The following is a 57671-nucleotide window of genomic DNA, read 5'->3' as shown; positions in this document are numbered from 1 at the left end:
CCCAAGGTCGCCTTCCTGGCCAGCGACACCTGGGGCGATTTCGGGGCGCTGGTGTCGTTCTCGACGGCGCGCCGCACCAACCGCACCGACTCGAACTCGGGCATCAACTTCCGTCCCATGTCTCGCTTTCTGGCCACGTCCACGGGCGCCCGGGGCACGCAGGCGGCGGCGGTTCTGCTGCGCGATGCCGGCATCTCGGTGCCGAACCGCGCCGACACCAGCGTCACAAACCGCATCATCTTCCAGGACAAGGTCGGCGACCGCGCCTATCTGAACACCCAGGACCAGTGGGGCGGAACGATCGCGCTGCAGTATCGCCCGTCGTCCAACTTCAGCCTGGCCTTCGACGCCATGGTCGGCGGTTACGAGACCACCGAGGACGAGTATGATGCGGCGGCCTATTCGGCCTCCAGCCGTTCGACCCTGGAAACCATTCATGAGTACGACGCCACCACCCTGGCCGATTACGACATGGTCGTGCTGCGTGACGTCTCTTACACCGCAACCCAGCACGAGTTCCTCAGCAAGGAGCGGATCAACAACACCGACTACCAGCAGTTCGGAACCGAACTGAACTGGAGCGGGGACAGCTGGAAGCTGCACGCCATCGCCGGCTATTCCGGCGCCGAGAAGACGTTGGACAACGCCAATCTGAAGCACGTCGCCTATGCGCCGTCGCGGACCCGCTGGACGGCCGAGGGCGGCGAGACCATACCAAGCGCGACGTCCGCCGGCTTCGACATGTACAACTCGCCGTCGCGCTACCTGTTCGAGGCGTATGAGACCACATACGAAGCGATCAACGACGACAAATACGCCGCCCAGATCGACTTCACCAAATATCTCGATTTCAGTTTCTTCCCGGCGCTGAAGAGCGTCCAGGTCGGCGCGCGCTACACCGACAAGTCCAAGGAGCGTCAGTACGGTTCGCTGAACATCCAGGGCCCGACGGCCGGCAGCACCGCCTGGCTGAACACCCGCACCCTGGCGCAGAGCGAACTGACCCCGATCGGCGACCTTGTGCCCGGCGGCGACTACAGCATCCGCGACCTGACCTGGAGCCAGGTGTCGAACGATTATGCTCGTCGCACCTTCCGCTACGACGGCTTCTTCACGCCCTTCAACGTCGCCGACTACTACGAGGTGACGGAAGAGGTTCTGGCGGCCTACGCCATGGCCGACCTGGAGTTCGACCTGGGACCAGTGCCGGTCGCGATCAACGGCGGCGCCCGTTACATCGATACCTCGATCACTTCGTCGGGTTATCACCAGATCCAGAATCCGAACGGCTCGACCGGCTATACCCCGGCGCCGGTGTCCAGCGACGGCAGCTATGACAAGGTTCTGCCCAGCCTGAACATTACCGCCGATCTGACCGACAGCCTGATCTTCCGCGCGGCGGCTTCGGAAACCCTGATCCGTCCGGCCCTGACCGATCTGGCCTACAAGCGCACGGCCAGCTGGAACTCGTTCCGCTTCACCGACGGCAACCCGAACCTGAAGCCCACCTATGCCAAACAGTGGGAAGTGGGCCTGGAACAGTATCTGGGCGACGGCGGCTTGCTGGCGGTCTCGTACTTCTGGAAGGAAATCGAGGGCGTCGTGCGCCAAGCCTTGACGGGCACGGTGCCGAACGTGACCAAGTACAACGCCAACGGCACGATCGACGGCGTGTACGAGTTCGACGTCTATCAGCCGATCAACCAGCCGGGTTCGTATGAAGTCAGCGGCGTCGAGCTGGTCGCCGTGGTGCCGTTCGGCCAGTTCTACGCCCCGCTGGAAGGGTTCGGGATCAACGCCAACTATACGGTGCTGGACAGCTCGCTGACCGGTTCCTCGACCCTTGGCATTCCCACGCCGCCCATCGGTCTGGCCGACAACACCTACAACGTCACCCTGTTCTTCGAGAACGCAAAGTTCCAGGCGCGGGCGTCCTACAACTATAAGGACGAATATGTCGAAGCCATCGGCTACGAGATGTATCCGATCACTCGCGAGGGCTATGGCCAGCTCGATCTGTCGGCCAGCTACAATGTGACCGACAGCCTTCAACTCAACCTGGAAGGCATCAACGTCACGGATGAGGCGACCAAGGGCTATACGATGGATCCGTCCTTCCCGACCATGTACGAAAAGTCGGGACGCCGCATCAACTTCGGCCTGCGGATGGAGTTCTGATCCATTCCAACGCGTGGATGTCATGTTGAGGGCGGGGAGCGATCGACGTCGTCCGCCGCCTTCCCCGGCCGCGGGACCGAGTTCGCCCTTTGGGGCTGCGGGGTCCCGCCTCGGGACAAGGCCTGGCGTGACGCCCCTTCCGCGAGGAGGGGGCGTCTTCGCATATTCTCGCCTGACGCCCTGCGAAGAGGCCGCCATGGCGGTTGATCAGCTATTTGCGGCCTTGCGTCGCGACCTGATGGCTTATGTCCAGCGCAAGGGGCTGTCGGTCGAGGATGCCGAGGACGTCGTGCAGGAAGCCTTCACGCGCTTTCACCGGGCCGGGCATGACCTTTCCGGCCCCGACGCCCGGCCCCTGTTGTTCGTCATCGCCCGCAATCTGCAGACGGACCGTTGGAAGGCGGCGGGCCGGGCGGGTGTTCGCGGGACCGACGATATTCATTCGCTGGACGCCGGGCCGCGCGCCGTCGCCAGCGATACGCCGGCGGCCGACCAACACCTGATCGGACGCGAGAATTTGGCCGCCGCAGCTCGGGTGATCCGCGCCCTGCCGCCGCGAACCCGCGACGCCTTTCTTCTGCACCGGTTCGAAGATCAGACCTACGGCCAGATCGCCAAACGCCTGGGCGTATCGGTGAGCATGGTCGAGAAACATATCGCCGAAGCCCTCCGTCAGCTGAAGATTTCACGTGATGGCTGAGGTGTGCGGTGAAACTGTCGTTGTGAATATTGAAGGCGTCGGCGCCCTGTCCCCCAGCCGCGTCCCGGAGCGTTTCGTTCGCGCATGATCCAGCGCCTGACATCCCTGTTCGATCGTCGGCCGCAAACTGCCGAAGCCTGGTTGGCGCGCATGCGTCGGCCCAGCGTCCCTGCACGTGATCAGGCGGCTTTCCTCGAATGGCTGGAGGCGGACGACGACCACCTGCAACAGTACGAGGCCGCCAAGGCTGGTCTGGCGGAGCTGTCGCCGCTGAGCGGGGCCTTCTCGGCCGATCTGGCGCGGCTGAGGCGGCGGGCGGTCCGTTCGCAAAGGCGTCTTCTGATCGCAGGCGGCCTTGCGACCGGCGCGGTTGCGGCCCTGGCCGCTTTCGTTCTGGTTTTACCCGGCGTGGGCCGGGAGCCTCCCGTCCGGGCGGGTCGTCTCTATGCAAGCGCGCCGGGTCAGATCACCGATGTCGCGCTTGAAGACGGGTCTCGCGTCACGCTGGACGCCGATACGCGGATCCAGGTCGCCTATAGTCGCGACGCCCGGCGTGTGGTGCTGCTGCGGGGCGCGGCCTATTTCGACGTCGCCCATAATGCCGAACAGCCCTTCCAGGTCGCCGCCGAGGATCGCCGGGTGATCGTCACGGGCACGCGGTTCGCCGTGGCGCTGAGGAAAAGTCAGGCGGAGGTGTCCCTGCTGGAAGGTCGGGTCGCCATCGGCCGTACGGACGTCGGCAAGGCGCGCGCGCTGGAGCGGGCTGTGGCCCTGGCGCCTGGCCAGCAGGCGGTGTTCACGCCGGGACGGGATGGACTGCGTGTACGTCGGATCGACGTCGATGCCGCCACCGCCTGGCGTGAGCGCAGGCTGGTCTTCCACGACACGCCGCTGTCGGTGGTGATTGATGAGGCGGGACGATACGCCGGCACGCCGATGGTCATCGCCGATCCCGCTCTGGCCGATATGAGGGTCACAGCCGTGCTGCCCCTGACAGGCGAGGCGGGCCTGATCGATCGCATGGACGCGCTGCTGCCGATCACTGTCGAGCATACCGCAGACGGTCGCGCCCTGATCCGCGCCGACTAGGTCTATCGCAGAGCTGTCACGCAAGCGCGCTAAGCGTTGCGCTTCTGTTGTTCGCCCTCTTGTCGCAAGGCACGGCCCGCGTGAAACCGCCCGCACCATCGACGCCGTTCGGTGCGCGACGTGACGTGGTCGCGATGGTCGCAGCCCTGTCCTTCCTGACTGTCGGCGGATGGACCTCGTCCGCCGAGGCGCAGGAGGGAATGCGCGACTTCGACATCCCCGCGCAAGACGCCCGACGCGCCCTGGTGCAGCTCTGCGTTTCGGCCGGATGCGAACTGGCGTTTGTCGCGCCTGCCGACGAGTTGCGGCTCAGCCGGCCGGTTCGGGGACGGATGTCTTGGCGCGCGGCCGTGCGCCAGATGCTTGAAGGAACGGGCTTGAGGCACCGCTTCATCGGCGCTCGTGGAGTGCGTATCTGGACGGAGGCGCCGGCGCCGCCTGAACCCGCGCCTCTGCCGGCTGCAGAGCTGGAATCGATCACGGTGGTCGGGCGATGGTCGGAGCAGATCGAAGAATCCCTGCGCCGCAAGCAGGCCGCGGATGTCATATCCGACAGCGCTTCTTCGACCCGGATCGGCGAACTGCCCGCCGCGAACCTGGCCGAGGCCTTGCAGCGCGTGCCGGGCGTGGCCATCGAGCGGGAGGTGGGCGAGGGGCAGTTCGTCAGTGTTCGGGGGCTGGGGCCGCTGTTTCAGTCGGTGACGCTGAACGGGGCGCCGGTCGCGTTCAATGAGAACATCCGCAACTCGACCCAGAGCGGCCGTCAGTTCCGATTCCGCGCCCTGTCGGCCGATCTGCTGGCGGGGGCTCAACTGACCAAGTCAGCGACGCCGGATCTGATTGAAGGCGGGATCGGGTCGAACATCGACATTGAGACCATCGGGGGGCTGGACGGCGATCCTTTCGTTAGCGTCAGAGGCGGCGTTGCGGTGGAGGCGCGCACGCGCCGGCCGGAGACGGATATCTCCGTCGCGGGTCGGCTCGTGTCCGGGGACGGGGACTGGGGACTGGTCGGGGGGATGTCTCAGGAGGGGCGGTCTGTCCTCTACGACCGCTTCCAGGTCGGGCGCTATACGGCGGTCAGGATCGACGGCGAAGATGTCATGGCGCCGAACGACGTCCGCACGACCGTCGAACACGAGGATCGGCTGAGGCGCAGCGTTTTTCTAGGCGGGGAATGGCGGGCGTCGCCGTCGGTTCGACTGAGGTTCGACGGGCTGGTGTCGACCTTCGACAACACCATTCGTGAAGACAGGATCGCCTATGGATTGGGGGGGCTGCTGGAGGCGGCCGATGCGACGGCGTTCATTCAGGACGGCGTGGTCACGGCTGCTTCTGTTCAGGCCGGCACGATCGACAACAACACCGAGTTTTCGGAACAGGCGCATCTGAACGTCGTGGCGTCCGGCGTGGCGACGGTGACGGTCGGCGAATGGACGCTCAAGCCTCGGATCAGCCTGTCCCGCGCGCGATCACGGTTGGATACGCCGCTGGAGCGGATTTCCTTCCGTGCGACTACGCCGCCCGCCTATGGGTTTGACGTCCGCGACGCCGCGTCTGACCGTCAGGCGGCGCTGCTGGAGACCGACCTCGACCTCACCGACGCTTCGGCCTTTGCCTTTAAGCGGTTGGGCGTGCGGGCGATTGAATCTGTCGACGACGACCTTACGGCGCTCGTCGATGTACGGCGTCCGGTGGATGTGCCGCTGGGCGTAATGGATCTTGTCGACGTGCGGTTCGGCGGCCAGATCAGCGACCGGTCACGAGACTATCAGAGGCGGGATCGCGAAGCTTCGCTCAGGACCGGCGCCGAGGTGACGTCCGCCTTTTTAGTCGCGCGGGTTCATGACGGTGTATTCAACGAATTGATCCGACGCCATTCCGGACGCTGGGCTGCGGCTGACTTCGACCTGTTTCAGGACGCCTTTCTCATTCTCGGGGAAAGCGACACGCTCAGCGTGGACCCTGACGCCCTGGTCCCGACCGGCGCGGATCTGCAGAACTCCTATGCGGTCGGTGAGCGTGTGGGCGCCGTATACGGCCGTGCCGACTTCGAGGGACAGGCCGCCGGAACGCCCTTCTTTGGCAACCTCGGACTTCGCCTGGTTACGACGCGCACGGAGGTGAATGGCGCTTTTCTGAACGCGGGGCAGAACGGGGGCGCGGCCATCCGTCCGGTGTCTCACGCCGGTTCCGACACGGCCCTTCTGCCCAGTCTCAACATCGCCTTAGATGTCGATGAGGGGCGCCGACTGCGGCTCGCGGCGTCACGGACAATGACCCGGCCGTCGCTGGCCGATCTGCGTCTGGCGACCGTGCCCGCCAGCTCGCTCGTCTCGAACATCTACGAACGCGGACAGGCCGAGATCGATGCTCCGTCTCCGGGTTCGATCTTCACCGGGGTCGGCGGGAACCCGGATCTAAGTCCCTATATGTCCACGAATCTCGACGCGTCCTTTGAATGGAGTTTCCCGCAGGGCGCGCTCAGCGTCGCGATCTTCCATAAGGCGATCGACGATTTCATCGGCTTGGTGGAGGCGCCGGAGGTCCTGGTGTTCGAGACCCGCGCCGGCCCCCTGGTGCGCGCCGAGGTGCTGATGTCTCGGCCCGCAAATCTCGGCCGCGCCACGAGCCGCGGCCTGGAGATCGGGCTCCATCGCCGGCTGTCGTCCGGTTTCGGCCTGTGGGCCAGCGGCACCTTCACGGATGGTGATGGACCTGGGGGGCGCAGCCTGGCGGGGGTGTCGCGCCTGGCCTATTCCATCAATCCCTTCTTTGAGCGGGGACCGCTCGCGGTCGGCCTGTCCTGGTCCTGGCGGTCCGCCTTCCGGTCCGAGGCGGACATGCAGGGGGGAGGGGTGTCCGACTTCACCGTCGGCGCCGCCGGCTATCTGGACGTCCAGGCCTCCTTCGAGATCGGGTCGGGCGGGGTGTTGGTCATCGCCGCCTCGAACCTGACCGACACGACCGACCTGGCCTACGAGCACGATACGCGACGCCTGCTGCAGCTCGGACGCGTCGGACCCAGTGTGACCGCCAGCCTGCGCTGGGCGCTTTGAACCTCTTTCAACGTCTTTCTTAACTCGAGGACTTCTCATGCTCAATCTAATGGCCGCCCTGATGGCGAGTTCGGCCCTGGCCGGCGCGGCGCCGGCCTGCGACTTGGACGCGGCCGATGTTCGTGCGGCGGGCGGAGATGCTTGCGCCGAGGCCTGGATGGACCGGCGATTGGGAATGAACGACCTGACGGCGGTGGGCACCCACAATAGCTACAAGCTGGCGATCCCGGACGCCGAGCTTCAGGCCATGATCGCCGTCAACCTCGGCGCTGTCGCCCTCGACTATTCGCACCGGCCGTTGGCCGAGCAATTGGACGCCGGCGCACGCCAGATCGAGATCGACGTGCTGAATGATCCGCAAGGCGGACGCTACGCCCGTCCTCTGTCCGCCCTGGGCCAGCCGGGGCAGGGCGCGCCGGTCAGCGCGGCCTTTGCGGAGGCGATGGCCAGGCCGGGGTTCAAGACCCTGCACATGCCGGACGTCGATTTCCGCAGCAGCTGCCTGACCTTCGTCGCCTGTCTGACCCAGATCCGTGACTGGTCGCGCGCCCATCCGGATCACGCCCCGATCCTGATCATGCTGAACGCCAAGACGGGCGGCGCTTCCATGCCGGGCGGGACGACCCCGCTGGACTTCGACGCGGCCGCCTGGGACGCGCTGGACGCCGAGGTGCGTTCGGTGTTCGACGCCGAGCGGCTGATCACGCCCGATCAGGTGCAAGGACGTCACGCCACCCTGCGCGAAGGGGTGCTGGCCGGCGGCTGGCCGAGACTGGGCGATGCGCGGGGCAAGGTCTTCTTCGCCCTGGACGAGGGGCCCGAGAAGGTCGCCAGCTATCGCGGCGCGCGGCGTTCGCTGGAGGGCAGGGTCTTCTTCGTCAATACCGACGAGGCTTCGCCGGCCGCCGCCTATCTGACGCTGAACGACCCCGTCGGCGAGCAGGCGCGCATAAGGGCTGCCGTTCGCGCCGGCTTCATCGTTCGCACCCGCGCGGACGCCGACACCGCAGCGCCGCGGACGGGCGATGTCATGCAACGCAGCGCCGCCTTCGCCAGTGGCGCGCAGTATGTGTCGACCGACTATATGTGGGCCGATCCGCGTTTTCCCGCCTATCAGGTTCGGTTGACGGGCGGCGCAGCCGCCGTCTGCAATTCGTTGCGGACCGAGGTGCGCTGTGACGGTCTGGCTGCAGAACGGACCAGCGAAGCGGCGCTGCGGGGGTATCTGGCCCAGGGAGAGCGGCCGGATCTGACAACCGTGCTGGCCCCGCCGCCCGAACCCGGTTCGCCCCGCGCCATCGCGGACCGAGGCGTCTTCATGGAGACACGGGCTCTGCAGGGCACGCCCCGATGGGCGCTGGCGACCTCGGATGTCTCGGGCGAGACCTATGACCAATTCGCCGAGGCGCTGGGCGTGCGCCTGACGCCAGAAGAGGCTCCTATTCTGACGGCGCTGCTTGACCGGGCGGGCAATGACCGTTCGGTGGTCGGCGACGCTAAGACACACTGGCGCACGAAACGGCCCTATATTGGTACGGACCAGTCGATCTGCGAAGCCAAGAGCGACCATCTGGCCGGCAATCCCGACTATCCGTCTGGCCATTCGGCCCATGGGGCTCATGTGGCCATGATCCTCGCAGAACTGGCGCCCCAGCGCGCTGACGCCCTTTATGCCCGCGGTCGTGAATTCGCCGAGAGCCGCTACATCTGCGGCGCCCACAGCTACAGCGCCGCCGAGGCCGGCATCCTGTCGGGCATGGTCATTTATGGGGCCGAACAACGCTCCGACGTCTTCCGCCGCGACATGGAGGCCGCCCGCGCCGAGGTCCAGGCGGCGTTGGCGCGTGCGAGAATCATTAAGTAAGACCCTGCGGGGCTTCACCGGTCGATATGCCGCTGGAGCCCTGTCTGTACGTAGGCTTCATCCGTCGTCGGCTGCAGAATGAGAATCAGTTCGGCCGTCTGCACGGGATACTCAAACCGGCGTGTAGCGCATCGGCCATCCGCCTTGTCATGCAGCTGAGCCTTGGTATTAGCGCCAGTTCTATCCCCGAGAGATTTTTGGCGCATCAGTGCCCTTGGGGTAGGTGCAATCTGCAAGGCGTGCGGCCAGAAATTGGCAATAAAAACCACGAGAATAACTCTGTGAGAAAAATTTTGATCAGAAAACTCATGCTTTTCGTAATGTACCGGTCATAACCACTATGTCGCCATATTGACACAGCTTCGTCTGAAACGTGTCTCCAAGTCAGTTTATTGGCACTAAATTGGGCTCTTTGTACCCTCATTGGTATTGACACCAGTCGCGCGTCTGGGCGTGTTTGGACACCGTCAGTTTTTGGCGGTCTTCGCGACTGAGGGGCACGATGAACAATACGATTTTGAAACTGATGCTGACGACGAGCTTGTTGGCCTTGGCGGGGCAGGTGCAGGCGCAGACGGCAAACGCCGCCCAGAACACCACGACCTCCGCCGACGATAAGGCTGAAGTCAGCGAAGTAGTCGTGACCGGCACGCGTATCGTGCGGCCGAACAACCAGTCCGCGGCGCCGATCACGAGCGTCACGGCAACGGAAATCGAGGCTGCGGCTGCGGTCAATATTGAAGAAATCCTCAACCGGCTGCCGCAGATCGCGCCGGACAGCCAGCAGAACTATCAGGATTCCGACGGCCGCCAGCGCATAAAGCTGCGAAACCTCGGTTTCGAACGCACCCTCGTGCTGGTGGACGGCAAGCGCCTTGGGACGATGAACGGCCAGGACGCCGGCATCATCCCGACCTCGATGGTCCAGCGGATCGATATCCTGTCGGGCGGCGCCTCTTCGGTCTACGGCTCTGACGCCATCTCGGGCGTGGTCAACTTCATCCTCAAGGATGATTTTGAAGGCCTGCAGCTGGACGCCAACTACAGCTTCTACAACCACGAGAACAAGACCACGATCGTCACGCCGGTCGCGCAGGCCTCGGCCTTCCCAACGCCGATCGGCACGGTCAATGACGGTGGTCGCAAAGACATCACCCTGACTTACGGCAAGCATCTGTTTGACGACGCCCTGACTCTGTCGGGCTTCGTGAACTACCGCGATGCGGACGTGGTGCCCTATGCGGATCGCGCCACCTCGGCCTGTCAACTGACGCAAAGCGTGGTGGACGGCCCGCTGAGCTGCTCGATATCGACCTATTCGCCCAGCGGCTACCTGTCGCCGCAGGGCGGCAGCAACAGCGGGTCAGTCTACCTGAACAATCCGGACGGCACGCGCACCTTCGTGCCTTACGGCATCGGTGAAGGCAAAGCCGCGAACCCCTACGACGGCTACTCGTACCAGCGGGAATCGGAGCGCCTGAACGCCGGCCTCTTCGGCACCCTGAAGCTGAATGACAGCGCCGAGATTTACGGCAACGTCATCTGGTTCAAGGATGAATCCTACAATCGCTTCCCCACGCGGGTTTACAGCTACACGGCGTACGGCAGCACGCCGTACAGCGTGAACTGCAACAACCCTCTGATGTCCGCTGCGCAAGCCACAGGGATCTGCGGAACCCAGGCCGGCACCTCGACCATGATGCCGCTGGAAGTCCGCTATCGCTTCGACGATCTGCCGTACACGCTCGACACCTATGTGAATGAAGGCGTGCGGGCCACCGGGGGCGTGCGCGGTGTGTTTGGCAACGTCTGGAACTACGATATCGGCGGCGTCTATGCGCGCAACCAGCAGGATTATACTTCCGGGGCCTTCGCCGAATTCGAAAAGGTCAATCGTTCGCTGAACGTCGTCAACGTCAACGGCACGCCGACCTGCGTGTCCAAAGTCGACGGCACCGACCCCAACTGCGTGCCCTTCGACGCCTTCCAGGCGGGCAACAACGACCAGGCCCTGGCCGACTATCTGTTCACAGGCCAAAGCGGCACGACCACCGGCGTCGGCACGCTGTACGACCTGGTCGCCACGGTTTCGGGCGACCTAGCCGAGTACGGGATCGTCAGCCCCTGGGCGGATCAAGGCGTCGCGGTTTCGGCCGGCCTCGAGTACCGCGAAGAGCATTGGGAATCGACGGCTGACGCGATCTATCGTCGTGAAAACGGCGGGTCCGACGTCAGCCTGTCGCAGAGCGTTGTTGAAGGAAACATCGAGTTCCAGGCTCCGCTGATCGAAGAGCGCAAATATGCGCACCTGCTTCAGGTCAACGGCGGCTATCGTCTGTCGCGCTACGACACCAACCCGGAGACCTTCAACACCTGGAAGATCGAAGGTTTGTACTCGCCGGTTCAGGACGTGACCTTCCGCGCCGCCTTCAACAAGGCCCAGCGCGCCCCGACGGTGATCGAGATGTCGCAGGCGTCGAACATCAGCTTCACGCGCCAAGGCGGATCGCAAAACGACTTCTGCGCGGGCATCGCTCGCCAGATTCAGGATCCCAACGACCCGACGAAGCAGATCACCGTCATCGACGCCCCGACCGCTTCGCGCGAAGTCTGCCGTGCGACCGGCCTGAGCGACGCCCTGTACGGCAGCACCAGCCTGTCGTGCCCCAACTCGCAATGTACGGTTCGCACCGGCGGCTTCACGGTCGATCCCGAAACCGCCAATACGACCACCTTCGGCGTCGTCCTGCGGCCGACCTTCCTGCCGGGCCTGACCCTTTCGATCGACCGGTTCATCATCGATCTCGATGACTCGATCAACTACAACGACTACAGCTACTATCAGGACGGTTGCCTGAGCAGCGGTGGCGACGCATACTTCTGCGACAAGATCGTGCGCGATCCGGTCACGGGCGCCCTGTATGCCAGCGCCGCGTCGAACCCGACTACCGGCTTCATCAGCCAAGGCACGACCAACGCTTACAAGTCGAAATCCCATGGCTGGGACTTCCAGGGCCAATACGGCCTCGAGTTGGAGAATTTCGGCAAGTTCGATTGGGTGTTCAACGGTTCGCTGTCCACGCGTCAGAGCTGGCAGGATTCGCCCCTGCGGCCCGAGATCAACTGCATCGGCTACTTCGGCTCGTGCGGCGGTCAGTTCGTGCCGGAGTGGACGCACGGCCTGCGTACGACCTACACCATCCCGAACGATCGTCTGAGCGTCTCGGTCAACTGGCGCTATGTCTCGTCGCTGACCCACACGTCCAACTCGGGCGACCCGTTGCTGGGCTGGGTCGAAGGCGGCGAGCGCAAGACCTTCTACCGCATTCCGGCCTACAACTACTTCGACGTGTCGGTGGCCTATAAGGTGACGGACGACGCGAAGCTGCGGGTCTCGGCCAACAACATCCTCGACGAAGAGCCCCCGGTCATCCCGAACTCCTACAACGTCAGCCTGGCGCGGAATAACACCCTGCCTCAGCGTTATGACTCCCTGGGACGTCAGATCTCGATCGGCCTGACGGTCAACTTCTAATCGGCTGATTTCAGCCTCCAAGGCCTAGCCGTTTCGGCGGAGCTGCACCTGTAGCTCCGCCGATTCAATTGGGGGCTGACCAGCCGATCGACAGGCCCGGTTCAATGTAAGGCCCATGGTTGAAAGGCTTCTCGCGCTCGGACCTCAGAGGGCGCTGGCGGCTGATCGCGCTGCGGGTCGTTCCCAAGGGCAAAACAAGAAAATTCCAGCTCTGATCGTCCGATGTTTCAGGGGCAGGTCACGCCAGCATTGTGACAAGTACGCGACGGCGCCTGAAAAAAGGAGCCCGTCCTCTCAGTGTGGCTGATTTCAGAGAACGCGGGCTTGCCGCCTTCTGAAAGCGCGTGCCAGTCTCTGTGCCCATGGGTGTTTCAGACGACACAGCGCTCTGGCTTGCGCGAAGCGTGATGCCGCATGAGCCTGCGCTGCGCGCATGGTTGCGCCGGGGGGCTTCGCCAGCGGACGTCGATGATATTGTGCAGGAAACCTACGCGAAATTGATCGGTGTCGCGGATGTGGGCTCCATCCGTAACGTGCGCGCCTATCTTTTTCGCACGGCGCAGTCCGCTGCAGTTGATCGCTTGAGACGAAAGAGCGTGGTGCCGCTCGACGCCGTCGCAGATATCGACAGACTTCAGATCGCGGCAGATGGGGTGACGCCGGAAGATGAAGTCGTGGGCCGCAACGAACTTCGGCTTCTCGCGAAAATGATCGACCGCCTTCCCGATAAGACGCGTCGTGTCTTCATCCTGAGCCGGGTGGAGGGGCGTTCGCAGAAGCAGATTGCTCAGGAGACGGGATTCCCTGAAAGCACCGTCGAAAAGCACATCGCTAAGGCCTTCGTCCTATTGATGGCCGCGTATGCCGATGGAGGATATGATGCTCCAGATGCGTCAAGGTTGCGGAACGTGCGGATCGGACGAAGGGCGGATGGCAGGGACGGAAACGGCTGAAGAAATCGATCGCCGCGCGGCCATGTGGGCTGCGCGGCTTGATCGTGGCGCGTTTTCACTTGCGGATCAGCGTGAATTCGATGCGTGGGCGGCGGAGGATCCGCGTCGTTTGGGCGCCTTCGCCCGTGCGCGCGCCATAGCGCTTCATTCCAAACAAGCATCCGCCCTGCGCGGCGCCGCCGTTTCCGAGCAACCCGTGATGGCGCGGCGATCTCTGCTGGCGGCCGGAGTCGCCGTGGCGATTTTGAGCGGCACGGGATTGGCTGCGGCCTATTGGCGACGCTCTCAGCGGCTGGATACAGTGCGCGGCGAAGTCCGGTCGGTCCCTCTGGACGACGGCAGCGTTGTCACGCTCAACACCCTTTCGCGTGTCAGCGTTCGCTATACCCGCTCCGTCCGCGAAGTTGTGCTGATGTACGGCGAGGCCCTGTTTGAGGTGGCCGTCGATCCTGTCCGGCCTTTCGTCATGCGAGCGGCCGGCGTCGTGCTTACGACCTACGATGGGTCTTTCCTGTTGAAGCGCTTGAATCAGTCTCCGCTTCAAGTGGCTGCGCTTGCGGGCTCGGTCCATATGCGTGTGGGGCAGGGGCAGGCGCAAATCCTGACCGCCAACCAATTGATCAGTCTCGGCGGAAACAATGTGTCAGGCCGTCGTCCCATAGACGCGCGCCAGACCAACCAGATTCTCGCCTGGCGCGACGGCAAGATCGAATTCCACGACGAAAGCCTGCATGCGGCCGCCGCTGAGTTCGCCCGGTTCAGCGAAGTCCCGATCGAATTCGCGGATCGAAACGTGGCGGAAATGAAAATCACTGGCCTGTTTGACGCAAACGATCCGGCGGCCTTTGCGCGAGCGGCGGCGCGCAGCCTGAATCTGCGCGCAGAAATCAGCACGAGCCGAATTTTGCTGGGTTACGGTTAAATATTTTCCGGACGCTGGAGGATTCCCGATCCGCCCCCCGTCTTGTCTATGTCCGGTGCGCCGGGGGAACATAGAAAATGGATCGGGGGATCTCATGGTGTCGTGGAAGCGATTGTTGGCGGCGAGCGTGGCGGGGGGAGTGCTTGTCGCGGCGGCCCACGGAGCGGCGGCTCAGGATAGACAATTCAACGTGGCGGCTCAGCCGCTGGCGCAAGCCATTCCGGAACTGGCGCGCCAAGCGGGCGTGACAATTTCAGCCCCAACCGGCCACCTTGCCGGCCGGGTCGGGCCTGCGGTCTCGGGCCAAATGGACGTCGAAGACGCGATCAGCCGACTGCTGGAGGGCACCGATCTTTACATCGCCTCGCACGAGGGGACGACCATCATCTTGCAGAAGCGGAGCGCAGGCGACGCGCGCGCCGCCGAGGTCCAGGAGGTCGTGGTCGTCGGCAGCCGGATCAGGGGCACGCGCATAAACGAGGCCTTGCCGGTCACAGTCGTCGACCAGTCTGATCTGGATGCGATCGGGGCCACCGACGGCGACGATCTCTATCGCTCTATCGCCCAGATGGGCGACGTCGGCTTCAACGAGGCGGACAGCGATAACGGCGGCATCAATAATGCGAGGGGCGATGTGGCGTCGATCGACCTGCGGTCGATCGGCACGGGCAATACCCTAGTGCTGCTGAATGGTCGCAGGCTGGTTCCGCATCCCGGCACTCAGATCGAAAACTATGTGCCGGTGCAGACGGTCAACACCAACGCCATTCCCACCTTCGGCCTGCGTCGGGTCGAGGTTCTGGCCGATGGCGCCGCCGCCCTCTATGGAACGGACGCCGTGGCCGGCGTCGTCAACAACGTCCTGCGCGACAACTTCGAAGGCCTTACCGTCGAGGCCGCCATGGGCCATGACGAAGGGGGGATGGAGGAATATTCCTTCGATTTCCAGGCCGGCAAGGATTTCAACAACGGCAAGACCAATGTCTCCGTCATGGGGAGCTACCTGACTCGGGATCCGCTCTACATCTGGGAACGGGACTATGCGACCGTCGCCGGACGCGTGGCGGCGTTCAACGGTCGAGCGTCCGGTCTCGACTATGCGACCTACAGCACGATCACGGCCTGGGCCGAAGGCATAAAACTGGATCCGACGACCTATCGGAACGCAGGCACCACGACACGCGTCAACGGCACGACCCTGACATCGACGGCCGGCACTTTCCATGTGCAGCCCAGCACCAACGCGGGGTGCATCACTAACGCCTACACGACGGGCACCTGTTTCGATAACTCCACCCTGTCGACGACGAGCGAGGACAATAATCTTCGATATGATCTCGATTCGATGCGGACGATCGGTTCGGCGGTGGATCGCGCCAACCTGTTCACCTTCGTCAACCACAAGTTCGACAACGGCGTCGAGTTCTTCGGCGAGCTGAGCTATTACTGGGGTGAGACTTGGTCCCAGCGGCAGCAGGACACGCCGTTGGACACTCAGCGCGTGCTCATGTCGCCGACCGCCTACTGGAATCCGTTCGGCGCCACTGGCGTGACGGCCCGGCTGAGCGGACTGTCCGGCGTGCCGACGACCGGGTCTGCGATCCAGATTCAGGACTACCGTTTCGCCGACCTGGGTTATCGGGAGGTGGAGGTCGAGAACGTCACGACCCGGTACTTGGGCGGTTTGCGCGGCGAACGCTCCGGTTTCGATTGGGAAAGCGCCTTGCTCTACAGCAAGGCTGAAACCACTGACGAAATGGACGGTGTCAGCATGACCTTGCTCCAGGGCGCGATCAACGGGACGACCCCAGACGCTTATAACCCCTTCGCGGGCGGTGATCTGACCAATCCTCAGGACGGTGCGACGGGACTGAACAGCCAGGAGACGATCGACAGCTTCATGGTCAAGGTTTACCGCTACGCCGAGACGGAACTGATGCAGTGGGACTTCAAAGTCTCCAAGGGCGATTTCTACCCGGTGCCGGCGGGACACATCGGTCTGGCTGCGGGGGTTGAGGCGCGCCGGGAGACCTTCGCCGAAGATCGCGATCCGCGTCTGGACGGAACCATCACCTTTACGGACCTGGCCGGCGCCGTGTCGCAGAGCGACGTCATGGGCGTCTCCTACACGCCGGACAGCTCGGGCGCGCGCAACGTCTATTCGGCCTTCCTGGAATTGGCCGTTCCGGTCGTTTCGCCGGAGATGAACATCCCGCTGGTGCAGTCGATCGATGTCCAGATCGCAGGACGCGTGGAGAACTACACCCTGTTCGGGACGGTCGGCGCGCCCAAGGTGGCGCTGGCCTATCGTCCAACGTCCTGGCTGATGTTCCGCAGCGCCTGGTCGGAAGGCTTCCGCGCGCCGAACCTGCTTCAACTCTACCAGCCGGATTTCGAACGATCGAACAGCCGACGCGACTACGCCGCCTGTGCGGTGCAACTGGCCATCGGCGCGATTCCGACGCTGACCACCAGCAATGACTACTGCACCAGCGAGGACCGTATCGAAAAACGGTCGGGGAATAAGGACCTGAAGGCGGAGAACTCCGAAAACATCAGCCTGGGCCTGGTGTTCGAACCTGAGCTCTGGTCCGACCGGTTCGGCGATCTGACGCTGACCGTCGATTACTGGAAGATTCGTCAGGAGGACTTGGTCGGGATTTTCGGCGGCACCAACCAACTGATCATGGACTATTATCTGCGTGAGATCGGCAGCTCGAACCCCAACGTCGTCCGGGCTGATCCCGACGCCCAGCAGATCGCCGACGCTGCGGCGGCCGGCCTGGCCCCTGTGGGCGACCTGTTGTCCATCAAGGACGACTACATGAACCTGCAACCGCGCGAGTCCGAAGGTCTCGATTTCCGCCTGTTCTACACGCTGCGCGACACCCCGGTGGGAAACTGGCGCCTCAGCCTCAATGCGAGTCAAAAGCTGAAGCTGTATCAGGAGGCCAGCGAGCAGCATCAGACCCTGCTCGACGCCTTGGCTAACGGCACGATCGCGGGCGTGACGGTCGGCGGCGTCGAAGACCTCATCGGACAGAACGGCAGACCGGAGTGGAAGTTCACGGCGTCCTTGACCTGGGATCTGGGCCAGTGGACCTCCGGTTGGTACACCAGCTACGTCTCCGACTTCGTCGACACCAGCGCCACCTATGTGGACACCGATGACTATTGGGTGGTGGACGAGTGGCTGACCCATAACCTCTACGTCCAGTATGAGTTCGACAAGGGCGGCCCGCTGGACGGCGCGCGCGTCCGCGTCGGCGCGCGCAATCTCTTCGATGAGGATCCGCCGCTGGCCGACGAAAGGTTCGGCTACACCGGCAGCGTCCATTCCAATCGTGGCCGCTGGTGGTACGCCAGCATCCGCAAGTCCTTCTGACGACAGCGCTCGGGCGAGCGCCCGCCTCGCCCGAGCCTTCCAGGACATCGACATGTCTTCGCATGCGCCTTCGGCGGACTTGTTCCGACCGGCTCTACTTGCGGCGCGCCTATGGTTCGCCACGCCGCTGTGGCGACGGATCCTGATGGGTCTAGCGCTTGGCGCGATCGCAGGCGTGGTGCTGGGTGAGCGCGCCCAGGACCTGAAATGGATCGGCGATCTCTTCGTTCGCCTCATCCGCATGCTGGTGACCCCGCTGGTCTTCGTCACCGTCGCCGCAGGCGTATCCGCCATGTCCGATCCGGCGCGGCTGGGATCGGCCGGCCTCAAGACCATGCTCCTCTATTTCGGCTTGATGCTGAGCGGTGCGGCCATCGGGCTGGGCCTAGGCGCGCTGATCCAGCCGGGCGCCGGCGTCGATCTCGACGGGGTCGTCCCCGCACCCCTGTCCTCAGAGCAAGACCTAACCACAACCCTGACGAACATCGTACCCCTGAATCCCATCGCAGCCATGGCGGAGGGCGACGTCCTCGCCGTCATCTTCTTCGCTCTGCTGATCGGCGCTGCGTTGCTGGTGACGGGTGAGGAGGGGCGACCCTTGCGGCGGGTTCTGGAGTCGGGTTCAGCCGTTCTGCTGCGCGTCGTTCAGTTCGTGATGGAACTGGCCCCGTTCGGCGTCTTCGCTCTGATCGCCTGGGTGGTGGGAACCAGCGGCCCCTCGGCCTTCGTCAGCGTGTTGCGGCTGTCCTGCTGTGTGCTCCTGGGCGCCGCGATTCAGACCTTCATCGTCCACGCCGCCGTTTTGCGAATGATCGCACGTGTCCCTGTCTTGCCGTTCTACCGCGACATCGTTGACGCCGTGGCGGTGGCCTTTTCGACATCGTCCAGTGCGGCCACCCTGCCTGTGGCGCTGAGGGTGGCGCAGCGGAATCTCGGCGTCAGTCCGGCCATCGCCTCGACGGTGCTGCCGCTGGGGGTGACGCTCAGCATGGACGGAACCGCCCTCTATGTCGGCCTGCTGGCCGCCTTTTCCGCCCAGGTGTTCGGCGTCGCCCTGGGGCCGGCCGATTATCTGGCCATAGTCGCAGTGACGGCCCTTGTGGCCCTGGGCGCCGCGCCTGTGCCGTCAGCCTCGCTGTTTCTCCTGGCGGCGGTTCTTTCCGTGATTGGGCTAGGGCCCGAGCAAACAGCTTTGATCGTCGGCTTCATCCTGCCGTTCGACCGGCCGCTCGATATGATCCGCACCGTGCCGAACTGCACCAGCGATCTGGCCGTGGCCGTCGCCGTCGCCCGTATGGAGGGTGAATTGGACCTCGCAACCTACAAGGAAAGACCGCTGGAATGAGCCGTCTCCAACCGCTGCTGGCCGCCCGACTGACCCTCGCGCCCTGCGCTGACCCGATTCAGCGGCGGTCATCCCCTGAGAGGAAATCACGAATCTGTCTTCATTGGAGAATGGGATGACGAAGCGACTGATGATGGCGGTCGCTGCCGCTGCCGCTGCCGCTGCGGCGCTGGCGGCATCCACGCCGGCCTCTGCCCGACAGGACGCAGCGACGCCGCCCGCGACCGTACAGACCGTCGACGAGCGGATCGTGTTTCGCAGCATGGACGAGGCGCGCACCGAACTGGTCGGCTATCTGTTTCGGCCTGCGGGGCCGACGCCGGAAGGCGGAGCCCCGGCCGTGGTGCTGATGCACGGTCGGGGCGGCGTCTATTCGTCCCTGGCTGACGGAGTCTATGAGGCGCAGAACCTGACTCTACGGCTCAAGTTCTGGGCCGCCTACTGGACTGACCGTGGCTATTTCGTCCTGGTGGTCGATAGCTTCGGGCCGCGGGGCTATCCGACCGGTTTTGCAGCGGGAACCTACAGTTCGCGGCCGCCGGAGATCAATGAGGTGACGATACGACCGCTGGACGCCTATGGCGCGCTGCGGTTCCTGCGCGGCGTGGACGGTGTGGCGGACGATCGTATCGGACTGATGGGCTTTTCCAACGGCGCCAGCACCGTCCTGGCGGCACTTGCGGACGACAAGCCGGGGGACATACGCCGGATCGGCTTCCGGGCGGGGCTCGCCCTCTACCCGGGCTGCGGCCTCCAGGGCCGGTTCCGACAAGCCTACAAGACCTATGCGCCGGTCGAGGTCTTCATCGGTACGGCCGACCAGGAGGTGTCGCCTGAAAGCTGCCGGACCCTGGTTGATCGCGCGCAGGCGGCGGGCGCTCCGGTCAATCTGACCGTCTATCCGGACGCGGCGCACGGTTTCGACGATCCCAGCCGCAGCCGGCAGGCGGTCGCAGCCAATGCCGTCGCCACCCAGGACATTCGCGGTCGGGTCGATCGCTTTTTCGAAGCTCAACTGGCTCCCCGCTGACTTCAGATCAAGGCGAGGAGAGGGCGTCGGCGACAGGGCCGACGCCCTCTTTCGTTTCAGGATCCCGGCGCGGCGGCGGGGCCGTAGAACAGGGCGTTGAACAATAGGCGGACCGAGGCGCGGGCCTGGGCGCGATTGATGACGTCAGGCCCCAGGATGATCAGCCGCCCCTGGCCCATTGGCGCATTCACCACGGCGGCGGCGCCGGCCAGCTTCTCCGGACCGATGGCCCAGCCGCTGGACACGACGGCGGGCGAGGCATAGCGGGCGGCGACCCCTGCGTCCCCCCGCGCCGTGAAGGCGGCGTTCTCGTCGAAGAAGACATTCAGTCGGGCCGGGAGGCCATAGGCCAGCGGGTCGGCGGGATCGACATCCACCGCCAGCAGAGCACCGGGGATGAAGAAGTCGGTGGAGGGCAGGGGCTTGTTTTCGGTCGACAGGACGTCGTCGACCGGCGCTCCCAGGGCCAGGGCCAGTTTGTGGGCCGAACCGGCGGTCACGATCGTGCCCCCGGCCTCGGCGAAGCGGGTCAGCTGCGGCAGGGTCTTCTCGCGCGTGACGGCGCCCAGCCAAGATCGATAGGCTTCGGGAATCGTCTCAGGATCCGGCTGCCCGCGCCCCGCTCCGTTCGGGAAGTCGCCGGGCAGCAGATCGGGCGCGAAGACAAGGACGTCGAAATCCTCCTTCAGGTCTCCCGCGTCGAGACGCTGGGGATAGACGACCTCGAAGGGATACTCGAACTGCTCCAGCAGCCAGCGGGTCCAGCCGGCCGACATGGAGCCGCCGTAACGATCCACCAGACCGATCCGCACAGGCTTCAGCGCGATGGCGTCTCCGCCCGGCGCGCGCGCCACGGCCTCGGCGTTCAGGCCGAGGTCGGCGACCGCCTGTTCAACGAGGTCGCGCGACACGTCGCTTGCCGGGATCCACAAGGCGCCCGGCGCCAGGGTGCGGGCGCCGACACGCACCTCGGCCTTCTGCCAGAAGACCGGCTGCCCCGCCTTCAGCAGGCGATTGGTCAGGATGAAGCTGTTGACCGCCGCATGGTCGATGATGAAGCCCGCCTTGCCCTGTCCTCGAACCTGACCGGCCGGGACGGAAATGAGATCGGGCACTGGTTCCAGCGGCGCCTCGAACGGATCGAGAATCCGGTCGAACTTCACCCCCATCTGGAGTGCGAGCGTATAGCCGGTGGCGTCATAGGGCAGGGCCGGCGGGCCGCCGGGATACTGCAGGTCGTGCGGATGGTCCTGCGGCTCGAACATGTCCAGGACGTGCGGCCGATAGGCCTGGTTCGTCCGCACGACGAAGGAGCCGGCCGGATAGGACTTTCCGGAGATGGAGAAGGCGCGGGTGGCGCGATCGACGTCCACCCCGGTCTTGATCAGGCTGTTGAGGAAGGCGATCGCGGTCGGCAAATCGGCCTGGTCCGCCGGGATGACATAGGCGCGCGGATCGCGCAGCGCCGGGTCGCGCAACACCTTGTCGTACAGGGCGGGATCGACCGATCGTCCGCCCTGGCTCGCCGCTGTCTTCAGGGCCTCAATGCGAGAGGGGGTGACCCGCCAGGTGTCGGTCTCGCCCCGTGCAATGGCGTTCGAACCCATCCGCCAGATGTTGAACAGCAGTCGGTCGCGGTTGCGCGACGCATAGTCCAGCACCGCGCGATTGATCGACAGCGAATAGTGGATGGATTGCCGGAAGCGCCAGGTCTGCGGCGCGATGGGGGCCGGCAGATCGTTGCGCGGCAGTTGGTTGTCCGGAACCAGGGCGATGCGGCTCGGCGTGGGGTGCCCGGTGATCTCCGTCAGCAGGCCGATGGAGTTATGGAAATAGGTGATTGAACGCTCCATCCCGTTGTTCCAGGTGGAGTACCGGGCGCCGCTGCGCATGGTCGCGCCGGGCTTGCCTTCGGCGACCAGCCGGTTGTGCATGGCGGCGCCGACCTCTGACAGAGCGGTCATCGCCAGAGGATCGTAGTTGTAGTTGAAGGGGTCCCGGAACGGCGGCATGAAGACGACCGTCCCCGCCGGCGCGGACTGGTGGTGGTTGTAGACGATCTGGGGGAACCACTCCCGGAACAGCATGCGGTTGACGTTGGTCGTCTCCGTCATCGCCGACAGATAGTAGTCGCGATTGTTGTCGTGGCCGACATAGGCCTGATACAGGCGCGGCAGGCTGGCGAACTCCCGTTTCTCCGGGTCCGCCTCCCGCATGTACCAGTCCGCCACCAGATCCCAGCCGTCCGGATTGAGCGGCGCGAACAGGATGATCACGTCGTCCAAGACCCGCAGGGCCTCCGGATCCTGGGCCGTCAGCCATTCATGGACGGCGGCGATCAGGGCCTGGGGCGGAACGGTCTCGGTCGCGTGAAGGCCGCCGTCGATCCAGACGACGGCCTTGCCCTCAGCGGCCAGGGCCCGTGCTTGCGCTTCATCGACGCCCTCGGCCTTGGCCAGGCGTTGCGCGATGTCGCGGTAGTGATCCAGGCGGGCGATGTTCGCTGGAGAGGAGACCGCAGCGACATACTGGGTTCGCCCTTCGGTCGTCTTGCCGATCTCGATCAGCTTCATACGATCCGACTGGCCGGCGAGCGTATGGAGATAGGCTTCGAACTGCCGGTAGTTGATCAGCCGATAGTCTTCGCCGACGTCATGCCCGAACGCCTCATGCGGGGAGGTGATAGGATCTGCCTGAGCGGCTGCCGGTCCCCCAAGCAGCGCGCTCGCGATCACAATCGCAGCGCAAATTCGGTTGAACATCTTCTATCTCCATTCCCCGCCTACTGATTTGGACGCACGGCGACCCGAATTTCCTCCAACAGGGCCGCCCCGGCGTTATGGGAAACGCATCGCACAGATCGGGATCATTTGCCGATCAGCCGTTTCAGCGAAAAGCGTGTCGAGCGGACGATAGGGCGAGAGACGGTCGGAAAGGCGAAACACCATGAGCCTCGCCTGTTCTAACTCCATCCGCGCTACGCCGTGCATCAGGTCATACCGATTAGTTTTCGACAGTTCGTCGAAACGGAGATCGGCTCTTCCTGCCAGCGGCAGCGCTTTGACCCGGGTTTTCGGGGAAAAGGAAAGCGTAGCGATTGTCTTATTGAGTGCGGCCACTCGTTCCACCGAGAAGTCCCGCTGCTCTTTGATCGACTTCGGCAGGGGAGTGGCTTCTAGAATGTCAAACCTCGAACACGCGCGCGCTCAGCTTCAAGGCCAAGCGGCGGGCTGTTCGAAGGCGCTGGACGTCCAAAGACCGCCTCACCTCAGCAGGGCAGAATCGATCCTGATGACGAAGAGGCGCCCGCACATGCAGGTCATAGGCGCCGCTTCGACGAGAGAGATACGAGAAGGTGTTGCGCGACTGGCGGCGACCCTCAACCCCGGCAACGGGGGCGCTCCCACGCAGACGTGAAAACCTCCGCAGCGTTACCGCCGTTGAGCATTTTGCGCACCAAAATCGGTTTTGGCGAAGAAGCCCAATCCCTAGGTATTTGAGATCAGGTCTTTCCCTGAAGATATGGCGGAGAGGGTGGGATTCGAACCCACGGTACCCTTCCAGGCACGCCGCATTTCGAGTGCGGTACATTCGACCACTCTGCCACCTCTCCGCGGTGCATAGTCGCTTGGTCGAGCGAGCGGCTTCTCTAATGGCAGGCGCGTTGTACCGCAAGCGCTCTGTGAAAGAATTCCGACCTATCTTTGCGCGGGCAGGGAAAGGCCCGGCGCGGCGCCTGTCTGGGGGTCGACGCCCTTGAATCGAAACAGTTCGGCGGGGCGGCCGCCGGTGGCCGAGGACAGTTGTCCGGTGGGCTCGACTAGGCCGGTCCGTTCGACGCCACGGCGGAAATTCTGCTTGTGCAGGGTCAGGCCCGAAACGGCTTCGGCGGCGGCCTGGAGCGCCGAAAGGGTGAAGACGCCGGGGGTCAGGTCGAACAGGACCGGGCGGTATTTCAGCTTGCTGCGCAGGCGGCCCAGGCCGGTCGCCAGGATGCGCCGGTGGTCCGAGGCCATGGTCATGCCGGGCAGAACGGAGGGCGGGGGCGGCTGGTCTCCGTCGCGCCAGGCTTCGGCGACCAGCCGCGCCTCGTACAAGAGCTCGTAGCGTTCCAGCACACGCTCCTCGTTCCAGCGGTGGTCGGGCGTCAGGGCGAACAGGGCGCGGGCGCGGGCCTGGCGCTGATCATTGTCGCCGGCCCAAAGCGCGAGGCCTTGCGACAGGGCGTTGCGCAGGGCTGGATTGGCGGTGCGGCGATCCTCCCACGGGAAGATATCGAACGCGGCGTCCCAGCGCGCGTCATGGGTTTGGGCCTCGGTCTGGACCTCGGCCGCGTCAGGCGTCAGAGCCAGGTAGCCGACCGAGACTTCGCGTCTCTGGTCCACGGCGGGGGTTGCGCGTGGCGTGGCTCGGCCCGCATCGCCGAAGGTGTAGAGCTGTTCGACGAAACCCAGGCGGAACCCCGTCTGTTCGGTCACGAAATCCCTCAGGGCCAGTTCGAAAGTGCGGTCGCGCACGGGGTCGAACGGGCCGAAGGGCAGGGCGCGCGCCCCGTCCTCGCCTTGGGTGGTCAGCACGACGGACCGACGGTCCTTCAGCGCCATGACGACGACCGACAGGCCGATGCGCACGCCCTGATCCGCCGCTCCCGTCATCGGCCTATTCCGTGTGCCAGGCGTCGTCGGCGGGCAGCAAACCCACGGCTTTGGCCAGAACCTGATAGCGCTCCAGATAGCGGGCCTGGGCGATGGAGGCGGGCTGGGGCTCGATGATCAGGCTGTAGCCGGGGGGCGGGGAGCCGAAGAAACCCAGAGATTCCTTTTCGTTGAACCCGGCCAGCTGGGTCGCCTCAAAATAGGCGCAGGCCTTGTCGGCCTTCTTGATCAGGGTCTTGATAGTCTGTGGCGTCTTGGGCGGCAGGCCGTAGCGAACGTGGATGGCCGCCTCGAGCCGCGCCTCGAAATCCTTGTAGCCTTCCCCCAGCGCCGCCTTGAACGGCGAGATCATGTCGCCGATCACATATTCCGAGGCGTCGTGCAGCAGGGCGGCCAGGCGCCATTTGGGATCCAGGCCCGGCTTGATGTGGGCGGCGATCTCTTCGACCACGACACTGTGCTGGGCGACCGAGAAGGCGTGTTCGCCGATCGTCTGGCCGTTCCAGCGCGCGACGCGGGCCAGGCCGTGGGCGATGTCCTCGATCTCGATATCGAAGGGCGAAGGGTCGAGCAGGTCCAGGCGACGGCCCGACAGCATGCGTTGCCAGGCGCGGACTTCGGTCTTCTTCTTGGGGCGCTCGGCCAAATTTTCGATCCTGATCGCGTGTGGGCTGGTCAGGTGACGCAAAGCGGCGCGGGGATCAAGACTTGCGGGGCGATCCGGGCGGATCGGATGGCGTCTGGGCGTGAAAAAAGTCGTCAGTCCCCAACGTTCAGGGCGACGAGTTCCTTGGCGGATTCGAAGACGCGGCCGTTCTTGGCCTTGGAGCGCACGGTGGCGATGACCAGAGGGCCGCCGGCGGGGCCGCGCGCGACGAAGCCGACCTGACGCCAGGCGCCGGCTTCGACGCTGTCGTCGGCCAGCAGGAAGGTCATGCGAGTCGCCTCGCCCGGCGCTTGGGTGCGGACCTGGGTGGTTTCGCCGTTGGTGTTGACGCTGACCGCGCTGGTCTCGGTCCGGACCCCCTGGCCGTCCTTGGATTCGATGTTGATGCCCGCGATCCGCACCGTGGCGTTGTCGCCCTGGGTCTCGATATGAAGGCCAGGCAGGCTGACGGTGGCGTCTTCGCCCTTGGTCTTGATATCGACGCCGGGCGCCTCGACCGAGGCCTTTTCCTCGCCCGTCTCGGTCTCGCGGGCGTCGATCCGCACCGCCGCCTGGGGGATTTCCGCCGAGAGACGGCGCTCATAGTCCCGCAGGACGTCTTCAGGCGTGCGGCCGTCCAGCTTGACCAGATAAAGCACCACCTCGGCGCCGCGCGGCCCGCCATAGGTGCAGGATCCGCCGCCCGGACTGGCTGACCCTTTGCGCGTCAGGACGCTGACCGTGTCCGGGCACTGCAGCCCGTCCACCACCTTCAGCACGCCCTGGGACGCGTCGTCTGCGGTGCGGGTCGTGGAGGTCGTGATGCGGACCCCATTTTCGCTGTCGCAAGCCGAAAGGCCGACGCTGAGGATCGCAGCCGACAAGCCGGCGGTCAGAAGACGGTACGGGACGGTAACGCTCATGGTTTGTATTGTGGGCGTTCAGCGCCGGTGTTCCAGTGAAATCGCGGTAATGCCGCTTAGCCGCCCGGACGGCCGCCGTCGCGACGTCCCAGGAAGGCCAGCCGCTCGAACAGGTGGATGTCCTGTTCGTTCTTCAGCAGCGCGCCGTGCAAAGGCGGGATCAGCTTGTTCGGCGTCTTTTCCCTCAGGGTCTCGGCGTCGATATCCTCGACCAGCAACAGCTTCAGCCAGTCCAGCAGTTCCGACGTCGAAGGCTTCTTCTTCAGACCCGGGGTGTCTCGGATTTCATAGAAGGTCTTCAGCGCCTCCGACACCAGTCGCGGCTTGATGCCAGGGAAGTGGACATCGACGATGGCCGACAGGGTCTCGGCGTCCGGGAACCGGATATAGTGGAAGAAACAGCGGCGCAGGAAGGCGTCGGGCAGCTCCTTCTCGTTGTTCGAGGTGATGATGACGATGGGGCGGACCTCGGCCCGGATCGTCTCGCCGGTCTCCTGAACATAGAATTCCATCCGGTCGAGCTCCTGCAGGAGGTCGTTGGGGAATTCGATGTCGGCCTTGTCGATCTCGTCGATCAGCAGGACGGGGCGTGTCGGGGCGGTGAAGGCCTCCCACAACTTGCCCTTCTTCAGATAGTTGCGGACGTCGTGGACGCGTTCGTCGCCCAGCTGGCTGTCACGCAGGCGGCTGACGGCGTCATATTCGTAAAGGCCGCTGTGGGCCTTGGTGGTCGACTTGACGTGCCAAGTGATCAGGGGGGCGTCGAAGGCCTTGGCGACCTCATAGGCCAGGACCGTCTTGCCCGTGCCTGGCTCGCCCTTGATCAGCAGGGGGCGTTCCAGCGCCACGGCGGCGTTCACCGCGACCTTCAGGTCTGAGGTGGCGATATAGTGGTCGGTGCCTTCGAACCGGCTCATGAAAAACCCGCTCCGTGAATGTCACGAAGCGGGTTAGCCGATCGGTTGAGATATGAACAGCGATCAGGTGATGTGTTTGGCCGAGACCGGATCGCTGGCAGGGAAGGTTTCCTCGATGCCTTCGTCCACCAGAGCTTCTTCCCGAGAGACCCCGTCCCTCATTTTGTCTTCCAGCTGATCCGGTTTTCCGTCTTCCGCCACGATTTTTTTGGCGTGGGGGGCATCCGTCGATGCGTCGGTCTTGGCATGGTTGTCGGTCATGGATCTTCCTCAGGTTGCCGGCTTTTCGGCGTCTTGCTCAGGCGCGTAGCCGAGTTGTTCGATGTCGTCGTCGTCTAGACGCCGTGATTCCCAGTGAGCTGCGCTTGCCTGGGCCCCGCGCTCATTTTCCATCAGGCCGGAATAGACCAGCTCGACCTCGTTCTCGCTTTGCAGGCCGTTGCTGTCAGCATCCGACTGGGTGAGGGTCTCCCCGTCCATGCCGAGCAGGGCGTCCGCTTCACGTTCGACGCCGTCGAGCGCGAGTTGATCGTCCAGATCGATGTCGTCCTCGTCGAACTCATCCTCGTCGGCATCTCCGTCGGCCTGAGTCAGGTCCAGAACCTGGTCGGCTTCGTCCAGAAGGAGGTCGCCTTCGCCTTCGTCGTCGATGTGGGTCTCGTCGAAGGTTTCCGACTGCTCCTGATCGTCCTGGTAATCATTGTCCGGCATGGTCGCCTCCTGTGCAGACAGGAAACGTCGCGCGCTCTCAGGTGTTCCAGCGTCAGCTTAAGACAAGAGATGGTTAACCCTCTTCGCTTAAGACCCTATTCACTGGGATGGTCCATGATCCATGGGTTCCGCCAGTGGGGAGTTCGGTCGTCCATGGCCCTGAAGCTGTCGTTGAAGCCCGGCGAGAAGTTCGTGTTGAACGGCGCGGTGGTCCAGAACGGCGACCGTCGCGGCGTGCTGATCCTTCAGAACCGCGCCAGCGTGCTGCGCGAGAAGGACATCATGCAGGCGGAGGAAGTCACGACGCCCGCGCGTCGGATCTATTTCCCGATCATGATGATGTATCTGGAAGAGGCGTCTGCGGCCAAGTTCTACGACGAGCTGGCGCTGCGCATCTCGGAGTTCATGGGGGCGACGAAAAACCCCGCCATTCTGGCCGAATGCGTCTCAGCTTCGCGCCACGTGCTGGCGCGCGAGTACTACAAGGCCCTGATGGCCGCCCGTAAAATTGTCGAATACGAAGAAAAGGTGCTGAATGTCGCTTCAGGCGTACGCAGCGGCGACGACGCGGGCTGAAACCCCGCGCGATATGGAGTACCGGCTTTTCGGCCAGGTAACCCGCGCGCTGGTGCATGCCTCGACGGTCGATGAACGGGATCTGGCCACGCGTATCGACGCGCTGGACTGGAATCGGCGTCTTTGGTCGACGCTGGCCGCCGATTGCGGCGATGCGTCCAATGTTCTGCCGGCGGCGGTGCGGGCGCAGATCATCTCTCTGAGCCTGTTCGTCAATCGACACTCGTCGGCGGTCATGCGTGGCGAAGAGACCTTCCAGGACCTGATCGACATCAACCGGATGATGATGCAAGGGCTGGCGCCGGGCGCGCAGCAGGCGGCCTGAGGTCGCGCGACTTCACGAAATCGCGAAGCCTCTTGGCGCAAGGCCTTGAGACGTCTTACCTTTCGAATCCCTGTTGAACAGTCGAAAGGAGGTGATCCAGTGTCTCATTGTCATCAATCGCGTGCGGTGGCCGCGACCCTGGTCCTCGTCGGAGGCCAGGCCTGATCCTTTTGGTTGGCGCTAACGCCCGTCGGGCTGTTTGAGCGCTTTTCAGGCTGAGTGTTGTGGTCCGGCCGTTCGCGGTCAGACAATGAAGGGCCGTCGCGGCGACGCGGCGGCCCTTTTGTCGATCAGTGCAGCAACTGGCCGAACCAGCCGGCGACGTGATGCGCCACTTCGAACACGGTGCGCCAGATGAGGAAAAGGTAGAGGGCGCAGGCGCCGGTCGATAGCGCGCCCAGCAGAATGGCGACGCCGTCCCTCTGCATCATGCCCAGGGCGAAGAAGACCAAGGCGATACCGGGCAAGGCGTCTCCGAACGGGATCGGCAAGGCCATGATCAGGGCCAGGATCACGCATATCAGGCCGGTGATCGTGTCGGCGACCTCACCCGTCAGGAACGGAATGCGAGGTTGGGTAAGGTTCTCGACATAGCGGACTGTTTTCATGATCCGCGACACCCCGGCGCGATAGGCTGCGCGACTGATGGAGGTGTTGAGCGCCCAGCGCGGGAGCCAGATCGAACTGCGCTGAAAGGCCAGTTCAAGAGACATCAGGATGATGGGCACGGCGAACACCGCCTTGCCGCCCGGCGGCCAAGGCAGCAGCGCCAGCATGGAGAGGATCAGGATCATGGCCCCGAAGCCGCGCTCGCCGAAGGCGGCGACCAACTCTTCGAGTTTCAGCTTGGGGTCGTCGCCTTCGCCAAGCTCCTCGAGCACGTCCGAGAAGAGCCGCAGGTCGTCGTTCGGCTTGTCGTGGGCGGGCATCAGGCGCAGGGCTCGGGGGGAGAAGTCTCGCCATTTAGGCGCATAGAGGTTTCACCGTCACTTACCGAACGGCAACAAAGCCGAATAATCGCGCCGCAGGCGATTATTTCTTCGATGCGTGACAGGCACGCCGCGAAGAAGCCGTCAGCCGCCCAGCAGTTCCCGACCGATCAGGAAGCGTCGAATCTCGTTGGTGCCGGCCCCGATGTCATAGAGTTTGGCGTCCCGGACCAGGCGTTCGACCGGCCATTCCTTGGTGTAGCCGGCGCCGCCCAGGGCCTGGACGGCTTCCAGCGTAACCTTCACCGCGTTCTCGCTGGCAAGAAGTATGGCGCCGGCGGCGTCGTAGCGGGTCGTTAGGCCCGAATCGCAGGCGCGGGCGACGGAATAGACATAGGCCCGGGCGCTGTTCAGGGCGACATACATGTCCGCCACCTTGGCCTGCATCAGTTGGAAGCTGCCGATCGGCTTGCCGAACTGCTTGCGGTCGCGGACGTAAGGCAGGACGACGTCCAGCGCGGCCTGCATGATGCCCAGAGGGCCGGCGGCGAGGACCGCGCGCTCATAGTCCAGGCCGCTCATCAGGACGCCGGCGCCGCCGCCCAGCGGGCCCATGATGTTTTCCTCGGGCACTTCGCAGTCCTCGAACACCAGCTCGGCGGTGTCCGAACCGCGCATGCCCATCTTGTCCAACTTCTTGGAGACACTGAAACCCTTCATGCCCTTTTCGATCAGGAAGGCGGTGCAGCCCTTTGATCCGGCGTCGGGATCGGTCTTGGCATAGACGACCAGGGTGTCGGCGTGGGGGGCGTTGGTGATCCAGAACTTTGTCCCGTTCAGGACGTAGCGGTCCCCCTGTTTGTCGGCGCGGGTGCGCATCGACATGACATCCGAGCCGGCGCCGGCCTCCGACATGGCCAGAGAGCCGACGTGCTCGCCGCTGATCAGCTTGGGCAGGTATTTCTGCTTCTGCTCGGGCGTGCCCCAGCGGCGGATCTGGTTGACGCACAGATTGGAGTGGGCGCCGTAGCTGAGGCCGATCGAGGCCGAGGCGCGCGACACCTCCTCCATCGCAACGACATGTTCAAGGTAGCCGAGACCCAGGCCGCCGTAGTCTTCCTCGACGGTAATTCCGTGCAGGCCCAACTCACCCATCTCGGGCCAGAGCTCGCGTCGGAAGGTGTTGGTCGCGTCGATCTCGGCGGCCAGGGGCGTCAGTCGGTCGGCCGCCCAGCGGGCGGTCGTATCGCGAATCGCATCGGCGTTCTCGCCGAGGCCGAATTCCATGGATTGGGGCGCGAAGGGAATGCTCATGCGCGAAGGGTTAGCATCGTGCATGAGGTTTCGCAAAACCCCCGTCAGGCGCGATCGACACGCCCCCAGCGCTGGTACAGGTTGAAGCCCGAGACGCTGACGCAGGCCAAGGCGATGACGACCAGAACCCAACCGATCAAGCCCAAGTCGCCGTTCGACTGGGATGACTGGCGGAAGGCCGCCATGGCGGCGCCAAACGATAGCAGGCCGATGCCGCCCATGACCAAGAAGGTTAGCGTTTCGGTCCATTCGAACTTGAATGAGGGGGCGGTCGGACGCGCGGACGGCTCTGCCGGGCTTTCCTGCTCCACCATAGTCGCCTCCTGCTCGAAGAGGGGCGTTTGGTCGGGGTGCGTCAAGTCGTTGTGTTCGGGCCAAGCCAGGCGCGTCCCGGTAGCCGAGGGCTGAGCCTCAGGCGCGCCCGTCAGGGCCAGGGGTGCGACTTCGAATGGCGCGACCGTCGGCTGGGCGGCCGACACGAAGGTCGGCACTTCCACGGGCGGTTCGCTCGATTCGACGGTGTGCGCCGGTTCCAGCGGGGACGTGGACGTCGGCGCGTCTATCGCCTGCGCGGCTTCGTCTGGCTCCGCCTCGTCGGCGACGTCAATCTGCTGTTCGGCGTCGTCCGATGTGGCGACGAGGGCGGTCGCCACTGTGGGCTCCGCCTCTGGCTCTGGCGTCGGCGTGGTTTCCGCATGGATTTCGGCGGCGGTCAGATCCGCCGCTGCGTCGTCCGAAGGGGTTTCTGATGAGCCAGACGCCGGGTCAGCGGGCGGGGCGTCATTGGCTGCTGCTGCTGCTGCCGGGGCCGGGGCCGGAGCCGGGCGAGCGCGCATGCCGAAACCGGACAAGGGGCCCAGGGCGCGCACCGCGTAGGGCGAATAGAAGGTCGCTGCGCTGCTCATCACCGGCGACGCCGGTATGGGCGAAGGGAGGACGGGCGCGGCCGGCGATGACGGTTCGACCGAGGCATCGACCGCCGGGACCGATTCGCCCTCTTCAGCCTCGACCGGCGTCTCTTCAGTCATGACGTCGGATGCCGCCGCCTCGACCGAGCCGTCGATGTTGGTTCCAGAGGGCGACGAGGGCGCTTCGAGGACAGACGGCGTGTCGGTCGTGGGGCTCTCATCAACTGCTTCAACTGACCCGTCGTTCTCGACATCCCCCAGCAAGGCGGAGACGGCGGCCTCCCGCGTCATTGGCGGGGGAGCCTCGGCGGGTGTCTCGACCAAGGCAAGTGACGGCGGGAAGGCCGGGAAGGGCGCAGGCGCGGCGGATTCGGTCTCTGCCTCGTCCGAGCTGGGCTCGGCCTCGACCGTGCTTTCCACCAGGGTGGCTGTGGCGGGGGGCAGGGGTGCGGCGAGCAGATCAGCCAAGGACGCCGGCGTTTCAGGATCTGCGACGAACAGGGCGCGCTCGGCGGCGCGGCGGCGCGGCGGGGTGACGACATCAGCGTCTTCCACCCAGGACATAAGAGCGTCTGCGGCCTCCAGCGGCGCGCCGGCGTTCAGGCGCGCCAGGACATCGGACGTCTTGAACCGGTCCACGCCCACCGAGAAGGCGAAGCTGGCCAGGGCGTCGAACTGATGCTGATTGAGCGGCGCCTGGATCGCCTTGACCGTCTGCGCCACTGGAATGAGGTCGTACTGGAGCAGGAGTTCGGCGTCGCTTTCGGACACCGTCAGGCCTTCACGCGCCGACTGGGTGTGCCCGTAGCCGATGGTCCAGCGGCCGTCGGCGCGCTGAATGGCCCGAGGGCGGAAGCCCTCGAAGCTCTTGATCAGAATGACCCCCTCGCGGGAGATCTTGGTCGGTTTCGATGTGTCAGACACAGGTGTTGCCCCAAAGCGAGACGGCGGCGCGGCTTGTACCCCCCGTCCAGCAAACATGGGGCCAGATGTTTACAACAGAACCATTGTGGCGAGACCCAGGAAGATCAGAAAGCCAAAGAAATCTGTCGTTGCGGTGACGAAGACGGCGGACGAGACGGCGGGGTCGAACTTCAGCTTCGACAGGGTGAGCGGCGTCAGCACGCCGATACAGGCTGCGACCAGCAGGTTCAGGATCATGGCCGCGCCGATGACCAGGCCGATTCGCCAGTCCTCGTCGCGGAACCAAAAGCCCGCCGCGACGCCGATCAGGGGGGCCAGCACCATGCCGTTGGCGACGCCCACGGCCAACTCGCGCAGGAAGGTGCGCATGGCGTTGGCCGAGTTCAGTTCGCGCGTGGCCAGGGCGCGCACGGTGACGGTCAGGGCCTGGGTGCCGGCGTTGCCGCCGATGGCCGAGACGATTGGCATCAGCACCGCCAGGGCGACGATCTGTTGGATCGTGCCTTCGAACAGTCCGATGACACTGGCGCCCAGGGCCGCTGTCGCCAGATTGATCGCCAGCCAGGGCACGCGGCCGCGCACGATCTCGGACACGGACGAGCCGCGGTCTTCGTCCGCGACACCGGCCAGACGCAGGATGTCCTCGCGGTTCTCTTCCTGGATGATGTTGACGATGTCGTCGACGGTGATCTGCCCCACCAGCCGCCCCGCCGCGTCCACGACGGGGGCCGAGATCAGGTGGTATTTCTCGAAGATGTAGGCGACCTCTTCCTGGTCCTGATCGACGGCGATTTCGTTGATCGGCTCCATCAGGTCGGCCAGGGCCGCGCTGCGGGGCGCGCGCAGCAGGCCGCTGACCGGCACGCCGCCGACCGGGCGGTTCAGCGGATCGACCACGTAGATGTCGAAGAACAGCTCCGGCAGGTCGTCTCCCTGTTTGCGGATGTGGTCGATGGTGTCGCCCACGCTCCAGAACTGGGGCGCGGCCATCACCTCGCGTTGCATCAGGCGGCCGGCGGATTCTTCGTCGTAGCCCAGGCTGTTTTCGATTGCGGCGCGATCGACATCGGGCATGGCGGCCAGGACGCGTTCGCGCTGGTCGTCCTCAAGATCCTCGACAACGGCGGCGGCGTCGTCGGAATCCAGTTCCTGAAGGGCCTCGGCCAGGGTCCCGTGCGGCACCCGTTCCAGCACCTCTTCACGGATGCCGTCGTCCAGTTCGGGCAGGGTCTCGGCCAGCAGTTCCGGCGGCAGCCACAGCACCACGACGGCGCGGTGTTCCGACGTCAGGAAGCCCATCAGGTCGGCGACGTCGGCGGGGTGCAGATCCTCCAGCAGCGACCGTAGCCGCATGCCGTCGCCGTCGTCGGCGGCGTCCACGACTTTTTCGACGAATTGAGGGGTGAGGACATAGTCCTCGTCCAGGGCGGCGTGGTCTTCGTTATCGGTCGCTTCGGCTGGAGCAAAGGCGGTGTCCGTGGTGCTCACGTGGTCGCCTCCCTTGGTAGAATGTCCAGCCGTAGTTAGCCGATGAATCGCCCTGTTTAGCCAGATGGTGCGGTCGAGAAGACTCGAACTTCCACGGGTTGCCCCACAGCGACCTCAACGCTGCGCGTCTACCAATTCCGCCACGACCGCTCGCATCGGAGCGGCGGCGAATAGACGAAGCCGCCGGAAAAGGAAAGGGGAATTGAACGCGGCGCGGCGTATGAAATACAGAGCGGAAAATCGCGGCCCTGTTCGCCGCCTGAAGTCAGGCCGAGCCGGCCATGAAGTCGTACAGGTCGGCCGGACGTGTGACGGTGATAGCGATTCGGTCGTCGCGAATCTCGATCTCGCCGCGTGCGACCGGGTGGTTGTTCGCCAGGATCCAGACTTCTTCGCCTTCGGCCGCGTCGAGGGGAATCACAGCGCCGCGACCCATCCGCAGCAGTTGCGACATCGGCAGCACCATGCGGCCCAGCACCACTGAAATTTCGACGTCGACGGCGTTGATCTGGGACACAGGCGCTCTCTTTCACTGCGAGGTCGTCACTTGCGCAAACGCCTCGGGCTGCACATTGAAGCCTTATGCTTGCCGACCCGTTAAGTCCTGACCTTTTGAAGCTGCGCCGCGAGGATGATCGCCCCGTCGAATGGGCGGTGTCGTCCGGTCATGTCGATTACGCCACCGCAGAGGCCTTCATGGAGGCCCGTGTCGCCGCCATAGCGGCGGGGGAGGCGGGCGAGATGGTGTGGCTGCTGGAGCACCCGCCGCTCTATACAGCCGGGGTGTCTGCGCGCGATGAAGACCTGCTCGACGCGGGGCGGTTCCCTGTTCACCGGACGGGCCGAGGCGGACAGTTCACCTATCACGGCCCGGGCCAACGGGTCGGCTATGTGATGCTGGATCTGAGCCAGCGGGGGCGGGATGTGCGCACCTTCGTCCGGGGTCTGGAACAGTGGTTGATCGGCGGTCTGGGCGAGTTCGGCGTCACGGCGGATGTGCGCGAGGGTCGAGTCGGGGTCTGGGTCGAGCGCAAGGGCGCGGGCTGGTCTCGCGAGGACAAGATCGCCGCCATCGGCGTCAAGGTGCGCAAATGGGTCAGTTTCCACGGCGTCAGCCTGAACGTTGAGCCGAATTTGGACCATTTCGGCGGCATCGTGCCCTGCGGCATTCAGGAACATGGGGTGACCAGCCTAGTCGACCTGGGCGTGCTGGCGACGATGGATGAGGCGGACGCCGCCTTGAAGTTCAGTTTCGCTCGGCTGTTTGGCGCTGTGGTCGAGCGGCCGGCGCCGCTCTGACCACCGCAGGGTCGGCCCAATCGGTGTGACATTTGGGCGAAAGGACGGCGGCAGGGGTTGGCAAGCGTAGGAGGCTTAAGGTTTAACGTCGGCGCCAAGCTTATCGCCCAAGCCCAGGAGCTCACATGAACCGCCTGATCGCCGCCGCCTCGGCCGCCGTCCTGTCCCTGACCCTGGCCGCCGGCGCCGCCTCGGCCCAGGATTTCCGCGCCCTGGCGCAGCAGGACCTCCAGACGGTCCATGACGCCTTGGCCGCCAACCACCCCGCCGCCGTTGTGCCGGGCGCCCCCAGCGAGGCCTTCCGGGCCTGGATCGACGCCGGTCTGACCGACGCCCAGTCCAAGGTTGGCCGCGTTAACAGCGGCGACAGCCACGCCTATCTGCTGCGCTATTACGCCAACGGCTTCCGGGATTCGAACATCTCGGTAACCCCCACCTATGAAGGATTGGGCCCGTTCTTCGGTATCGGCTGGTCGGGCGTCACCATGGCCTGGCGTGACGGCAAATATGTCGTCGCCAATCTGAAGCCGGGGCTCCGCAACGCTCCGCCGGTCGGGTCGGTCCTGATCGACTGCCTCGGCAAAAGCGCTGCTGATCTGGCCGCGGAACGCCTGGACCGCTGGGAAGGCGACCTGACGACCGAAGCCGATCGGGTCCGGACCGCGCCCTATCTGCTATGGAACCGCAACAATCCGTTCACCGGCGGCATGCCGGCGTTGTGCAACTTCCAAACCGGCCGCCGCACCAAGGAATACCCGCTACAGAACCAGCCGGTCGACGCCGCCAGCCTGGAAGCCGCTTACCGCGCCACTGTCTACACGCCCGGCGCGACGCCTCTGGGGATCGAGACGGTAAACGGCCGCCCGTGGCTGCATGTTCACACGCTTGGCGACAAGGCCGATTTTGACGCCTTCTTCGCCGCCGTTGATGCTCAACTGAGCGCCATACGGGGGTCGCAGGGCTTCGTCATCGATCTGCGGGGCGCCAATGGAGCATCGCTGAACGCGACGGGCCGCGGCTATGTTCTGGCCAATCATATCTGGACGCCGGAATTCACCGTCAGCCGTCAGCCTGAAGCGGGCTCCATCACCTATCGCGCCACCCCGGCCAATCGTCAGTGGTTCGCCGACACCCTGGGCCGGATGCAAGCCGATCCCCGCTTTGTTCAAGAATCGGGCGCGGTGATCGAACAAACCCAGGCCATTGTCGCCGCCTTTGATTCCGCCCTGGCCGCCGGACAGGCCACCTTCACCCTGCCGGGCCGCCCGTCGGTGCCGGACACTGGCGTCGCCAATCCGGTCGCCGGGCCGGTGATCGTCCTGGTGGACGGGGGCTGCACCAGCGGCTGCCTTGACACGCTGGACCTGCTGACGCGGCTACCGAACGTTCGTTTGGCTGGATCCACCACGGCAGAGGACACGATCTTCATCGAGCCGACGGTTCAGCGCCTGCCGTCCAACTATGCGGACCTCACCTACGGTCACAAGGCCTGGATGACCCGTCAGCGCGGCAATGACGCGCCCTTCACGCCTGCGCAGGGCCTGGCCTACACCGGCAATCCGACGGACGAAGCGGCCGTCCGTACCTGGGTCGGGACGCTGTTCCAGTAAAATCGTTCGCGAGTTGCGGGCCATGGGGGCGGGCAGGGGTGGAACCCCGGCCCGCCCCTTCTTATTTGAGGTCCATGACCGATCTCGCGCCCCCCTCCGACCGCCTCCGCTCGCCTTCGGGCTATGACCTGACCCCGCCGGACGACGCCGAACGCGCCCGACTGGAGGCCGACCTGAATCCAGAGGAGAGGCGCGTCCTGCTGTCGCACGGCACCGAGGCGCCCTTCTGCGGCACCTTGCTGGGCGAGAAGCGGGCAGGGGTGTTCTGCTGCCGGGAATGCGGCCTGCCGCTGTTCAAGAGCGGGACCAAGTTCGAGAGCGGCACCGGCTGGCCCAGTTTCACTGAACCGGTCGATCCGGCCCATGTCCACGAGATCCGCGACACCAGCTATGGCATGATCCGCATCGAGACCCAGTGCGCCCGCTGCGGCAGCCACCAGGGCCATGTCTTCCCCGACGGTCCGCCTCCGACCGGAAACCGCTACTGTATCAACTCGGTAGCCCTCAGCTTCGTCGCTGCGGGCGACCCCCTTCCGGACCCGTTGCGGCGAGGCGACGGAAACGCCTGACCTTGGCCTTATTCGCCGTGCTAGGATGGTATCGAAGGGAGACCGCGCATGCTGATCGCAGGATTACTGGCCGCCATGGTCATGACGGTTTCGGACGGCGATCCCGACGGCGTGGTCGCCACCGCGCCCTCCAACGCTCCCACACTAGCCGAGGCCATGAACGCGCCGCCGGAGGCCGCCGCTGCGGCCCCGACGGCCCAGGACGCCCAGCCCCACGGCCTGACCACCGAACAGCAGATCCAGCACTGGCTGGATAGCCGCACCCCCGGCGCCAATTTTGACGAGGCGGCGTCCCCTGGTCCCCGGGACGACCGCCAGGTGCACGGCATGGTCGAGGCGGGCATAGGCACGGGCGGCTACCGCAGCTACGGCGCGGCGGTTTCCATGCCCATCGGCGATAACGGCCGTCTTGACCTGGCCTATCGCGAAGGCCGCAACGAGCCCTGGGGATATGGCTACGGCGGCGCATACGGCCTGCGGGGGCCAGGCTTCCATTCGCCCTATGGCGCGGCGCGCGGCTATGGCGTCGACTCGACCAGCAAATCCCTGTCTCTGGGGTTCAGCTGGAGCAAGGACGAGAAGGCGGACGAGCGAGATCCTTGGCGGCGAGGGCTGTCGGCCTACGATTGAGGCGGGTAGGCGATAGGTTCGGTTTCAGGCTGGCGGCCTAGGTTGGAATACCAAGCTGAGCGGACTTCAGGCAGCGCGCTTTAGAACTGCATGGTCGATGATCTTCTCCGCTATGTATTTGTAGACAGCGGGCTATCGGCTGTCGTTCTCGACTATCTCGGCGTTGATCACCGTAAAATCGGTTCCGAGAGCGGTGTTGGCAGGAGCGACGCCAGCGCGAATGTCTGGAAAAACTTCGTCGGCGGTTAGGCCCTGGTCCGCTAGAGGTAGTCATACGGGATAGATGATGAAGCCAACCTCACAACAAGGCTGCACTGCTTGTCGACAAGCGATCTATTCGGGAAGCTATGATTGGCGGACGTTGCCCCGTAGCATCAAGCGCCATGCCTACCTCTATCGATGCGAAGCTTGTGGCGCAAACTGGGAACTTGGCGAGCGGGCAGCATATGAGATTTCGGCTGACGAAGCGGTTGCTATTCTTGAGGATGCCCACGCGGGGCGTTAGCCAGAATAGTCCGCATCTCACTCATCTGCGACGTTCGCAACGTCGGGTCTAGGGACGCTACCCCAAGGCGCTGATCCTATCCCAAATTCATCGGAAAACCTCTTGGTTTTCAGCAGTCTCCGGCACCGAAAATCTCATCGACGTCCCATGCTTCCAAACGGCCTTATAATCCCCGCCGGTCTTTGAAAGCGTGAACCCCGTCCGCAAATTGCACTCTTTTGCACATTGCACTGGTTTTGACGTTGCAGTGCATTCCGAGTCGCCGTTTCCCGGCTCGCAGTTTCGCCAGGAAAATCCGTCCTGCGGTCGTCGCGGCAAAGACGGGTAGGGCGTCCGACGACGGGTCGGCCACAGCAAAAAGGCCCGACTTACGCCGGGCCTTTTCAGGTCTCAGATGGTGCCGCCGGGGGGAATCGAACCCACGACCTCAGCCTTACCAAGGATGCGCTCTACCACTGAGCTACGGCGGCCCCGACTGAGGAAGCGGCCGTATAGCCAGACGCTCTCGGAGAGGGAAGCGGTTTTTTGACGATCTGAAAGAAAGTTTGGACACGGCGCCTGATCACGGCATTCTACGATCATGACTCGCCCCCCGCATGACGCCGACACCCCGCCTGCCGCGCCCGTCGCGCCGCTGCCCGCCGAATCGGCCGCGCCGTCGGAGGTGGAGCGGGCCAGAGCGGAGCGGGCGATCCGGCTGGCCTCGGCCCTGCGCGCCAACCTGAAGCGGCGCAAGGCGCCGGCCCGCACCCCGGCGACGCCTAAAGACAGCAACTGAAAGTCATCGGCTCGCGCCCGCTCCGCCCTTTGGCAAGCGGGCTCCGGCTTGCTAGAGAACCATCCCCCCGAGGCGTTTCCTTCGGGCGCGCTTCAAGGACGTCATGGACAGTATCGCCATTCAGGGCGGCGCCCAGCTTTTCGGGGACATTCCCGTCAGCGGCGCCAAGAACTCCGCCATCAAACTGATGGCCGCCTCGATCCTGACGGATCAGCCCCTGCTGCTGACCAATATGCCGCGTCTGGCGGACACGCGTTTCCTGGGTCAGTTGCTGCGTCAGTTCGGCATCGAGGTGACAGAGCGTGACGGCGCGGACGGGCAGGAGAGCCTGTTCCACGCCAAGGATCTGACCTCCACCTTCGCCCCCTATGATCTGGTCCGTCAGATGCGGGCGTCGTTCAATGTGCTGGGGCCGTTGCTGGCCCGGACCGGCGAGGCCAAGGTGTCGCTGCCGGGCGGCTGCACCATCGGCGCCCGGCCGGTGGACCTGCACCTCCAGGCGCTGACCGCACTCGGCGCAGAAATCGAGTTGGAAGAAGGCTATGTCACCGCCCGAGCGCCCAAGGGGCTGCGGGGAGCGGAGATCGAGTTTCCGTTCGTGTCGGTCGGGGCGACCGAACACGCCCTGCTGGCGGCTGTGCTGGCCGAGGGCACGACCGTGCTGCGCCGCGCCGCCCGCGAGCCCGAGATCGGCGACCTAGCTCATTGCCTGACGGCCATGGGCGCCAAGATCGAGGGTATCGACACGGACGTCCTCACCATCACCGGGGTCTCTTCGCTGAACGGAACGACGTGGTCGGTGATTCCCGACCGGATCGAGATGGGCTCCTACGCCGTCGCCGCCGCCATGGCGGGCGGCGAGGTGCGGCTGACCAAGGCGCGGGCCGAGCTGATCGGCGCCCTGACCGACAAGATGATCGAGGCCGGGGTCGAGGTGTCGCCCACCGACGACGGCGTGCTGATCAAGCGCGATCCGAAGGTGCGGTTGCAGGCGGTCGATATCGAGACCGCCATCTATCCCGGCTTCGCCACTGATCTACAGGCCCAGTTCATGTCCCTGATGACGACGGCCGACGGGGTCAGCACGGTGCGCGAGACCATTTTCGAGAACCGGTTCATGCATGTGCCGGAGCTGGCGCGGCTGGGCGCCGAAATCTCCGTCCACGCGGGCGAGGCCCACGTCCACGGCGTCGAGGTGCTGCACGGCGCCCAGGTCATGGCCACCGATCTGCGGGCCTCCATGTGCCTGGTCATCGCCGGCCTTGTCGCCCAGGGAGAAACGACCGTGGGACGCGTCTATCATCTGGATCGCGGTTTCGAGCGTTTGGAAGAAAAGCTCGGCGCGTGCGGCGCGGATATCCGGCGGATCAAGGGTCAAGACGATGGGATGGGGTGATGAGCACTGAGATCGACGGCGTCATTCCCGAAGCCAAGGCGCCGGTCGAGCCGCTGCGCCTGCTGGCCGAGGACGCCGACGATCTGCAGATCATCTCGGCGGCGCTTCAGGACGCCATCCTGCGGCCCGTCGACATCGTGTGGGAAAAGCAGGCGCGCACACTGACCATCGCCTTCAGCCGGTTCTGCTGGGAGTGCGGCGGGACGCGGGTGATGTGCGCCATGCAGTTCGGCGACGTCATGGCGGTCAAGAGCCGGCGTCTGTCGCGCAGTCCCGACGCCTCGCTGGAGTTGCTGGCCTTGGACTTCTTGCCGGCCGAGGCGCCGGGTGGACGGGTAGTCCTGATGTTCGCGGGCGGCGGCGATCTGCGGATCGACGTCGAATGTCTGGACGCCGTGGTCACGGACATCTCCGAGCGGTGGCCGGCGCGGGTCGCGCCGACCCACCTGGACGCCCCCGAGCTGGATGAAGGGAATGCGGCATGAGCGGTCCCCACAGGCTGGCTTCGGTCGAGCTGGACACCGTCACCCTGCCTGCTGCAACGGCCGAGATCGAACATGAGCGGCGCGTCGCCATCTTCGACCTAGTCGAGAAGAACAGTTTCGAGCCCGTGGGGGCGGAAAGCGGACCTTACCGGTTGAAGCTGTCGCTGCAGGACAATCGGCTGGTGTTCGACATCGACGGCGAGGGCTTTACCCGGACCTACGCCATCAGTCTGACGCCGCTGAAGAACGTCATCAGGGACTATCTGCTGATCTGCGACAGCTACTATGAGGCGCTGCGCGGTTCGTCCCCCAGTCAGATCGAATCGGTCGACATGGGCCGGCGCGGTCTGCACAACGAGGGGGCCGATCAGCTCAAGACGCGGCTGGACGGGAAGATTGTCGTGGATCACGAGACCGCGCGACGCCTGTTTACGCTGCTCTGCGCCCTCTACCGTCGCGGCTGACCTCGACTATCTCTGCGTTTTCGGGCATTAGGCCCCTCCATTCCGCCCCTCGCGCCCGCCCGGCGTGGGGTCGAACGCATATTCAACGGGCGCGAGAGGCCGCATGGCTAAGGAAGAACTGCTCGAGTTTCCCGGCACCGTCAGCGAACTGCTGCCGAACGCCACCTTCCGCGTGACGCTCGAGAACGACCACGAGATCATCGCCCACACCGCGGGCAAGATGCGCAAGAACCGCATCCGCGTGCTGGCCGGCGACAAGGTCCTGGTGGAAATGACCCCCTACGACCTGACCAAGGGTCGCATTACCTATCGCTTCAAGTAAGTGAGCGCGGGTCGTCCCGAACTGGTGCTGGCCTCGGCCAGCCCGCGCCGCATCGAACTGCTGGCGCAGGTCGGGATCAAGCCCGACCATATTGACCCCGCCGACATCGACGAGACGCCGCTGAAGGGTGAAACGCCTACACGCCTAGCGGAGCGTTTGGCCATCTCCAAGGCTCGGGCTGTGGCGGCTCGGCGTCCCGATGCTGTGGTGATCGCCGCCGACACCGTCGTCGCGGTGGGGCGGCGCCTTCTTGAGAAGGCGGCTGACTATGATGAGGCGACACGGTTCTTGAAATTGCTGTCCGGCCGCAATCACCGGGTCTTCACCGGCGTGGCGGTGGTCCGCGACGGCAAACTGTCGTCACGCGTCAATGAGACCCGCGTATCGTTCAAACCCCTGTCGGACCTGGAAATCGCCACCTACATCGCCACGGGCGACTGGCGCGGAAAGGCCGGCGGTTACGGCATTCAGGGACCGGCCGGGGCCTTCGTCCAGCGCATCGTCGGCAGCCATCCGGCCGTGATGGGCCTGCCGCTGTATGAGGCCGTCCAACTTCTGCACGGCGTCGGCTGGCGGGCATGAGCGGCGCGGTCGAGGTCTTCCTCGACGAGACGCCGGGCGAGACCCGCGGCGCGGTGATGCGCGACGGTCGCTATACCCATTTGCTGATCCAGCGCGAGACGGACCTGCCCCAGCATCGTCTTGGCGCTCGGTCTGTGGGCCGGGTGACGGAGATCAATCCGGGCCTGCGCGGCGCATTCGTCGATCTGGGGGCGGGGCCGCCGGGCTTTCTTCCCTTTCCGCGCAACGATCGCCTGACCCAGGGCGAACGCCTGGAAGCTATCGTCCTTGCGGAGCCACGCGCGGGCAAGGGGCCGGTGCTCCGTCGTCTAGGGCCGGGGGAGGGACCGCCCCGACTGCTGACTCCCGCGTCGAGCGTGGCCGAACAACTGCGGGCTATCGCCGGCGGAGAAGACCTGATCACGGGCTTGGTCGCAATCGATGCTGTGACAGAGGCGGAGGAAGAGGCTCTGGCCGCTCGTCATGTCTTTGCGCCTCAGGGAATCGATCTGGCCATCGAGCGAACCCGCGCCTTGGTCGCAGTCGATATCGACTATGCGCCCGTCGCCGGCCGTGATCCCAAGCAGGCGAGGGCGGCGGCGAACCGCGAGGGGATGAAACAGGCCGCCCGGTTGATCGGTTTGCGTCGATGGGGCGGCTTGATCGTCGTCGATCTGGTTGGGGACGGCCAGGACGCGGCCGCCGGCGACAAGGCGGCTCGCACCGCCTTCGCTCAAGAGCCCCAGGCCGTATTCTCTCCGATCAGCCGCTTTGGCCTGCTTCAGATGTCTCTGCCTTGGCGCCTGACGCCAATTGAAGAGATCCTGTTCGAGGTTGGTCGTCGTCCATCGGTGCAGACCGAAGTCCTGGCCTTGGCGCGCCGGCTGCGGCGGCGGCTCTTGTCGGAGACCCGATCGCCGCGCGTGACGGTGCGCTGCGCTCCGGAGGAGGCGGCCGTGCTTGCGCCCCTGGCGGCGCGACTGGGACCGCGCGCCGCTGTGCGGGCTGACGCAGGCTTGGCCCGTGGGTGCGGCCTTTTGGAAGAAAGTTAAGCGATGAGCATGTGCCCCATCTGCCGAAAGGCCGAGCCCGATCCCAAATACAAGCCTTTCTGTTCGCGGCGGTGTTCTGACGTGGATCTCCAACGTTGGTTCACCGGGGCCTACGCCATTCCGGCCGCGCTGGACGAAGGCGCCGAAGATGATGGCGAAAACGACTGAAACGATGCTGGACAGGCCGAAAAGGCTCGCCTATAGACCCGCCTCTCGCGACGCCGCGTCGGCGCCTGGATAGCTCAGCTGGTAGAGCAGCGGATTGAAAATCCGCGTGTCGGTGGTTCGAACCCGCCTCCAGGCACCATCTTTTATTTGGCCGCGAATAGCCCCTCAGCCTTCTGTTTCCGCATCAGTCTTGCCATTGTCGCCACGTGCGTCATGGCGCCGCGACCGACGCGAGGGGACGGATGACCCGAGAAACCCTTCTACAGAAGTAAAAAACTGCGTAGGACGGCGCTTTCGAACAAGCTTGCGCCAACTGCTTCAAATTCATCACGGAAATGTCGTGTTTCGCGGGTGCAGGGCCGGGAGGCGGCACGATCTGACTGATCTTCGTGCCTTAGGGGAAATCCCGCTCTTGTCCCTTGACGCTCCGGTAAGGGTTCGTCAAAGGGGTTGCGACGCTCTCCCATAAAGGCGTCAGACGGATTCTCAGGAGGCGCGTTCTCCAACGGTTCGAACATCGGAGGCGGTACGGGTGACCGGACACGTCTCCACTCAAGAATTCAGCGACCGATTGATCCCGATGGGACATTGGGCGTTGAAGGAAACATTTCAGGTTGGGGGGCGGCCCTTTGACACGGCCGCACCTTTGGTTCCACGAGTCAGACCAAGCAGGAACTGGCGAATTATGCTGAACAGCAAAAAGACGAACATCATTCTCGCCATGGCCGGCGCCGCCGTGCTGATGGCGAGCTCGCCGGTTCTGGCCCAGGCCCCGGCCGAGCCGACCCCGGCGGCCGCACCTGCGGCGGCCCCGACGGCGATGGCTCCGGCCGCCGACGCGGCGAACCCGGAAAGCGTGAACGAAGCCGTTGGCGGCGGTCACAGCGGCGGCATCACCCCGATCTCCATGTTCATGGAAGCGACCGTCATCGTTAAGGTCGTCATGATCGGCCTGCTGCTGGCCTCGATCCTGTCCTGGACCCTGCTGCTCATCAAACTGTTCGAGTTTGGCGCGCTGAACCGCAAGACCGACAACTTCCTCGAAAGCTTCCGCGGCGCCCGCACCATCTCGGACATGCGCGCCGTTTCGACCCAGGAAGAGTTCGACGGCAACCCGCTGGCCGACATGGCCGCTGCGGCCACTGAAGAAATCGAGATGTCGCGCCAGGCTGGCCTGTCCGTTACGGGCGACCATCTCGACACCGCCATGGCTCGCGCCCAAGCCGCCGTTTCGGCCGTTCAAGCCGGTCTGGCCCTGCGCCTCTCGGGCGGCCAGCAGTTCCTTGCTTCGGTCGGCTCGATCGGTCCGTTCGTCGGTCTGTTCGGTACGGTTTACGGCATCATGAACTCCTTCATCGGCATCGCGGAATCCAACACGACCAACCTGGCCGTCGTTGCTCCTGGTATCGCTGAAGCCCTGCTGGCTACCGGCATCGGTCTGTTCGCCGCTATCCCGGCCGTCGTCTTCTATAACTACTTCAACACCCGCATCGCCGCCTACGGCACCCGCGCCGACGGCTTCTCCGCCGAGCTGCTGAACGGCATCTCGCGTCAGCTCGACAAGGGGGCGTAAGACGGATGGCCGCCAAGATTAAATCGGGCGGCGGCGGCAACAAGGTCGAGGCCAACAGCGATATCAACGTCACGCCTTTCGTTGATATCATGCTGGTCTTGCTGATCATCTTCATGGTTGCGGCTCCGCTCGCCTCCGTGTCGGTGCCGGTAGAGTTGCCGATCGCCGTCGCCAAGGCGGCCCCGAACCCGCCCAAGCCGGTCTATATTTCGATCCAGAATGACGGCGACGTCTTCGTGGGCGATTTCCAGACCGACGTCGGATCCCTGGGCGCCGATCTGTTAGATCAGATCGGTTCCCGGAACCCGGCGGACGAGCGGATTTTCATTCGGGGCGACCAAAACACCCGCTACGGCGACTTCATGCAGGTCATGAACGCTTTGCAGGATAACGGCTTCTACAGCGTTGCACTGGTCGGCGAAGACCAGGCGACGAGCTAGAGCGCGGAGATAGTATGACAGACGTCGCATATCATCGCAGTCGTTACGACGTACCGAAGAAGAAGGGCTTCATGGGGGTTTCATACCCTGTGCTTATTGCCTGCCTTCTGATCGTTACGCTCCTGTTCGCCCTGCTGATCTTCTTCCTTCAGCAGTCGAAGTTCAAACTGAAGGAGTTCAACTACGTCGACGAGTCCGTCGAGGTTGAGTTGGTCGAGCCGGTTCCGCCGCCTCCGCCGCCTCCGCCCCCGCCGCCTCCGCCGACGGATCAGCCGCCGCCGCCGAAGCTTCAGGTGCGCGTCCCGGCCCCGATCCCGAACGTCGTGCCTCCGCCGCCGGTGAACATCACGCCGACGCCGAAGGAAGAGCGGGTCGAGTACAAAGGCCCGCCGGTGAACATCCCCGGACCGCCGCCGCCGCCGGCCCCGCCGGCTCCGCCGCGTCCTCCGGTCACGACGAACGTGAACTGGGCACGTCAGCCTCGTCCTGAATTCCCTGAGCGTGCTCAGGAGCGTGGGGTCGAGGAAGGTACGGTCGTCTTGTCCTGCACGGTTCAACCCAATGGGTCGGCCACAAACTGCAGCATAGTCTCCGAAACGCCCTCGGGCGCAGGTTTCGGACGAGAGGCGCTTGCCTCCATGCGCTCTGCTCGGTTCTCGCCGGGTACGGTAGATGGTGTCGCCCAAGGTGGTACAGCGCGCTTTACGGTTCGCTTCCGCCTCCAATAGGGCTCAATACAAGCTCCACAGAACGCCTCGGCATTTGCCGGGGCGTTTTTGTTTGGCCATTCTCCACTCTGCGCTTGATTGGGGGATGAGGCCTCGGTAGAGAACGCGCCTCGCGATGCGCGGGCCGCCTTAGCTCAGTTGGTTAGAGCGCCGGTTTGTGGAACCGGAGGTCCTCAGTTCAAGCCTGAGAGGCGGTACCATCGTTCGACGCGGCCGGGCTTGCAGCCCGCCGCTTCAACGACCATCTAAAGCCCTGTCGGCGTCGTCGCCGATCCCCCACATCGACAGGAGAGCGCAGATGAAGACGCGCAAGTTGGGTCCGAACGGTCCCGAGGTCTCGGCCATTGGCCTGGGCTGTATGGGTATGAGCGCCTTCTACGGCGGTTCGGACGAGGCCCAGTCCATTTCCGTCATCCACCGCGCCCTCGACCTGGGGATCACCCTTTTCGACACCGCCGAGATGTACGGCCCCCATACCAACGAGCTTCTGGTTGGCAAGGCGCTGAAGGACCGGCGGGACCAGGCCTTCATCGCCACCAAGTTCGGCATCAACTACAACGCCGACCGCTCCAGGCTGTTGGTCGACGGCAGCCCCGCCAACGTTCGCCGGGCCATCGAGGGCAGCCTCCAGCGGCTCGGGGTCGATCACGTCGATCTGTACTATCTGCACCGGGTCGATCCCGACACGCCCATCGAGGAGACGGTGGGGGCGATGGCCGAGTTGGTCCAGCAGGGCAAGGTCCGGTTTCTGGGATTGTCCGAGGCCGCGCCGGAGACCCTGCGCAAGGCCCACGAGACCCATCCGATCACGGCGCTCCAGACCGAGTATTCTTTGTGGACGCGTGATCCGGAAGATGAGCTGTTCGCGGTCACGCGGGAACTGGGCATAGGCTTCGTGCCCTACAGCCCTCTGGGGCGGGGCTTCCTGTCCGGCGACATCAAGTCCGTCGACGACCTGGCCCCGGACGACTTCCGTCGGACCAATCCGCGCTTCATGGGCGATAACTTCCAGAAGAACCTAGATCTGGTCGAGGCGGTGAAGGCCATCGCCGCCGACAAGGGCGTCACCGCCGCCCAGCTGGCCTTGGCCTGGGTGCTGGGCCAGGGCGAGGACCTGGTCCCGATCCCCGGCACTCGCCGAATCGCCACGCTGGAGCAAAACGCCGCCGCCTCGGACATCGAGCTGACGGCGGAGGACCTCACGCGGATCGACGCCGTTTTCCCCAAGGGGGCGGCCGTAGGGCACCGTTACGCCGAGGCGGCGCGGGCGGCGCTGAACCGCTGAGGCCAGGCTAGACCCAGGCATGAAGAGGCCCGGCCGGATCGCTCCGGTCGGGCCTTCATTTCGTCTGACGCTTGGCTACTGGACGCGGGTCCAGGTCTGGGTCTTGCACAGGGGAGCGACGACACAGCCGCGTAGGTTCAGGCTGTTGTCCCCGGTCATGGTGATGGTTCCGCGATAGGTGCGGCCGTCCGCAGGGTTGTAGACCGAGCCATTGCGCCATTCGGTCGGCCCACCGGTGAAGCCAGTCAGCATGGGCAGGTTGCGGAGCGTGCGGCTGCGCAGGGCAGTGTCGCGGTTATGCTCGTCACGAGCGTTGGGGTCGGCCCGAATATGGTTTGATGTCACCAAGGTCCCGCATAGGGCCTGGCCGCAGCGGGCGATGCGCACCTGGCCGCCGTTGGTCGGGGTCTGCCACAGGCCGGTCGGATCGCCGGCCAGGGCTGGAGAGGCGAGGGCGGTCGCCAGGGCGGCGGCGGCCAGCATCATCTTGGTCTTCATGGTCGTTTCCTTTGCTCGGGTCGGTTCGGCGACCCGTTGAGACGCAGGGTGATCCGGGTTTCGGTTCAAAACAAGGCTGAACTGACTCTCTAAGACCAATGAAAACCGGACCTTAGGGAAGCTTTCGCTGCTCGCGATCAGGCCGGATTGACGCCACCGCGCGGCAGGCGTCTGATTGAGTAGGACAAGCCTGGGGAGAGACCATGGGCGCGCGACCGGGAAGCGACCACCCAAGCCTGATAAAGGCGACCCTGGATAATGGAGCGGAACCTGCGCGTTCGGCCTTGGCTGCGTCCTGGCGCCGGTCCATGTCGCTGTACGGTCTGGACCCCGAAGACGGTGGGAGACCCAACACCCTGACCGACGTCCAGCTGCGAGAGGCCCGAGAGGCCCTGGAGCCGATGACGCGAGCAGCGCAGGCGGTGCTGGATAGGCTGTTCCTTGCTGTCGGCGACACAGGGTGCTGCGTACTGTTGACCAATGCCGACGGGGTGCCGCTAGAGCGCCGGGGCGCGGCGGCGGATGACGAGACCTTTCATCGGTGGGGCCTGTGGCCGGGGGCCATATGGTCTGAGGCGGTCGAGGGCACCAATGGGATCGGCACTGCGCTGGCCGAGCACCGGGCGCTGACCATCCATCGCCACCAGCATTTCCACACCCGCAACACGGCCCTGAGCTGCACCAGTCATCCGATCCATGACCACCTCGGTCGTCTCGCCGGCCTGTTGGACGTGTCATCCTGCCGCGCCGATGCGACAGAGGGCATGCTGGGCCTAATCGCGGCGGCGGTGGCCGATGCGGCGCGGGCTATAGAGGCTCAGACCTTTCGCCAGGCCTTCGCACAGGCGCGTATCGTCCTGGCAGGAGATCCAGGTGAACGGAATACGGCGGCGCTGCTGGCGGTCGACCGGGATGATCTGGTCATCGGAGCCACGCGCGCTGCGCGTCTGGCCCTGTCTATCACCGACGAACGGATCGCGGCGCAGTTGGCGGCGTCGGACGTTCTGGGCGCGGGCTGCGTCGAGACCGATTTGTTGGAGGCCGAGCGCGGCGCCGTGCGTCGCGCCTTGGCCCTGAACGGGCGCAATGTCTCGGCGGCCGCGCGGGCTTTGGGCGTTAGTCGCGCAACCCTGCACCGCAAGCTGCACCGGCTGGGTCTGACGAGAGAAGCGCACTGATCCGACTGTCGCAGTTCTGCGACAGGTTTGCACCGCACCATTAAGCGTCCGTCTGGCGGATCGGCCGGACGGAGCCGAGCTTCTGGGCCCAACGACGTCGGCAAGCGACGCCCGAGGGAACCTAGGAGTGTTTTATGACCAAGCCCGAATTCATCCGCGCCGTGACCCCCAAGTTCAAGCCGCGTTATGACAATTTCATCGGCGGACAGTGGGTCCCGCCCGTCAATGGCCGCTATCACGAGAACAGGTCGCCGGTGAACGGCAGGGTGTTGTGCGAGGTGGCCCATTCCGACGCGGCCGACGTCGAACTGGCGCTGGACGCCGCCCACGCCGCAAAGGACGCCTGGGGCAAGACCAGCGTCGCCCAGCGCGCCGTCATCCTGAACAAGATCGCCGACCGGATCGAGGCCAACCTCCAGGCCGTGGCCGAGGCCGAGACCTGGGACAACGGCAAGCCGGTGCGCGAGACTCTGGCCGCCGACATCCCCCTGGCGATCGACCATTTCCGCTACTTCGCCGGTTGTATCCGCGCCCAGGAAGGCGGAATCTCGGAGCTGGACCACGATACGGTCGCCTATCATTTCCATGAACCGCTGGGCGTGGTCGGTCAGATCATCCCGTGGAACTTCCCCATCCTGATGGCCGCCTGGAAGATCGCGCCGGCGCTGGCGGCGGGCAATTGTATCGTCATGAAGCCGGCCGAGCAGACCCCGGCCTCGATCCTGGTCGTGATCGAACTGATCCAGGACCTGTTGCCTTCCGGCGTTCTGAACATCGTGTCGGGCACGGGCGCCGAGGTGGGCGAGCCGCTGGCCACCAATCCGCGGATCGCCAAGATCGCCTTCACCGGTTCGACCGCCGTGGGGCAGAAGATCATGGAGTATGCGACCAAGAACATCATTCCGGTGACGCTGGAGCTGGGCGGCAAATCGCCGAACATCTTCTTCAAGGACGTGATGGACGCCGACGACGCCTTCCTGGACAAGGCGCTGGAGGGGTTTGCGATGTTCGCCCTGAACCAGGGCGAGGTCTGCACCTGCCCCAGCCGAGCCCTGATCCACGAGGACATCTATGAGGCCTTCATCGAGAAGGCCATCGCCCGGGTCGAGGCCATTGTTCAGGGCGATCCGCTGGACCCGGCGACCATGGTCGGGGCCCAGGCCTCGGAACAGCAGCTCAAGAAGATCCTGAGCTATCTGAAGATCGGCAAGGAGGAAGGCGCCCAGGTTCTGACGGGCGGCGAACAGGCCATGCTGAAGGACGATCTGGGTGGCGGCTATTACGTCAAGCCGACCGTGTTCAAGGGCACCAACGACATGCGGATCTTCCAGGAGGAGATCTTCGGTCCCGTCCTGGCCGTGACCACCTTCAAGACCTTCGAGGAGGCCATGGAGATCGCCAATGACACCGAATACGGCCTGGGCGCCGGGGTGTGGTCGCGCGACATGAACACGGCCTATCGCGCCGGGCGGACCATCCAGGCCGGGCGGGTCTGGACCAACTGCTATCATCAGTACCCGGCGCATGCAGCTTTCGGCGGGTACAAGAAGTCGGGCATCGGGCGGGAGAACCACCGGATGATGCTGGACCACTATCAGCAGACCAAGAACCTGCTGGTCAGCTACAGCCCCGACAAACTGGGCTTCTTCTGATCTGCATCAAGGATGGCGAGTCCCGGATCGGTCATCCTGTCATCGCTCTCTGATCCGTCTGTCCGGAGAGCATCTCCCAGGCGGGCGGGCCGATGTCCTGCTTTCGGCCCGCCCGTTCCCCCAAATCGACGAGGATGTTCCATGCCCAGAACCATGAAGGCCGCTGTCGTGCGCGCGTTCGGTCAGCCGCTGACCATCGAAGAGGTCGCAGTTCCCGAGCCGGGTCCGGGCCAGATCCAGGTCAAGATCGAGGCTTCGGGCGTGTGCCACACCGATCTGCACGCGGCCGAGGGCGACTGGCCGGTCAAGCCGAACCCGCCCTTCATTCCGGGCCACGAGGGCGTCGGCTATGTCTCGGCGGTGGGGGCGGGGGTCACACTGGTCAAGGAAGGCGACCGGGTCGGGGTGCCGTGGCTGTACTCGGCCTGCGGTCACTGCAAACACTGCCTGGGCGGCTGGGAGACCCTGTGTCACGACCAGCAGAACACCGGATATTCGGTCAATGGCGGGTTTGCGGAATACGCCATCGCCGATCCCAACTACGTCGGTCATCTGCCGGCCAATGTCAGCTTCACCGACATCGCCCCGATCCTGTGCGCCGGGGTGACGGTCTACAAGGGGCTGAAGATGACGGACACCAAGCCGGGCGACTGGGTGGTGATTTCTGGCATCGGCGGCCTGGGCCATGTGGCGGTGCAGTACGCCAAGGCCATGGGGCTGAATGTCGCCGCCGTGGACGTGGACGACGCCAAGCTGGACCTGGCGCGACGGCTGGGCGCGACCGTGACGGTCAACGCCAAGACCTCGAACGACCCCGCCGCCGACATCAAGGCCCAGACTGACGGCGGCGCCCAGGGCGTGCTGGTCACGGCCGTCTCGCCCAAGGCCTTCGAACAGGCGGTCAATATGACGTCGCGGGGCGCGACCGTGGCTCTGAACGGCCTGCCGCCCGGCGACTTCCCCCTGTCGATCTTCGACATGGTGCTGAACGGCACCACGGTGCGCGGCTCCATCGTCGGCACCCGTCTGGACCTTCAGGAGGCGCTTCAGTTCGCCGCCGACGAGAAGGTCAAGGCCACGGTCTCGGTCGAGCCGCTGGAGAACATCAACAGCATCTTCCAGCGGATGCGCGACGGCCAGATCGAGGGCCGGATCGTCATGACGATCTGAAATAGACTCAATCCACTACAAAAAAATGGAGTCTATTTTTGTCTATTCTCGACGTCCAAGCCCGGTGTGGGAGGGCTGTCCAATCGCGATGTCAAAGACCTGGGCGAAATCATAGCGCCGTTTGCGAACGTGCTGGGTTGGCGGCTTGAATTATTTTCAAGCCGCTGATCCATTGACGGTTTTCCTGTGGAATTAGGAGGGCTGGGCGGTCCCAGCCCTTGCATCAGACGGGCGACCGGACGGTTGGCGTCTTCTGCGGCTTCACCCCCAGCAACAGGCCCAGCCATCCGATCCGGCGCGCGATCTCGTAGGCGAGGAGGCAGCCCAGGGCGGTGATCAGGATCAGGAGGCCGGCCTCCACGCCCAACGGCAGGTGGAGCGTGGCCAGATTATAGGCCGCCACCACCGTCACCGTCTGGTGCACGATGTAGAAGGGGAAGACGCCCACCGAGAGATAGCGCAGGGCCGGGCCGCCCCGGTTCAACCAGCGTGCGCCGAAGCCCAGGATGGCGGCGATGAAGCCCGCCTGATCCAGCGCATAGACGATCCGCATCGCCTGCCTGAGCGGCTCAGCCGGATTGACGTCGCCGCGATAGACCCAGGCATAGGTGGCCCAGGCCGCCCAACTGCACAGGGCGATGATCAGGGCCGGCCAACGCAGCCGCATCAGGGTCTGACGCGACTCCTCGGACCGGGCGATCAGATAGCCGAACAGGAAGGCGCCGAAGCTGAGGGCGTGGTTGTACCAGTCGTCGGTCAGGGCATGGGTGATCTCGAACCGGGGCGCCAGGAACCAGCGGATCAGGATTAGATACAGGACCGGCCAGACCACCAGCCCCCATCCCCGAAAGACCCGATCCCCCGCCGCCTGAAAGGCGCGCCGGACGGCCGGCAAGGCGATCATCACCGCCAGCAACAGGCTGTAGGGCAGCAGATAGGCGATGAACCACAGGTGGTTCCACGTCGGCGTGGTCAGACAGCCGTCTGCGTCGCACCAGTGGCCGGTCGAGGTGACGTACCGCACCCAGAAGTCCTTGAGCACCGGTCCGTGCGCGGGGTCGGCGATCCCCAGGCTCTTCGCCGCCTCGACGATCTCGTAATAGCTCTGGGGCGGCACGATGACGAACATGCCGAACAGCAGCGGCGGCAAGAGGCGCAGGGTGCGCGATCCGGCCAGCGCCCATCCGCTTTGCCCGCGCGCCTCGAACCCGTCCGCAAGAAACCGGGTCGCACAGCCCGAGACCAGAAACAGCAGGGTCAGCCGCCACGGGCCCGTCATCATCATGATCGGCTCGAGCGCCTCGATCTGACGCGGGCTCTTCACGTGCCAGTCCCAGGGCACGTAGAACATGCCGACGTGATAGAGGATCAGCAGCATGAAGGCGCCGACACGGATCCAGTCCAGATCGTATCGTCGGCCCGACATCGCGGACGGCGACACGAGCGGGGGCGGAACAGACATGCGAGAACTCCATGGCGAATGATGCAGGCCCCGTCCTCGCGGAACGACGGGCGGGTCGGCAATCGTCCGGGGCCGTTCGGGCGTCTGGCGGGGACGGCGGCGGGGTCGTCGGGACGAACGGCGCGCGTATCGTGACGAGCGGGTGGTCGCGTATCGCGCGACGGCTGAACGGTCGTGACCTGTCGCGGTGCGCCCTGGCGGTCCTGGCCTTTTCGCTCATCAACACGCCGGTCAACATCCTGACCGCTCAGGCGGACAATCCGGATGTAGCCGCCTGGAAGCCCATGGTCTGGGAAGTGTCGAGCACCCTCACCCTGATGGCGGTGATCTGGATTCCCTGGCTGGCCGCCAGTCTGGCGCCGCCGGACGAGGCGGCGGGCGAGGGATGGCGGCCCAAGGCGAGGTTCGTCGCGATCCATCTGGCGGCGCTTCTGACCTTTTCGGCCCTGCACGTCAGCGGTTTCGTGGCGCTGAGGAAGTTGGGCTACGCGGTCATGGGGGCGGGCGCCTATGAGTTCGGCGACCGGTTCGGTTATGAGCTGCGCAAGGACCTGGTGACCTATGTCCTGCTGGTCGGGGGCTTCCTGCTGACCGCCTATCTCCGGCGGCGGCGGGACGAGCCGGTGCGGCCGGTTAGTTTCGACATCCGCGACGGCGCCCGCATCATCCGCGCCCCCTTGGCCGACATCCTGGCCGTCAGTTCGGCGGGGAACTATGTCGAGTTCCTGCTGGCGGACGGGCGGCGTCTGCTGATGCGCGCGACCCTGGCGGCGGTGGAGGCCGAACTGTCGCGGTTCGGCTTCGTGCGGGTCCATCGCTCGTGGCTGGTCAATGCAGAGCGCGTCACCGGCCTGCAACCCGACGGCTCCGGCGACTGGACCGTGGAACTGGGGGCGGTTAATGCGCCCCTGTCACGCCGCTATCCCGCCGCCCTGGCGACGCTGCGCGGCTAGCCGATCAAGGCCAGCCACTCGTCCTCGGTCAGGACCTGGACGCCGTGTTTCTCGGCGTCTTTCAGCTTGGAGCCGGCGCCGGGGCCGGCGACGAGGTAGTCGGTCTTTTTGGAGACGGAGCCCGAGACCTTGGCGCCCAGGCTTTCGGCGCGGGCCTTGGCTTCGTCGCGGGTGAAGCGTTCCAGAGCGCCGGTGAAGACGACGGTCTTGCCCGCGACCGGGGTGTCTGACTTGGGCCGTTCGGCGTCGAGAATCTGGGTCAATTCGCCCTCGAGCGCGGCGACGACCTGAAGATTGTGCGGCTCGTGGAAGAAGTGGGCCAAAGCCAGGGCGGCGACGGGGCCGACGCCGGTGACGCCGGCGATCTGGTTCAGGATTTCGGGCGGGCCTTCCTCGCGCGCCACCCGGGCCAGTTCGACCAGGCCGGACCAGTCGTTGGTCATCGTCGCCAGCGAGCGGCGGGCCGGGGCGGCCATGCCGGGGAAGGCCTGGCTGATCTTCATGTCCATCGTCGCCTCGGGCCAGGGATCGGCGGCAGGGGGCGTGGCCTCGGCCATCAGGGTCAGGACGCGGGGCGATATGGCATGGGCGGCGGCCAGGGCGGTCCAGGCGTCCGACGAGACGCCCGCGGCGGCCTGGAGACAGGCGGCCTTCAGCGCGGGCCAGCTCTCGAAGGCGCGGGCCAGGACGATGGAGGTCTGTTCACCGATGTCACGTATGCCCAGGCCGAACAGGAATCGGTCCAGAGAGATGACGCGGCGGGCGTCGATGCCGGCGACCAGGTTGCGGATGCTGGTTTCGCCATAGCCGTCGTCGCGTTCAAGCTCCTTCAGCCGCGCCGCGTCGCGCGCCAGGCGGAAGATGTCGGCGGGCTCCTTGATCCAGCCGCGCGCATTGAAGGCGACCAGCTGCTTCTCGCCCAGCCCCTCGATGTCGAAGGCGCGGCGGCCGACGAAATGTTTGAGCCGTTCGACGATCTGGGCGTCGCAGATCAGGCCGCCGGTGCAGCGGCGCTTGACCTCGTCGCCCTCGCGCACCGCCTCGGAGCCGCAGACCGGGCATTTTTCGGGGAAGACATAGGGGATGGCGTCGGCGGGACGCAGGTCGGGGACGACGCCCAGGATTTGGGGGATGACGTCGCCGGCGCGTTGCAGGCGGACGGTGTCGCCGATGCGGACGTCCAGACGTTCGATCTCGTCTTCGTTATGCAGGGTGGCGTTGCGGACGACGACGCCGCCGACCGTGACCGGGTGCAGGCGGGCGACCGGGGTCAGGGAGCCGGTGCGGCCGACCTGGATGTCGATGCCCTCCAGCACTGTGGTCGCCTGTTGCGCCGGGAATTTGTGGGCGATGGCCCAGCGGGGGCTGCGGGCGACGAAGCCCAGGCGGCGCTGCCAGTCGATGCGGTCGACCTTGTAGACCACGCCGTCGATGTCATAGCCCAGGGTGGCGCGGTCGCGTTCCAGTTTGCGATAGACGGCGATCAGGCCTTCGGCGCCCTCGACGCGTTCCGAACGGTCGTTGACGGCGAAGCCCCAGGCCTTAAGCTTTTGCAGGGCCTGCCACTGGGTCTCGGCGAAGTCGCTGGAGTGTTCGCCCCAGGCGTAGGCGAAGAAGTTCAACGGGCGTTTGCCCGTGATCCGGGCGTCCTTCTGGCGCAGGGAGCCGGCGGCGAAATTGCGGGGGTTGGCGTAGGTGCGGCGGCCCTCGGCTTCGGCGGCGGCGTTGAAGGCGGCGAAGGCGTCGTTGGGGGCGTAGACCTCGCCCCGGATCTCGATCCGGTCGGGCCAGTCGTCGCCCGCTAAAGTCTGTTTCACATCGGCGATGGTGTTCAGATTGGCGGTGACGTCCTCGCCGGTGCGCCCGTCGCCGCGCGTGGCGCCGATGGTCAGCCGGCCGTCCACATAGAGAAGGTTGGCGGACAGGCCGTCGATCTTGGGCTCGGCGACGAAGGCGATGGGCTCGTCGGCGGGCAGTTTCAGGAAGCGGGCGATGCGGGCCACGAAGTCTCGCACCTCGCCTTCGTCGAAGGCGTTGTCCAGCGACAGCATAGGCACGCCGTGACGGACCTCGGCGAACTGGCTGGAGGCGACGGCGCCGACCTTGTTCGACGGGGAGTCGGGGCGGACCAGGTCGGGGAAGGCGGTCTCGATCTCCAGGTTCCGGGCGCGCAGGGCGTCGTAGTCGGCGTCGGAGATTTCGGGCGTCGCCTCATTATAGAGGGCGTCGTGGCGGGCCATTTCGGCGGCCAGCCAGGCCAGGGCTTCGGCCGCGCTTTCGGCGGTCAGGTCTTCGACGGGGGGGAAGGGGGGAATCGCGCTGGACATGTCGCCGTCTCATTACCACGGGCTGACGTCAGGCGATCCGCACGCTAGGCTGAATCGTTACTCACGGAGTCGTCCATGCCGCCTGCCGCCGTCCGATCCCTTCTGCTCGGCGGATGCGCCGCTCTGGCCCTGAGCGGGTGTGTCGAGCCGATCAGTCCGCCGCCGCCCGCCCCGGTTCCCGCCGCCCAAT

At 65.0% G+C, this 57671-nt stretch carries 51 protein-coding genes and 5 tRNA genes (2 of these 56 cut by a window edge); 37 read left to right on the top strand and 19 right to left on the bottom strand.

All coding sequences use genetic code 11. The features are described 5' to 3' along the window. The 11 genes from PKE72_RS16765 to PKE72_RS16715 form a co-directional block, all read left to right on the top strand. On the top strand, positions 1–2178 hold the 3' portion of the coding sequence (locus tag PKE72_RS16765) for a TonB-dependent receptor (protein ID WP_271166497.1). Its footprint begins 606 nt before the window's first position; 2178 of the gene's 2784 nt are visible here — the last part of the coding sequence; the start codon falls outside the window, past its left edge; its stop codon occupies positions 2176–2178. Between the two features lie 196 nt (positions 2179–2374). Further along, complete coding sequence (locus PKE72_RS16760; protein ID WP_267516305.1) at positions 2375–2878, top strand: RNA polymerase sigma factor; 504 nt, start codon at positions 2375–2377, stop codon at positions 2876–2878. 84 nt (positions 2879–2962) lie between these two features. Continuing rightward, positions 2963–3967, top strand: coding sequence for a FecR family protein (locus PKE72_RS16755; protein WP_271166496.1), 1005 nt, complete (start codon positions 2963–2965; stop codon positions 3965–3967). Positions 3968–4047: 80 nt separating this feature from the next. Beyond that, positions 4048–7026, top strand: coding sequence for a TonB-dependent receptor (locus PKE72_RS16750; protein ID WP_271166495.1), 2979 nt, complete (start codon positions 4048–4050; stop codon positions 7024–7026). A 37-nt stretch (positions 7027–7063) separates the two neighbouring features. Beyond that, positions 7064–8890: a Ca2+-dependent phosphoinositide-specific phospholipase C gene (locus PKE72_RS16745; RefSeq protein ID WP_271166494.1), complete on the top strand. Its 1827-nt coding sequence runs from the start codon at positions 7064–7066 to the stop codon at positions 8888–8890. Between the two features lie 502 nt (positions 8891–9392). Continuing rightward, the gene (locus tag PKE72_RS16740) at positions 9393–12425 is read left to right on the top strand and encodes a TonB-dependent receptor domain-containing protein (RefSeq protein WP_271166493.1); all 3033 of its coding nucleotides are present in this window, start codon (positions 9393–9395) and stop codon (positions 12423–12425) included. Positions 12426–12787: 362 nt separating this feature from the next. Then, entirely contained in the window at positions 12788–13378 is a 591-nt protein-coding gene (locus PKE72_RS16735) for an RNA polymerase sigma factor (protein WP_271166492.1), read from the top strand. Then, on the top strand, positions 13356–14300 hold the full coding sequence (locus PKE72_RS16730; RefSeq protein ID WP_271166491.1) for a FecR family protein: 945 nt from the start codon (positions 13356–13358) through the stop codon (positions 14298–14300). The genes PKE72_RS16735 and PKE72_RS16730 overlap by 23 nt, the downstream gene beginning before the upstream one ends. 94 nt (positions 14301–14394) lie before the next feature. Further along, positions 14395–17685 carry a TonB-dependent receptor gene (locus tag PKE72_RS16725; protein WP_271166490.1) on the top strand — a complete coding sequence of 1097 codons (3291 nt, stop codon included), beginning with the start codon at positions 14395–14397 and terminating at the stop codon, positions 17683–17685. Between the two features lie 52 nt (positions 17686–17737). Continuing rightward, the gene (locus PKE72_RS16720) at positions 17738–19030 is read left to right on the top strand and encodes a dicarboxylate/amino acid:cation symporter (protein WP_271166489.1); all 1293 of its coding nucleotides are present in this window, start codon (positions 17738–17740) and stop codon (positions 19028–19030) included. A 115-nt stretch (positions 19031–19145) separates the two neighbouring features. Then, positions 19146–20060, top strand: a complete 915-nt coding sequence (locus tag PKE72_RS16715; protein WP_271166488.1) for a dienelactone hydrolase family protein — start codon at positions 19146–19148, stop codon at positions 20058–20060. 56 nt (positions 20061–20116) lie between these two features. Here PKE72_RS16715 and PKE72_RS16710 read toward each other — a convergent pair whose 3' ends face one another. From PKE72_RS16710 to PKE72_RS16670, 9 genes are all read right to left on the bottom strand, one after another. After that, on the bottom strand, positions 20117–22822 hold the full coding sequence (locus PKE72_RS16710; RefSeq protein ID WP_271166487.1) for a M14 family metallopeptidase: 2706 nt from the start codon (positions 22820–22822) through the stop codon (positions 20117–20119). 75 nt (positions 22823–22897) lie between these two features. Beyond that, a complete protein-coding gene (locus PKE72_RS16705; RefSeq protein WP_271166486.1) occupies positions 22898–23179 on the bottom strand; it encodes a hypothetical protein in 282 nt (93 codons plus the stop codon). 404 nt (positions 23180–23583) lie between these two features. After that, a tRNA-Ser gene (locus PKE72_RS16700) sits at positions 23584–23673 on the bottom strand. A gap of 85 nt (positions 23674–23758) precedes the next feature. Continuing rightward, positions 23759–24715 (bottom strand): NUDIX hydrolase, encoded by a 957-nt coding sequence (locus PKE72_RS16695; protein ID WP_271166485.1) that lies wholly within the window; start codon positions 24713–24715, stop codon positions 23759–23761. 4 nt (positions 24716–24719) lie between these two features. Further along, a complete protein-coding gene (locus PKE72_RS16690; RefSeq protein ID WP_271166629.1) occupies positions 24720–25313 on the bottom strand; it encodes a YfbR-like 5'-deoxynucleotidase in 594 nt (197 codons plus the stop codon). 161 nt (positions 25314–25474) lie between these two features. After that, positions 25475–26284, bottom strand: coding sequence for a methyltransferase type 11 (locus PKE72_RS16685; RefSeq protein ID WP_271166484.1), 810 nt, complete (start codon positions 26282–26284; stop codon positions 25475–25477). Between the two features lie 56 nt (positions 26285–26340). Continuing rightward, positions 26341–27201 (bottom strand): AAA family ATPase, encoded by an 861-nt coding sequence (locus tag PKE72_RS16680; protein ID WP_271166483.1) that lies wholly within the window; start codon positions 27199–27201, stop codon positions 26341–26343. Positions 27202–27264: 63 nt separating this feature from the next. Continuing rightward, positions 27265–27462, bottom strand: a complete 198-nt coding sequence (locus tag PKE72_RS16675; RefSeq protein ID WP_271166482.1) for a hypothetical protein — start codon at positions 27460–27462, stop codon at positions 27265–27267. Positions 27463–27471: 9 nt separating this feature from the next. Beyond that, positions 27472–27912, bottom strand: a complete 441-nt coding sequence (locus PKE72_RS16670; protein WP_271166481.1) for a hypothetical protein — start codon at positions 27910–27912, stop codon at positions 27472–27474. Between the two features lie 153 nt (positions 27913–28065). Between PKE72_RS16670 and flbT the strand changes: the two genes are divergently transcribed. Beyond that, positions 28066–28488, top strand: coding sequence for a flagellar biosynthesis repressor FlbT (flbT, locus tag PKE72_RS16665; RefSeq protein ID WP_267516745.1), 423 nt, complete (start codon positions 28066–28068; stop codon positions 28486–28488). Continuing rightward, positions 28448–28813, top strand: a complete 366-nt coding sequence (gene flaF / locus PKE72_RS16660) for a flagellar biosynthesis regulator FlaF (protein ID WP_267516509.1) — start codon at positions 28448–28450, stop codon at positions 28811–28813. Before flbT ends, flaF begins: the two co-directional genes overlap by 41 nt. A 290-nt stretch (positions 28814–29103) precedes the next feature. On the opposite strand, the gene PKE72_RS16655 is transcribed toward flaF, so the two are convergent. The 6 genes from PKE72_RS16655 to PKE72_RS16630 all read right to left on the bottom strand — a co-directional run bounded on the left by PKE72_RS16655 (position 29104) and on the right by PKE72_RS16630 (position 34893). Further along, positions 29104–29742: an exopolysaccharide biosynthesis protein gene (locus PKE72_RS16655; protein ID WP_271166480.1), complete on the bottom strand. Its 639-nt coding sequence runs from the start codon at positions 29740–29742 to the stop codon at positions 29104–29106. Between the two features lie 144 nt (positions 29743–29886). Further along, positions 29887–31056 (bottom strand): isovaleryl-CoA dehydrogenase, encoded by a 1170-nt coding sequence (locus PKE72_RS16650; RefSeq protein WP_271166479.1) that lies wholly within the window; start codon positions 31054–31056, stop codon positions 29887–29889. A gap of 44 nt (positions 31057–31100) precedes the next feature. Next, positions 31101–32888: a lysozyme gene (locus PKE72_RS16645; RefSeq protein ID WP_271166478.1), complete on the bottom strand. Its 1788-nt coding sequence runs from the start codon at positions 32886–32888 to the stop codon at positions 31101–31103. Positions 32889–32957: 69 nt separating this feature from the next. Continuing rightward, on the bottom strand, positions 32958–34376 hold the full coding sequence (mgtE, locus tag PKE72_RS16640; protein ID WP_271166477.1) for a magnesium transporter: 1419 nt from the start codon (positions 34374–34376) through the stop codon (positions 32958–32960). Between the two features lie 65 nt (positions 34377–34441). Next, positions 34442–34526, bottom strand: a tRNA-Leu gene (locus PKE72_RS16635). A 115-nt stretch (positions 34527–34641) separates the two neighbouring features. Beyond that, on the bottom strand, positions 34642–34893 hold the full coding sequence (locus PKE72_RS16630) for a FliM/FliN family flagellar motor switch protein (RefSeq protein WP_271166476.1): 252 nt from the start codon (positions 34891–34893) through the stop codon (positions 34642–34644). Positions 34894–34958: 65 nt separating this feature from the next. Between PKE72_RS16630 and lipB the strand changes: the two genes are divergently transcribed. From lipB to PKE72_RS16605, 5 genes are all read left to right on the top strand, one after another. Then, positions 34959–35675 carry a lipoyl(octanoyl) transferase LipB gene (gene lipB, locus PKE72_RS16625; protein WP_271166475.1) on the top strand — a complete coding sequence of 239 codons (717 nt, stop codon included), beginning with the start codon at positions 34959–34961 and terminating at the stop codon, positions 35673–35675. A 125-nt stretch (positions 35676–35800) separates the two neighbouring features. Beyond that, positions 35801–37285: a hypothetical protein gene (locus PKE72_RS16620; protein WP_271166474.1), complete on the top strand. Its 1485-nt coding sequence runs from the start codon at positions 35801–35803 to the stop codon at positions 37283–37285. Between the two features lie 74 nt (positions 37286–37359). Further along, a complete protein-coding gene (gene msrB, locus PKE72_RS16615; RefSeq protein ID WP_271166473.1) occupies positions 37360–37854 on the top strand; it encodes a peptide-methionine (R)-S-oxide reductase MsrB in 495 nt (164 codons plus the stop codon). Positions 37855–37902: 48 nt separating this feature from the next. Beyond that, on the top strand, positions 37903–38484 hold the full coding sequence (locus tag PKE72_RS16610) for a hypothetical protein (RefSeq protein WP_271166472.1): 582 nt from the start codon (positions 37903–37905) through the stop codon (positions 38482–38484). Positions 38485–38574: 90 nt separating this feature from the next. Beyond that, positions 38575–38733: a hypothetical protein gene (locus PKE72_RS16605; RefSeq protein WP_271166471.1), complete on the top strand. Its 159-nt coding sequence runs from the start codon at positions 38575–38577 to the stop codon at positions 38731–38733. Between the two features lie 651 nt (positions 38734–39384). Here the strand turns inward: PKE72_RS16605 and PKE72_RS16600 are convergent. Further along, a tRNA-Thr gene (locus PKE72_RS16600) sits at positions 39385–39459 on the bottom strand. A 110-nt stretch (positions 39460–39569) separates the two neighbouring features. Here PKE72_RS16600 and PKE72_RS16595 point away from each other — a divergent pair. The 14 genes from PKE72_RS16595 to PKE72_RS16530 all read left to right on the top strand — a co-directional run bounded on the left by PKE72_RS16595 (position 39570) and on the right by PKE72_RS16530 (position 48241). Beyond that, a complete protein-coding gene (locus PKE72_RS16595) occupies positions 39570–39767 on the top strand; it encodes a hypothetical protein (protein ID WP_271166470.1) in 198 nt (65 codons plus the stop codon). 103 nt (positions 39768–39870) lie between these two features. Further along, entirely contained in the window at positions 39871–41163 is a 1293-nt protein-coding gene (gene murA, locus PKE72_RS16590) for a UDP-N-acetylglucosamine 1-carboxyvinyltransferase (RefSeq protein ID WP_271166469.1), read from the top strand. Beyond that, positions 41163–41648: a DUF2948 family protein gene (locus PKE72_RS16585; RefSeq protein ID WP_271166468.1), complete on the top strand. Its 486-nt coding sequence runs from the start codon at positions 41163–41165 to the stop codon at positions 41646–41648. Before murA ends, PKE72_RS16585 begins: the two co-directional genes overlap by 1 nt. Next, positions 41645–42112, top strand: a complete 468-nt coding sequence (locus PKE72_RS16580) for a UPF0262 family protein (RefSeq protein ID WP_271166467.1) — start codon at positions 41645–41647, stop codon at positions 42110–42112. Before PKE72_RS16585 ends, PKE72_RS16580 begins: the two co-directional genes overlap by 4 nt. A gap of 103 nt (positions 42113–42215) precedes the next feature. After that, positions 42216–42434 (top strand): translation initiation factor IF-1, encoded by a 219-nt coding sequence (gene infA, locus PKE72_RS16575; protein WP_008261544.1) that lies wholly within the window; start codon positions 42216–42218, stop codon positions 42432–42434. Beyond that, positions 42435–43016, top strand: coding sequence for a Maf family protein (locus PKE72_RS16570; protein WP_271166466.1), 582 nt, complete (start codon positions 42435–42437; stop codon positions 43014–43016). It abuts the gene before it with no gap. Further along, positions 43013–44047 (top strand): ribonuclease E/G, encoded by a 1035-nt coding sequence (locus tag PKE72_RS16565; RefSeq protein ID WP_271166465.1) that lies wholly within the window; start codon positions 43013–43015, stop codon positions 44045–44047. Before PKE72_RS16570 ends, PKE72_RS16565 begins: the two co-directional genes overlap by 4 nt. A gap of 3 nt (positions 44048–44050) precedes the next feature. Continuing rightward, positions 44051–44215: a DNA gyrase inhibitor YacG gene (locus PKE72_RS16560; RefSeq protein ID WP_271166464.1), complete on the top strand. Its 165-nt coding sequence runs from the start codon at positions 44051–44053 to the stop codon at positions 44213–44215. Between the two features lie 63 nt (positions 44216–44278). Further along, positions 44279–44354 (top strand) — tRNA-Phe (locus PKE72_RS16555). 546 nt (positions 44355–44900) lie between these two features. Next, the gene (locus PKE72_RS16550) at positions 44901–45788 is read left to right on the top strand and encodes a MotA/TolQ/ExbB proton channel family protein (protein ID WP_271166463.1); all 888 of its coding nucleotides are present in this window, start codon (positions 44901–44903) and stop codon (positions 45786–45788) included. Between the two features lie 5 nt (positions 45789–45793). After that, complete coding sequence (locus PKE72_RS16545; RefSeq protein ID WP_271166462.1) at positions 45794–46228, top strand: biopolymer transporter ExbD; 435 nt, start codon at positions 45794–45796, stop codon at positions 46226–46228. A gap of 14 nt (positions 46229–46242) precedes the next feature. After that, complete coding sequence (locus tag PKE72_RS16540) at positions 46243–46956, top strand: energy transducer TonB (protein WP_271166461.1); 714 nt, start codon at positions 46243–46245, stop codon at positions 46954–46956. A gap of 123 nt (positions 46957–47079) precedes the next feature. Continuing rightward, positions 47080–47156 (top strand) — tRNA-His (locus tag PKE72_RS16535). Positions 47157–47254: 98 nt separating this feature from the next. After that, positions 47255–48241, top strand: a complete 987-nt coding sequence (locus PKE72_RS16530) for an aldo/keto reductase (RefSeq protein ID WP_271166460.1) — start codon at positions 47255–47257, stop codon at positions 48239–48241. A 75-nt stretch (positions 48242–48316) separates the two neighbouring features. On the opposite strand, the gene PKE72_RS16525 is transcribed toward PKE72_RS16530, so the two are convergent. Then, positions 48317–48739 (bottom strand): DUF2147 domain-containing protein, encoded by a 423-nt coding sequence (locus PKE72_RS16525; protein WP_271166459.1) that lies wholly within the window; start codon positions 48737–48739, stop codon positions 48317–48319. Positions 48740–48942: 203 nt separating this feature from the next. Here PKE72_RS16525 and PKE72_RS16520 point away from each other — a divergent pair, with 203 nt between their 5' ends. The 3 genes from PKE72_RS16520 to adhP all read left to right on the top strand — a co-directional run bounded on the left by PKE72_RS16520 (position 48943) and on the right by adhP (position 52739). Further along, positions 48943–49917 carry a GAF domain-containing protein gene (locus PKE72_RS16520; RefSeq protein ID WP_507762567.1) on the top strand — a complete coding sequence of 325 codons (975 nt, stop codon included), beginning with the start codon at positions 48943–48945 and terminating at the stop codon, positions 49915–49917. A 134-nt stretch (positions 49918–50051) separates the two neighbouring features. Further along, positions 50052–51569 (top strand): acetaldehyde dehydrogenase ExaC, encoded by a 1518-nt coding sequence (gene exaC, locus PKE72_RS16515; RefSeq protein WP_271166457.1) that lies wholly within the window; start codon positions 50052–50054, stop codon positions 51567–51569. Positions 51570–51710: 141 nt separating this feature from the next. Beyond that, positions 51711–52739, top strand: a complete 1029-nt coding sequence (gene adhP, locus PKE72_RS16510) for an alcohol dehydrogenase AdhP (protein ID WP_271166456.1) — start codon at positions 51711–51713, stop codon at positions 52737–52739. A gap of 223 nt (positions 52740–52962) precedes the next feature. Here adhP and PKE72_RS16505 read toward each other — a convergent pair whose 3' ends face one another. Next, positions 52963–54201 (bottom strand): acyltransferase family protein, encoded by a 1239-nt coding sequence (locus PKE72_RS16505; RefSeq protein ID WP_271166455.1) that lies wholly within the window; start codon positions 54199–54201, stop codon positions 52963–52965. A gap of 11 nt (positions 54202–54212) precedes the next feature. On the opposite strand from PKE72_RS16505, the gene PKE72_RS16500 reads away from it, so the two are divergent. Continuing rightward, positions 54213–55154, top strand: a complete 942-nt coding sequence (locus tag PKE72_RS16500; protein WP_271166454.1) for a LytTR family DNA-binding domain-containing protein — start codon at positions 54213–54215, stop codon at positions 55152–55154. On the opposite strand, the gene ligA is transcribed toward PKE72_RS16500, so the two are convergent. Further along, positions 55151–57481 carry an NAD-dependent DNA ligase LigA gene (gene ligA / locus PKE72_RS16495; RefSeq protein WP_271166453.1) on the bottom strand — a complete coding sequence of 777 codons (2331 nt, stop codon included), beginning with the start codon at positions 57479–57481 and terminating at the stop codon, positions 55151–55153. The two genes, PKE72_RS16500 and ligA, sit on opposite strands and share 4 nt — an antisense overlap. 75 nt (positions 57482–57556) lie before the next feature. Between ligA and PKE72_RS16490 the strand changes: the two genes are divergently transcribed. Next, positions 57557–57671, top strand: the start of a protein-coding gene (locus PKE72_RS16490; RefSeq protein WP_271166452.1) for a M28 family peptidase. It continues 845 nt past the right edge of the window; only the first 115 of its 960 coding nucleotides appear in the window; it begins with the start codon at positions 57557–57559; its stop codon lies beyond the right edge, outside the window.

Origin of the sequence: Brevundimonas intermedia, assembly GCF_027922165.1 — a bacterium.
Taxonomy (GTDB): Bacteria; Pseudomonadota; Alphaproteobacteria; order Caulobacterales; family Caulobacteraceae; genus Brevundimonas; species Brevundimonas intermedia.
Note: the sequence above shows the minus strand (reverse complement) of the source record. Positions and strands in the feature narration are given on the sequence as shown.

Coding starts and splice junctions, on each gene's coding strand:
- flaF (WP_267516509.1), top strand. CDS start 28,448: ATGTCGCTTCAGGCGTACGCAGCGGCGACGACGCGGGCTGAAACCCCG.
- adhP (WP_271166456.1), top strand. CDS start 51,711: ATGCCCAGAACCATGAAGGCCGCTGTCGTGCGCGCGTTCGGTCAGCCG.
- flbT (WP_267516745.1), top strand. CDS start 28,066: ATGGCCCTGAAGCTGTCGTTGAAGCCCGGCGAGAAGTTCGTGTTGAAC.
- PKE72_RS16735 (WP_271166492.1), top strand. CDS start 12,788: ATGGGTGTTTCAGACGACACAGCGCTCTGGCTTGCGCGAAGCGTGATG.
- PKE72_RS16730 (WP_271166491.1), top strand. CDS start 13,356: ATGGCAGGGACGGAAACGGCTGAAGAAATCGATCGCCGCGCGGCCATG.
- PKE72_RS16620 (WP_271166474.1), top strand. CDS start 35,801: ATGAACCGCCTGATCGCCGCCGCCTCGGCCGCCGTCCTGTCCCTGACC.
- PKE72_RS16605 (WP_271166471.1), top strand. CDS start 38,575: ATGGTCGATGATCTTCTCCGCTATGTATTTGTAGACAGCGGGCTATCG.
- PKE72_RS16685 (WP_271166484.1), bottom strand. CDS start 26,284: ATGAGCGTTACCGTCCCGTACCGTCTTCTGACCGCCGGCTTGTCGGCT.
- PKE72_RS16565 (WP_271166465.1), top strand. CDS start 43,013: ATGAGCGGCGCGGTCGAGGTCTTCCTCGACGAGACGCCGGGCGAGACC.
- PKE72_RS16715 (WP_271166488.1), top strand. CDS start 19,146: ATGACGAAGCGACTGATGATGGCGGTCGCTGCCGCTGCCGCTGCCGCT.
- PKE72_RS16500 (WP_271166454.1), top strand. CDS start 54,213: ATGGCGAATGATGCAGGCCCCGTCCTCGCGGAACGACGGGCGGGTCGG.
- PKE72_RS16550 (WP_271166463.1), top strand. CDS start 44,901: ATGCTGAACAGCAAAAAGACGAACATCATTCTCGCCATGGCCGGCGCC.
- PKE72_RS16675 (WP_271166482.1), bottom strand. CDS start 27,462: ATGACCGACAACCATGCCAAGACCGACGCATCGACGGATGCCCCCCAC.
- PKE72_RS16650 (WP_271166479.1), bottom strand. CDS start 31,056: ATGAGCATTCCCTTCGCGCCCCAATCCATGGAATTCGGCCTCGGCGAG.
- infA (WP_008261544.1), top strand. CDS start 42,216: ATGGCTAAGGAAGAACTGCTCGAGTTTCCCGGCACCGTCAGCGAACTG.
- PKE72_RS16710 (WP_271166487.1), bottom strand. CDS start 22,822: ATGTTCAACCGAATTTGCGCTGCGATTGTGATCGCGAGCGCGCTGCTT.
- exaC (WP_271166457.1), top strand. CDS start 50,052: ATGACCAAGCCCGAATTCATCCGCGCCGTGACCCCCAAGTTCAAGCCG.
- msrB (WP_271166473.1), top strand. CDS start 37,360: ATGACCGATCTCGCGCCCCCCTCCGACCGCCTCCGCTCGCCTTCGGGC.
- PKE72_RS16560 (WP_271166464.1), top strand. CDS start 44,051: ATGAGCATGTGCCCCATCTGCCGAAAGGCCGAGCCCGATCCCAAATAC.
- PKE72_RS16580 (WP_271166467.1), top strand. CDS start 41,645: ATGAGCGGTCCCCACAGGCTGGCTTCGGTCGAGCTGGACACCGTCACC.
- PKE72_RS16520 (WP_507762567.1), top strand. CDS start 48,943: ATGGGCGCGCGACCGGGAAGCGACCACCCAAGCCTGATAAAGGCGACC.
- PKE72_RS16760 (WP_267516305.1), top strand. CDS start 2,375: ATGGCGGTTGATCAGCTATTTGCGGCCTTGCGTCGCGACCTGATGGCT.
- PKE72_RS16695 (WP_271166485.1), bottom strand. CDS start 24,715: ATGACGGGAGCGGCGGATCAGGGCGTGCGCATCGGCCTGTCGGTCGTC.
- murA (WP_271166469.1), top strand. CDS start 39,871: ATGGACAGTATCGCCATTCAGGGCGGCGCCCAGCTTTTCGGGGACATT.
- PKE72_RS16725 (WP_271166490.1), top strand. CDS start 14,395: ATGGTGTCGTGGAAGCGATTGTTGGCGGCGAGCGTGGCGGGGGGAGTG.
- PKE72_RS16525 (WP_271166459.1), bottom strand. CDS start 48,739: ATGAAGACCAAGATGATGCTGGCCGCCGCCGCCCTGGCGACCGCCCTC.
- PKE72_RS16720 (WP_271166489.1), top strand. CDS start 17,738: ATGTCTTCGCATGCGCCTTCGGCGGACTTGTTCCGACCGGCTCTACTT.
- PKE72_RS16505 (WP_271166455.1), bottom strand. CDS start 54,201: ATGTCTGTTCCGCCCCCGCTCGTGTCGCCGTCCGCGATGTCGGGCCGA.
- PKE72_RS16610 (WP_271166472.1), top strand. CDS start 37,903: ATGCTGATCGCAGGATTACTGGCCGCCATGGTCATGACGGTTTCGGAC.
- PKE72_RS16690 (WP_271166629.1), bottom strand. CDS start 25,313: ATGCTGTCGGGCCGTCGCCTGGACCTGCTCGACCCTTCGCCCTTCGAT.
- PKE72_RS16740 (WP_271166493.1), top strand. CDS start 9,393: ATGAACAATACGATTTTGAAACTGATGCTGACGACGAGCTTGTTGGCC.
- PKE72_RS16655 (WP_271166480.1), bottom strand. CDS start 29,742: ATGCCCGCCCACGACAAGCCGAACGACGACCTGCGGCTCTTCTCGGAC.
- PKE72_RS16530 (WP_271166460.1), top strand. CDS start 47,255: ATGAAGACGCGCAAGTTGGGTCCGAACGGTCCCGAGGTCTCGGCCATT.
- PKE72_RS16585 (WP_271166468.1), top strand. CDS start 41,163: ATGAGCACTGAGATCGACGGCGTCATTCCCGAAGCCAAGGCGCCGGTC.
- PKE72_RS16755 (WP_271166496.1), top strand. CDS start 2,963: ATGATCCAGCGCCTGACATCCCTGTTCGATCGTCGGCCGCAAACTGCC.
- PKE72_RS16670 (WP_271166481.1), bottom strand. CDS start 27,912: ATGCCGGACAATGATTACCAGGACGATCAGGAGCAGTCGGAAACCTTC.
- PKE72_RS16545 (WP_271166462.1), top strand. CDS start 45,794: ATGGCCGCCAAGATTAAATCGGGCGGCGGCGGCAACAAGGTCGAGGCC.
- PKE72_RS16745 (WP_271166494.1), top strand. CDS start 7,064: ATGCTCAATCTAATGGCCGCCCTGATGGCGAGTTCGGCCCTGGCCGGC.
- lipB (WP_271166475.1), top strand. CDS start 34,959: ATGCTTGCCGACCCGTTAAGTCCTGACCTTTTGAAGCTGCGCCGCGAG.
- ligA (WP_271166453.1), bottom strand. CDS start 57,481: ATGTCCAGCGCGATTCCCCCCTTCCCCCCCGTCGAAGACCTGACCGCC.
- PKE72_RS16680 (WP_271166483.1), bottom strand. CDS start 27,201: ATGAGCCGGTTCGAAGGCACCGACCACTATATCGCCACCTCAGACCTG.
- PKE72_RS16595 (WP_271166470.1), top strand. CDS start 39,570: ATGACTCGCCCCCCGCATGACGCCGACACCCCGCCTGCCGCGCCCGTC.
- PKE72_RS16540 (WP_271166461.1), top strand. CDS start 46,243: ATGACAGACGTCGCATATCATCGCAGTCGTTACGACGTACCGAAGAAG.